The organism is Streptomyces sp. NPDC005811 (genome assembly GCF_040630405.1).
Taxonomy (GTDB): Bacteria; Actinomycetota; Actinomycetes; order Streptomycetales; family Streptomycetaceae; genus Streptomyces.
Map to the genome: position 1 here is coordinate 57672 of NZ_JBEXXK010000040.1, position 55306 is coordinate 112977.

Annotated in this window: 47 protein-coding genes and 2 pseudogenes (1 of these 49 running past the window's edge); 25 read left to right on the forward strand and 24 right to left on the reverse strand. The window is 71.1% G+C overall.

Annotation, left to right across the window (positions count from 1 at the left end; all coding sequences use genetic code 11):
* Positions 1–152: the final stretch of an ATP-binding protein gene (locus ABZ490_RS34775; RefSeq protein WP_358999344.1), read on the forward strand. It extends 2353 nt beyond the left edge of the window; only the last 152 of its 2505 coding nucleotides appear in the window; the start codon falls outside the window, past its left edge; the stop codon is at positions 150–152.
* Between the two features lie 72 nt (positions 153–224).
* On the opposite strand, the gene nucS is transcribed toward ABZ490_RS34775, so the two are convergent.
* Positions 225–905: an endonuclease NucS gene (gene nucS / locus ABZ490_RS34780; RefSeq protein WP_358999347.1), complete on the reverse strand. Its 681-nt coding sequence runs from the start codon at positions 903–905 to the stop codon at positions 225–227.
* A gap of 264 nt (positions 906–1169) precedes the next feature.
* Here nucS and ABZ490_RS34785 point away from each other — a divergent pair, with 264 nt between their 5' ends.
* Positions 1170–1562 carry an SCO5389 family protein gene (locus ABZ490_RS34785; RefSeq protein WP_358999350.1) on the forward strand — a complete coding sequence of 131 codons (393 nt, stop codon included), beginning with the start codon at positions 1170–1172 and terminating at the stop codon, positions 1560–1562.
* 89 nt (positions 1563–1651) lie between these two features.
* Here the strand turns inward: ABZ490_RS34785 and ABZ490_RS34790 are convergent, their stop codons facing one another.
* Positions 1652–2680, reverse strand: a complete 1029-nt coding sequence (locus ABZ490_RS34790) for an LLM class flavin-dependent oxidoreductase (RefSeq protein ID WP_358999353.1) — start codon at positions 2678–2680, stop codon at positions 1652–1654.
* Positions 2681–2902: 222 nt separating this feature from the next.
* On the opposite strand from ABZ490_RS34790, the gene ABZ490_RS34795 reads away from it, so the two are divergent.
* Positions 2903–3253, forward strand: a complete 351-nt coding sequence (locus tag ABZ490_RS34795) for an ATP/GTP-binding protein (protein ID WP_358999356.1) — start codon at positions 2903–2905, stop codon at positions 3251–3253.
* Between the two features lie 11 nt (positions 3254–3264).
* On the opposite strand, the gene ABZ490_RS34800 is transcribed toward ABZ490_RS34795, so the two are convergent.
* The 7 genes and pseudogenes from ABZ490_RS34800 to mce all read right to left on the reverse strand — a co-directional run bounded on the left by ABZ490_RS34800 (position 3265) and on the right by mce (position 11707).
* Entirely contained in the window at positions 3265–4143 is an 879-nt protein-coding gene (locus tag ABZ490_RS34800; RefSeq protein WP_358999359.1) for an ABC transporter permease subunit, read from the reverse strand.
* The gene (locus ABZ490_RS34805) at positions 4140–5522 is read right to left on the reverse strand and encodes an ABC transporter ATP-binding protein (RefSeq protein WP_358999362.1); all 1383 of its coding nucleotides are present in this window, start codon (positions 5520–5522) and stop codon (positions 4140–4142) included. Before ABZ490_RS34805 ends, ABZ490_RS34800 begins: the two co-directional genes overlap by 4 nt.
* Before the next feature lie 204 nt (positions 5523–5726).
* Positions 5727–5816, reverse strand: a pseudogene (locus ABZ490_RS34810) (ABC transporter permease); the annotation flags it as partial.
* Between the two features lie 17 nt (positions 5817–5833).
* Positions 5834–5935: pseudogene (locus ABZ490_RS34815) on the reverse strand (ABC transporter ATP-binding protein); the annotation flags it as partial.
* A gap of 95 nt (positions 5936–6030) precedes the next feature.
* Positions 6031–6969 (reverse strand): hypothetical protein, encoded by a 939-nt coding sequence (locus ABZ490_RS34820; RefSeq protein WP_055635089.1) that lies wholly within the window; start codon positions 6967–6969, stop codon positions 6031–6033.
* Positions 6970–7152: 183 nt separating this feature from the next.
* Positions 7153–11034 carry a polarized growth protein Scy gene (gene scy / locus ABZ490_RS34825; protein WP_358999366.1) on the reverse strand — a complete coding sequence of 1294 codons (3882 nt, stop codon included), beginning with the start codon at positions 11032–11034 and terminating at the stop codon, positions 7153–7155.
* Between the two features lie 232 nt (positions 11035–11266).
* Entirely contained in the window at positions 11267–11707 is a 441-nt protein-coding gene (gene mce / locus ABZ490_RS34830; RefSeq protein ID WP_107441870.1) for a methylmalonyl-CoA epimerase, read from the reverse strand.
* 151 nt (positions 11708–11858) lie between these two features.
* Between mce and ABZ490_RS34835 the strand changes: the two genes are divergently transcribed.
* The 3 genes from ABZ490_RS34835 to ABZ490_RS34845 all read left to right on the forward strand — a co-directional run bounded on the left by ABZ490_RS34835 (position 11859) and on the right by ABZ490_RS34845 (position 15391).
* Complete coding sequence (locus tag ABZ490_RS34835) at positions 11859–13070, forward strand: acetyl-CoA C-acetyltransferase (RefSeq protein ID WP_358999371.1); 1212 nt, start codon at positions 11859–11861, stop codon at positions 13068–13070.
* 34 nt (positions 13071–13104) lie between these two features.
* Positions 13105–14061: a methylmalonyl Co-A mutase-associated GTPase MeaB gene (gene meaB / locus ABZ490_RS34840; RefSeq protein WP_358999374.1), complete on the forward strand. Its 957-nt coding sequence runs from the start codon at positions 13105–13107 to the stop codon at positions 14059–14061.
* Between the two features lie 130 nt (positions 14062–14191).
* Positions 14192–15391, forward strand: coding sequence for an MFS transporter (locus tag ABZ490_RS34845; RefSeq protein WP_358999378.1), 1200 nt, complete (start codon positions 14192–14194; stop codon positions 15389–15391).
* Positions 15392–15462: 71 nt separating this feature from the next.
* Here ABZ490_RS34845 and ABZ490_RS34850 read toward each other — a convergent pair whose 3' ends face one another.
* The 4 genes from ABZ490_RS34850 to ABZ490_RS34865 form a co-directional block, all read right to left on the reverse strand.
* Positions 15463–15939 (reverse strand): MarR family transcriptional regulator, encoded by a 477-nt coding sequence (locus ABZ490_RS34850; RefSeq protein ID WP_358999381.1) that lies wholly within the window; start codon positions 15937–15939, stop codon positions 15463–15465.
* 92 nt (positions 15940–16031) lie between these two features.
* Complete coding sequence (locus ABZ490_RS34855) at positions 16032–16796, reverse strand: AIM24 family protein (RefSeq protein ID WP_099054002.1); 765 nt, start codon at positions 16794–16796, stop codon at positions 16032–16034.
* Between the two features lie 47 nt (positions 16797–16843).
* Entirely contained in the window at positions 16844–17494 is a 651-nt protein-coding gene (locus ABZ490_RS34860; protein ID WP_358999384.1) for an AIM24 family protein, read from the reverse strand.
* 1 nt (position 17495) lies between these two features.
* Positions 17496–18128: an AIM24 family protein gene (locus tag ABZ490_RS34865; RefSeq protein ID WP_358999479.1), complete on the reverse strand. Its 633-nt coding sequence runs from the start codon at positions 18126–18128 to the stop codon at positions 17496–17498.
* Positions 18129–18303: 175 nt separating this feature from the next.
* On the opposite strand from ABZ490_RS34865, the gene ABZ490_RS34870 reads away from it, so the two are divergent.
* Both ABZ490_RS34870 and ABZ490_RS34875 read left to right on the forward strand, forming a co-directional pair.
* Complete coding sequence (locus tag ABZ490_RS34870) at positions 18304–18657, forward strand: DUF3817 domain-containing protein (protein ID WP_358999387.1); 354 nt, start codon at positions 18304–18306, stop codon at positions 18655–18657.
* Entirely contained in the window at positions 18654–18947 is a 294-nt protein-coding gene (locus ABZ490_RS34875; RefSeq protein WP_358999390.1) for an MTH1187 family thiamine-binding protein, read from the forward strand. The genes ABZ490_RS34870 and ABZ490_RS34875 overlap by 4 nt, the downstream gene beginning before the upstream one ends.
* A 46-nt stretch (positions 18948–18993) precedes the next feature.
* Here ABZ490_RS34875 and ABZ490_RS34880 read toward each other — a convergent pair whose 3' ends face one another.
* The gene (locus ABZ490_RS34880) at positions 18994–19647 is read right to left on the reverse strand and encodes a TetR/AcrR family transcriptional regulator (protein ID WP_358999393.1); all 654 of its coding nucleotides are present in this window, start codon (positions 19645–19647) and stop codon (positions 18994–18996) included.
* Positions 19648–19933: 286 nt separating this feature from the next.
* Here ABZ490_RS34880 and ABZ490_RS34885 point away from each other — a divergent pair, with 286 nt between their 5' ends.
* From ABZ490_RS34885 to ABZ490_RS34895, 3 genes are all read left to right on the forward strand, one after another.
* Positions 19934–21010: a matrixin family metalloprotease gene (locus ABZ490_RS34885; RefSeq protein ID WP_358999396.1), complete on the forward strand. Its 1077-nt coding sequence runs from the start codon at positions 19934–19936 to the stop codon at positions 21008–21010.
* A 100-nt stretch (positions 21011–21110) separates the two neighbouring features.
* Positions 21111–21620, forward strand: a complete 510-nt coding sequence (locus ABZ490_RS34890; protein WP_358999399.1) for a MarR family transcriptional regulator — start codon at positions 21111–21113, stop codon at positions 21618–21620.
* A gap of 55 nt (positions 21621–21675) precedes the next feature.
* The gene (locus ABZ490_RS34895; RefSeq protein WP_358999402.1) at positions 21676–22014 is read left to right on the forward strand and encodes a DUF3817 domain-containing protein; all 339 of its coding nucleotides are present in this window, start codon (positions 21676–21678) and stop codon (positions 22012–22014) included.
* Between the two features lie 79 nt (positions 22015–22093).
* Here the strand turns inward: ABZ490_RS34895 and ABZ490_RS34900 are convergent, their stop codons facing one another.
* Positions 22094–22717 (reverse strand): TetR/AcrR family transcriptional regulator, encoded by a 624-nt coding sequence (locus ABZ490_RS34900; protein WP_358999405.1) that lies wholly within the window; start codon positions 22715–22717, stop codon positions 22094–22096.
* A gap of 260 nt (positions 22718–22977) precedes the next feature.
* Here ABZ490_RS34900 and ABZ490_RS34905 point away from each other — a divergent pair, with 260 nt between their 5' ends.
* The 7 genes from ABZ490_RS34905 to ABZ490_RS34935 all read left to right on the forward strand — a co-directional run bounded on the left by ABZ490_RS34905 (position 22978) and on the right by ABZ490_RS34935 (position 33521).
* Entirely contained in the window at positions 22978–23958 is a 981-nt protein-coding gene (locus ABZ490_RS34905; protein WP_358999408.1) for a tetratricopeptide repeat protein, read from the forward strand.
* Between the two features lie 651 nt (positions 23959–24609).
* Positions 24610–25254, forward strand: a complete 645-nt coding sequence (locus tag ABZ490_RS34910; RefSeq protein WP_358999411.1) for a DUF6230 family protein — start codon at positions 24610–24612, stop codon at positions 25252–25254.
* 139 nt (positions 25255–25393) lie between these two features.
* Positions 25394–25975 (forward strand): DUF6114 domain-containing protein, encoded by a 582-nt coding sequence (locus ABZ490_RS34915; protein ID WP_358999414.1) that lies wholly within the window; start codon positions 25394–25396, stop codon positions 25973–25975.
* A complete protein-coding gene (locus ABZ490_RS34920; protein WP_358999416.1) occupies positions 25965–27290 on the forward strand; it encodes a hypothetical protein in 1326 nt (441 codons plus the stop codon). The genes ABZ490_RS34915 and ABZ490_RS34920 overlap by 11 nt, the downstream gene beginning before the upstream one ends.
* Positions 27291–27555: 265 nt before the next feature.
* The gene (locus ABZ490_RS34925; RefSeq protein WP_358999419.1) at positions 27556–28539 is read left to right on the forward strand and encodes a VCBS repeat-containing protein; all 984 of its coding nucleotides are present in this window, start codon (positions 27556–27558) and stop codon (positions 28537–28539) included.
* 143 nt (positions 28540–28682) lie between these two features.
* Positions 28683–33089 carry a polymorphic toxin type 27 domain-containing protein gene (locus tag ABZ490_RS34930; protein ID WP_358999422.1) on the forward strand — a complete coding sequence of 1469 codons (4407 nt, stop codon included), beginning with the start codon at positions 28683–28685 and terminating at the stop codon, positions 33087–33089.
* Positions 33090–33113: 24 nt separating this feature from the next.
* The gene (locus ABZ490_RS34935; protein ID WP_358999425.1) at positions 33114–33521 is read left to right on the forward strand and encodes a hypothetical protein; all 408 of its coding nucleotides are present in this window, start codon (positions 33114–33116) and stop codon (positions 33519–33521) included.
* A gap of 86 nt (positions 33522–33607) precedes the next feature.
* On the opposite strand, the gene pyk is transcribed toward ABZ490_RS34935, so the two are convergent.
* From pyk to pta, 3 genes are all read right to left on the reverse strand, one after another.
* The gene (gene pyk, locus ABZ490_RS34940; RefSeq protein WP_358999428.1) at positions 33608–35038 is read right to left on the reverse strand and encodes a pyruvate kinase; all 1431 of its coding nucleotides are present in this window, start codon (positions 35036–35038) and stop codon (positions 33608–33610) included.
* Positions 35039–35127: 89 nt separating this feature from the next.
* Positions 35128–36339 carry an acetate kinase gene (locus tag ABZ490_RS34945; RefSeq protein ID WP_358999431.1) on the reverse strand — a complete coding sequence of 404 codons (1212 nt, stop codon included), beginning with the start codon at positions 36337–36339 and terminating at the stop codon, positions 35128–35130.
* Positions 36336–38450: a phosphate acetyltransferase gene (pta, locus tag ABZ490_RS34950; RefSeq protein ID WP_358999434.1), complete on the reverse strand. Its 2115-nt coding sequence runs from the start codon at positions 38448–38450 to the stop codon at positions 36336–36338. Before pta ends, ABZ490_RS34945 begins: the two co-directional genes overlap by 4 nt.
* A gap of 219 nt (positions 38451–38669) precedes the next feature.
* On the opposite strand from pta, the gene ABZ490_RS34955 reads away from it, so the two are divergent.
* Complete coding sequence (locus tag ABZ490_RS34955) at positions 38670–39695, forward strand: ATP-dependent 6-phosphofructokinase (protein ID WP_358999437.1); 1026 nt, start codon at positions 38670–38672, stop codon at positions 39693–39695.
* A gap of 54 nt (positions 39696–39749) precedes the next feature.
* Here the strand turns inward: ABZ490_RS34955 and ABZ490_RS34960 are convergent, their stop codons facing one another.
* Together ABZ490_RS34960 and ABZ490_RS34965 are read right to left on the reverse strand one after the other, a co-directional pair.
* The gene (locus ABZ490_RS34960; protein WP_358999440.1) at positions 39750–40475 is read right to left on the reverse strand and encodes a response regulator; all 726 of its coding nucleotides are present in this window, start codon (positions 40473–40475) and stop codon (positions 39750–39752) included.
* Positions 40472–42097 (reverse strand): sensor histidine kinase, encoded by a 1626-nt coding sequence (locus tag ABZ490_RS34965; RefSeq protein ID WP_358999443.1) that lies wholly within the window; start codon positions 42095–42097, stop codon positions 40472–40474. The genes ABZ490_RS34960 and ABZ490_RS34965 overlap by 4 nt, the downstream gene beginning before the upstream one ends.
* A gap of 152 nt (positions 42098–42249) precedes the next feature.
* Here ABZ490_RS34965 and ABZ490_RS34970 point away from each other — a divergent pair, with 152 nt between their 5' ends.
* From ABZ490_RS34970 to ABZ490_RS34995, 6 genes are all read left to right on the forward strand, one after another.
* Positions 42250–43644, forward strand: a complete 1395-nt coding sequence (locus ABZ490_RS34970; RefSeq protein ID WP_358999447.1) for a cation:dicarboxylase symporter family transporter — start codon at positions 42250–42252, stop codon at positions 43642–43644.
* Positions 43645–43877: 233 nt separating this feature from the next.
* On the forward strand, positions 43878–44660 hold the full coding sequence (locus ABZ490_RS34975; protein ID WP_358999450.1) for a DUF2127 domain-containing protein: 783 nt from the start codon (positions 43878–43880) through the stop codon (positions 44658–44660).
* A gap of 29 nt (positions 44661–44689) precedes the next feature.
* Positions 44690–45112 carry a MerR family transcriptional regulator gene (locus tag ABZ490_RS34980; RefSeq protein ID WP_358999453.1) on the forward strand — a complete coding sequence of 141 codons (423 nt, stop codon included), beginning with the start codon at positions 44690–44692 and terminating at the stop codon, positions 45110–45112.
* A 3-nt stretch (positions 45113–45115) separates the two neighbouring features.
* Entirely contained in the window at positions 45116–45430 is a 315-nt protein-coding gene (gene trxA, locus ABZ490_RS34985) for a thioredoxin (protein WP_358999482.1), read from the forward strand.
* 178 nt (positions 45431–45608) lie between these two features.
* Positions 45609–47831: a UvrD-helicase domain-containing protein gene (locus ABZ490_RS34990; RefSeq protein WP_358999456.1), complete on the forward strand. Its 2223-nt coding sequence runs from the start codon at positions 45609–45611 to the stop codon at positions 47829–47831.
* 75 nt (positions 47832–47906) lie between these two features.
* A complete protein-coding gene (locus ABZ490_RS34995) occupies positions 47907–49310 on the forward strand; it encodes a cytochrome (RefSeq protein WP_358999459.1) in 1404 nt (467 codons plus the stop codon).
* Positions 49311–49330: 20 nt separating this feature from the next.
* On the opposite strand, the gene glgB is transcribed toward ABZ490_RS34995, so the two are convergent.
* From glgB to ABZ490_RS35015, 4 genes are all read right to left on the reverse strand, one after another.
* Positions 49331–51586: a 1,4-alpha-glucan branching enzyme gene (gene glgB / locus ABZ490_RS35000; protein ID WP_358999462.1), complete on the reverse strand. Its 2256-nt coding sequence runs from the start codon at positions 51584–51586 to the stop codon at positions 49331–49333.
* Between the two features lie 13 nt (positions 51587–51599).
* Entirely contained in the window at positions 51600–52988 is a 1389-nt protein-coding gene (locus tag ABZ490_RS35005; protein WP_358999464.1) for a maltokinase, read from the reverse strand.
* A gap of 87 nt (positions 52989–53075) precedes the next feature.
* The gene (treS, locus tag ABZ490_RS35010) at positions 53076–54794 is read right to left on the reverse strand and encodes a maltose alpha-D-glucosyltransferase (protein ID WP_358999467.1); all 1719 of its coding nucleotides are present in this window, start codon (positions 54792–54794) and stop codon (positions 53076–53078) included.
* Positions 54791–55306: alpha-glucosidase C-terminal domain-containing protein (locus tag ABZ490_RS35015; protein WP_358999470.1), on the reverse strand; the 516-nt coding region annotated here is incomplete at its 5' end. The genes treS and ABZ490_RS35015, both read right to left, overlap by 4 nt.

Below are 55306 nucleotides of genomic sequence, written 5' to 3' on the forward strand. Positions count from 1 at the left end.
CGTCGCCCTCGCCGACCGTCAGCACCTCCCCGGACCCCGAGCCCAGCGACAGCGCCTCGACGTCGGCCAGCGGCACCGCCTCCTCCGCACCGATCAGCTCGGCCAGCTCCTCCCAGGACACCGGCGCGAGCACCTCGGGATCGGTGATCTGAGACACCCCCGGACACCACCGAGGGCCGGGTTCCTCACCAGGAACCCGGCCCTCGGCCTCGTACACCCTGTTCTCAGAACAGCCGCAGCTTGTCGTCCTCGATGCCCCGCAGGGCGTCGTAGTCCAGGACCTGGCAGCCGATGCCGCGGTCCGTCGCGAGGACGCGGGCCTGCGGCTTGATCTCCTGCGCGGCGAAGATGCCGCGGACCGGGGCGAGATGCGGGTCGCGGTTCAACAGCTCCAAATAGCGCGTGAGCTGCTCCACGCCGTCGATCTCGCCGCGCCGCTTGATCTCGACCGCGACGGTCTGCCCCGTCGCGTCCCGGCACAGGATGTCGACCGGGCCGATGGCCGTCATGTACTCGCGGCGGATGAGGGTGTAGCCCTCGCCGAGGGTCTCGATGCGGTCGGCGAGCAGTTCCTGGAGGTGTGCTTCCACGCCGTCCTTGATCAGGCCCGGATCGACGCCCAGTTCGTGCGACGAGTCGTGGAGGATCTCCTCCATCGTGATGATGAGCTTCTCTCCGCCCTTGTTGACGACGGTCCAGACGCCTGCCACGCCCTCGGAGTCCCCGGTGTCCTCCTTCAGCGTGCAGGGCGGTGACATCCAGTTCAGGGGCTTGTAGGCCCGGTCGTCCGCGTGGATCGAGACGCTGCCGTCCGCCTTCACCAGGATGAGACGGGGGGCGGAGGGGAGATGGGCGGTGAGCCGGCCGGCGTAGTCGACGGAGCACCGGGCGATGACGAGACGCATGGTCGGCAACGCTATCCGACACCTTGCGCCCCACGCGATTCGCCCTGGAAAACGATCGTTCGGACTACGGCCGACTCTGGCCGATTGTGTGCCCCATAGGGACCGCCTATGTGCCCATTCTCCTGGTGCCGTCACGGTCAGTTGCCTACCGTAGTGAACGGGAGGTCGCGATGCGTGTACTCAGCGTTGCGGTGTTTCGGCATGGCGAACTCCCGTGCCCTGTCCGGCAACCCCTGCTCTCTTAGGGGTGCGAGAGGAGAACCCATGTCGCTCGACGTCTCACCGGCCCTACTCGAACAGGCCGAGCGAGGCGAGGTCGACGAAGCTGAATTCGTCGACTGCGTCCGGACCTCCCTGCCCTACGCATGGGAGATGATCAGCTCCCTGGTGGCCCAGCTGAAGGTGGACGGCGGAGCCTTCGCCGACAACCAGACGCCCCCGCCGGACGAGCAGGCGCGCGGGCAGCTGCTGCGCGCGCTCGCGAGTGACGCCATACGCGGCGCCCTGCAGCGGCACTTCGGTGTCCGGCTGGCCTTCCAGAACTGCCACCGGGTGGCGGTGTTCCCGTTGGACGCGGCTGTCGACGAGAAGCTCGCCCGCTTCACCTCGGTGCGCAGCCAGGTGCTGAACCAGTCGCCGGAATTCCGGGACTGCTGAGGCATCGGTGTGAGCCTGTTGCTTGCCGCTCCGCACGCAGGAGGTGCGAACCGTACCGGAGCGGCAAGCTCCCGGCCGTCCCGCCCCGTTCAGCGAAGGTGGGGGAGTACCTCCGCGCCCAGGCGCCGGACGTTCTCCTCCGTGGCCGCCAGGTCGCCCGAGCCCTCCACGAGCAGGGCGAAGCGCGAGATGCCGGTCCGTTCGCAGGTCGCCGCGAGACGGTCGGCGCACAGCCGCGGGGTGCCCACCGGGTGCAGCCCGCAGAGCAGTTCGGTGTACGCCACCGGGTCCCGCATGGAGCGGGGGCGGCCGTCCACCGTCACATGGGCGTCGAGGCCCTGCCGCAGCCAGCCCGGCATCGCCTTCACGAGGGTCTCCACCGCGTCCGTGCGCCGGTCCGCGAGCTGGCAGACGCCCGCCGAGACATGGGCCGCGGCCCGGATCTCGTCGCCGGAGCGCCCCGCCGCGCGCGCGTGCTGCCGCCACAGGGCGACCATCTCCGCCTTCTCCTCGTCCCCGACGTGCATCCCGAGCAGCATCGGCAGCCCGCGCTCGGCGGCCAGCCGCACACTCGCCGGTGAGGTGCACGCCACGATCACCTCCGGGCCCCCGGTGTCCGTCAGCGCCTCCGACGGGCGGGGGACGACGGGGACTTCACGGAACCGGAAGCGTTCGCCCGCGGCTCCCACGGAGGGCTCGCGCAGCCAGCGCACCAGCAGATCGAGTGATTCCGGGAACCCCTTCTCGTATGCCGCGAGGCCCGATCCGAAGACCTCCAGATCGATCCACGGCCCGCCGCGGCCCACGCCCAGCGAGAACCGGCCGCCGCTCGTCAGATGCAGCAGCGCGGCCTGCTCGCCGAGGGCGACGGGGTGGACGGTGGGCAGGACGCTCACCGCCGTACCGACCCGGATGCGCCGGGTACGGCCCAGCAGCAGCGCGGCGAGGGTGACCGCCGACGGGCAGGTGCCGTACGGCACGAAGTGGTGCTCGCCCAGCCAGACCGAGTCGAGGCCCGCTTCCTCGGCGACCTCGGCGGAGCGGACCGCGCGGTGCAGCGCCTCTCCCTGGCCCTGTCCGGGGAACTGGGCACCCAACACGAAACTACCAACGCGCATGGACTTTCCTGCTTCCTTGGCTCCGACACGGAGCTCCCCCACCCGGCATAACCGTCTGACACGTGCCGAGGACACGGCCTGGCGGAGAGATTTGCCGATTGTCTGCAGAATGGGGTGTCGGGCAGGGGGACTTGTGGGGATCGGTCCCTTCCGGGTACCCGTCCCGGCGCCGCGTAGGCTGGACGGGAACCCTGCTTCCTGTATAGCCCTGTGAGGTGTTCCGTGTCCCCGCGTCGCAACCGACCCAAGGGTGCCGATCCGTCCGGCGCGTCCGGCTCGTCCGGCCGGAGCGCCGAGGACGACCGCGCGAGCCGGTACGGCGGCTGGCAGTCCTCGGTGAGCTGGCAGGGCGAGGAGTGGAACGTACGGCATGTGGCCGGCGCGAGCGCGCAGGGCAAGAGCTACCGGTGCCCCGGCTGCGACCTGATGATCCCGGACGGGGTGCCGCATGTCGTCGCGTGGCCCGAGCACGCGGGCGTCGACGACCGCCGACACTGGCACAAGGCCTGCTGGAACGCGCGGGACCGCCGCAACCCGGGGGTGCAGCGGTCCCGTAACGCGCCTCGCTTCTGAGTGTCTTCCGGCTACACGTCCCGCTTCTCCAGCAGGGCGAAGGCACCGGCGAACGCGGCGGCGGTGACGCCGAGCGCGATCCACAGCGGGTCCCAGCCGGACGGGCCGGACTCGCTGAGCTGGGTGGAGTACCAGACGCCGAGCTGGCTGGGGATCGAGTACTCGAACAGGGCCTCGCGCAGCTTCTGGAGCGACTCGGCGAACATGAAGATCGCGATGACCAGCGGGGCCAGCAGCAGGCCGATCATGATGGTGATGGCGCCCGCCGAGTGGCGGATGATCGAGCCGACGGCCAGGGACAGCAGCCCCAGCAGCGCGATGTAGAGGGACACGCCCACGGTGGTCTTCAGCCACTCACCGGCCGAGGGCTCGCGCGCCTCGGTGAACAGCGCCGCGTCCACCATGGCGACGAGTCCCGTGGAGACCAGGGTCACGACGAACGCGATCGCGAAGAACACGATGCCCTTCGCCGCGAGGACCCGGCCGCGCGAGGGGCAGGCGACCATCGTGGTGCGGATCATGCCGGTGCCGTACTCGGAGGCGGTGGTGAGCACGCCGAGCGTGATGATCGGCATGCTGCCCAGGAGCACGCCGAAGAAGCCGAACGACAGCGGGCTGTCGCCCGCGAGGTCGCCCTCGGTGGCGTTCGCGTCGACGATCAGCGCGACCGTCATCCCGATGCCGACGACGAGGAGCACGAACACCCCGAGCGTCCACATCGTCGACCGCACCGACCGGATCTTCGTCCACTCGGACGCGATGGCGTGCCCGAGGTGCGTGCGCACGACGGGAATCGGCGAGGTGTAGCCCGGGACGGCGTACGAGGGACCGGGCGCCCCCTGCCAGCCGGGCGCGGCGGCCTGCGGGGCCGGGTGCTGCGGGGTGCTCATCGGGCGTCCTCGGGCTGGGTCGTCGGGGCGGCGGAAGGAGCGACGGGCGCCTTCGCGAGGGAGGCGGAAGCGCTGGGCGCCGCCTCCTGCGGGGCGGCGGGTGCGGGAGCGGGCGCCAGGGCTGCCGCCGGGACGGCGGGTGCGGAAGAGGGCGCCGGGGCGCCTGCCGGGGCCGCCTGCGGTGCCGGGGACCCCACGGGCGTGGCCGGGCCCGCCGGGGGCACGGGCGCGGCTCCCGCCGGGGTCTGCGTGTACGGGTTGGCCCCGTGCGGTGCCGGTGCCGGTGCCGGTGCCGTGGCCGCGGGGCCGTACGTGCCGCCGTACGGCTGAGCCGGCTGCGGCGGGGCGTAGCCGTGCTGCGGGGGCGGTGGGGCGTACCAGCCGGGCTGGCCCTGGCCGGGGACCGGCATGGGCGGTGTGGCGCCGGGCGGCAGCGGCTGCTGGAGGCCGGCCTTCTGGTCGGTCGTCGAGCGGTAGTCGACGGCGCCCTGCGTCATCCGCATGTACGCCTCCTCCAGCGAGGCCTGGTGCGGCGACAGCTCCCACAGGCGTACGTCCGCGTCATGGGCGATGTCGCTGATCCGCGGCAGCGCCAGCCCGGTCACCCGCAGGGCACCGTCCTGCTCGGGCAGGACATGACCGCCCGCCGCCGACAGCGCCCCCGCGAGCTTCTCGCGGAGCTGCGGCTCCGTCTGAGGGGTGCGCACGCGCGCGAAGTCCGCCGAGTTGGCCGAGATGAAGTCCTTCACGCTCATGTCGGACAGCAGCTGACCACGTCCGATCACGATCAGATGGTCCGCGGTCAGCGCCATCTCACTCATCAGGTGCGAGGAGACGAAGACCGTGCGGCCCTCCGCGGCGAGCGCCTTCATCAGGTTGCGCACCCAGAGGATGCCCTCGGGGTCGAGGCCGTTGACCGGCTCGTCGAACAGCAGCACCTGCGGATCGCCGAGCAGCGCCGCCGCGATGCCGAGCCGCTGCCCCATACCGAGCGAGAAGCCCTTGGAGCGCCGCTTCGCCACGTCCTGGAGCCCGACCACGCCGAGCACCTCGTCCACCCGGCGGGCGGGGATGCCCGAGAGCTGGGCCAGGGACAGCAGATGGCTGCGCGCGGACCGGCCGCCGTGCACGGCCTTAGCGTCGAGCAGCGCTCCCACCTGGCGAGCCGCGTTCGGCAGCCTGCGGTACGGGTAGCCGCCGATCGTGACCGTCCCCGAGGTGGGGTTGTCCAGGCCGAGGATCATCCTCATCGTCGTCGACTTGCCCGAGCCGTTCGGCCCGAGGAAGCCGGTGACGGCACCCGGCCGTACCTGGAAGGAAAGGTTGTACACAGCGGTCTTGTCGCCGTAGCGCTTGGTCAGGCCGACTGCCTCGATCATGCTCCGCACCCATCGACAGGTTCAGGACAGCGGGGCACACGCCCCCGTAAGGGTTAGGAGCTTATCGAGGCGCTGACGGTTCCGCCCAAATGAAAGTAAAGCCCTGAGGTTCACGCATCTCGTTTCCGCAGGAGCAGAAGGCCTCCCGCATGATCTTGCTGCCGGTCTGGTCGGCCAGAACGGCATCAGGATGCCCGGCGACAGCTTCGACCACGCCGAGATGAGCATGCCGAGGGCGACGGTGACCACCACGGCGAGCGAGAGTGTCCAGACGGTGGACGCCACCGACCGGATCTTGGTCCATGCGGACCGTACGCCCGGGAGTTGCGGGCGACGAAATCGGCCATCGACGTGTCGGCGCTCAGCGCCATCTCGCTCATCAGATGGGAGGACACGAACACCGTCCGGCCCTCGACCTCGATCATGCCGCCACGCCAGAACGCCACGAAGCCCGCTGCCACCGCTGGCAACGGGCTCCGTCCGACGTTCGGCCGGGGTACCCCGAGGGTTACCGGGACTGCTGCGCCGGCACTCCGCGGGAGATCGGCTCGTCGTCCGTGACCGGGGCGCCGGCCGCGGCCACCGCGGCGCCGGTCAGCGTGGCGAGCATCTCGCGGACGTTCGTCAGCTGCGCGTTGATGCTGTCGCGGCGGTTGGTGAGGGCCGCCAGCTCGCGCTCGGATTCCGAACGGATCCGGTCCGCCTTGGCGTTCGCGTCGGCCACGATGTCCTCGGCCTGACGCTGCGCCGTCTCGACGGTCTGGCGGGCGCGGCGCTCGGCGTCCGTGCGCAGCTTCTCCGCCTCCAGGCGCAGCTGCTCCGCGCGGTGCTCGATCTCCGCGAGCCGCTTCTCCGCCTTCTGCTGACGGGACGCCAGGTCACGCTCGGACTGCTCGCGGCGCTTGGCCAGGTTGGTCTCGAAGTCGGCGGCGGCCTGCGCGGCCTTGGCGCGGGTCTCCTCGAAGAGGGCGTCCGCCTCCTCGCGCTTCGACTGCGCGTCCTTCTGGGCCTCCTGGCGCAGCTGCGACGCGTCGCTCTTGGCCTTCTCGACGATCCGGACGCCCTCGTCCTCCGCCTTGGCCTTGCGGTCCGCAGCGAACGATTCTGCGTCGTTGCGCACCTGCTGGGCCGCCGACTCGGCGAGCTCGCGGTGCTGCTCGGACGCGCGACGGGCTTCCTCGCGCAGATCCTTGGCCTCCTCCTCGGCGAGGCGGAGGATCTTCTCGACCCGCGCGCCGAGCCCGGCGTACGACGGCTCTGCGTCGGTGACCTGGGCCTGGGCGTTCTGGGTCTCGAGGTGGAGCTCCTCGATGCGCTTTTCCAGAGCGGTGATGCGGGCGAGAGCGCTGTCACGGTCGGAGACGAGCTTGGAGATCCGTTCGTCCACCTGAGCGCGGTCGTACCCACGCCGCACTAGCTCGAAGCCGTAGGGGGAAGTGTCGCTCATGGGGTTCCTGTCGAATGAGACCGGTGAGGTGATAGGTGGAATCCTAGGGGCCGGAGCGCTGTGTCATCGAGCGTATGCGTGTTTGATCTGAGGAATGACACCCCTTTTGGGTGGCTGAACCCCACACCCCTTGCCAAAAACTCAGGGTAAGGGGGCAGACTTTAACGCAATCCACACATTCTGCTAGCCGTCAGTGGTCTTCCCGCCCGATCGGGGCGCGCCGATGCTCGCGCCCGCCCTGAGGCTCCCGTCCTTGTTCGCCGACGGGATCTCGAAGGACTCCAGCGCCTCCAGCACATCCTGGACCCGGGAGATCTCGGCGTTGATGTCCTCACGCCGCCGCACCAGGACCTCCAGCTCGCGCTTGCCCTCCTCGACCGTGAGCCGCGCCTCGCGGATCGCCTCGGCCTTGAGCTCCTCGGCCTCCCGGATCAGCGCCGACTTCTTCTGCTCGGCCTCCTTGAGCAGACCCTCCGCCTTCTTCACGGCGGCGATCCGGACCTTGCCGGCCTCGGAGTTGGCCTCCGACACCAGCTCCTTCGCCTTGGCCTGCGCCTTGGTGAGCTGCTCCTCGGACGCCTTGATCAGCGCGTCGCAGCGGTCGCCGGTCGACTTCATCGTCTCGGAGGCCTCGCGGCGGGCCCGCTCGTGCAGCGACTCGATCTCGGCGGTGATGCGGTCGCGCAGCTCCTCCGCGCGCTCCCTGATCGCGGTGGCGTCCCGGCGGGCGCCGACGAGCAGCTCGTCCGCGTCCGTACGGGCCTTCTCCACCCGGCTGTTGCCCTCGCGCGTCGCCTCGGAGACCAGCCGGTCGGCCTCGGTGCGGGCCGCGCCCACCATCGAGTCGGCCTGCGTCTCCGCGTCCGCGGTGGTCTGCAGCGCCTGCTCCTGAGCCTCCGTCAGCAGCTTGTCGACCTCGGCCGTGGTCTCCGTGATGAGCGTGTCGACCTGCTCGGCCGCCTCGGAGCGCCGCTTGTTGGCCTCCTTGCGGGAGGCGTCCAGCGTCTCGTCGGCCTCGTCGCGGGCCACGCTCAGCATGCGGTCGGCCTCCGCCGCGGCCTGCGCCTTGACCCGCTCCGACTCCAGCCGGATCCGCTCGGCGGCCTGCTGCGCCGAACCCACCGTCTCGGCGGCCTCGGCCCGCAGCCGCTCCGCGTCCCCGCTCGCGTCCTGGATCAGCTTCTCCGCCCGGGCGACGGAATCGGCACGGACCCGCTCGGCCTCCGCGGCCGTGTCGGCCGTCAGCCGCTCCGCCTCGGCGATGGTCTCCGTCTGGAGCCGCTCGGCCTCGTTGCGGGCCTCGGTGATGAGGGTGTCCGCCTGGGTCGCCGCGTCCGAGCGGATGCGGTTGGCGTCCTCGCGGGCGTCGGCCCGGGTGCGGGCCGCGGCCTGGTCGGCCTCCACCAGGGAGTCCGAGGCCTCCGTGCGCACCCGCTGGGCGTACGCCGACGACTCCGTGCGCAGCCGCTCGGCCTCCGCGATCGCCTCGCCGACGGTCCGCTCGGCCAGTTCCTGCGCCGCCTCGGAGGCGGCGCTCGCCTCGCGGCGGATCCGGCTCGCGTCCTCGCTGGCCCGCTCCCGCTCGGCGTAGGCGTCGGCGCGGACCCGGTCCGCCTCCTCCTCGGCCTCCCGCCGGGTGCGGTCCGCGGCGTGCTCGGCCGCCGAGCGCAGCCCGTTGATCTCCTCCTGGGCCTGCTCGTGCAGCCCCGTCACGGAGTCCCGCACCTGCTGGGCGTGGAGTTCGGCCGCGCCGACCATCTCGCCGGAGCGCCGGTCGGCCTCCTCGACCAGCCGGACCGCCTCGGTCTGCGCCTCCTCCACGCGGTTGCGCGCCGACGCCAGCAGCTCCTCGGACTGCGCCCGGGCCCGCTCGCGCTCCTGGTCGGCCTCCTGGCGGGCGGAGCCGAGGAGTTCCTCGGCCTCGCGGCGCCGGCGGACGGCCTCCTCCTGGGCGGCGTCCAGCGTCTCGGTCGCCTCGTCGGCCAGCCGCTCGGCGGCCGCCGTGGCCTCCGTGCGCACCCGGTCGGCGAAGTCCTGCGCCTCGTTCTTGAGCCGCTCGGCCTCGGCCGCGGCCTCCGACCTCAGCCGTACGGCGACGGCCTCGCCCTCGGCCCGCGAGGCGGACGCGTCGGCCGCGGCCTCGGTGCGCAGCCGGTCGATCTCGTCGGCGGCCTGCTGCTGGAGCGTACGGATCCGCTCGGCGGCCTCGGTGCGCAGCCGGTCGGCCTCGTCGGCGGCCTCGCGGCGGATCCGCGCGGCCTCCTCCCGCGCCTCCGTCAGCGCCTGCTCGGCGGACGCCAGCCGCGACTCGGCCTCCGTGTGCAGCCGGGTCAGCTCCTCGGCGGCCTCCGCCTGCCGGGCCTCGACCGCGCGCTCGGTCTCCTCGCGCAGCTCCTCCGCCGCGCGCTCGGCACCCGAGGTGATGGTCTCGGCGAGCTCCACCGCCTCCTCGCGGGAGCGTTCGGCCTCGGCGCGGGTGCGCTCCAGGGTCTCCTCGGCCTGCCGGCGCAGGGTGGTGGCGCGCTCGATGGCCTCGGTGCGGACCTTCTCGCTGTCCGCCGTGGCCTTCTGGCGCAGCTCGTCCGCGTCGGCCTTCGCCTTGGACAACAGCTCCTCGGCCGACCGGGCGGCCTCCTCGATCTGCTGGACGGCCTCCCTGCGGGCCTCCGCGCGGATCTTCTCGCCCTCGCCGACCGCGTCGGAGCGCAGCTGCTCGGCCTCGCCGCGCAGCCGGCGGGCCTCCTCCTGCAGCTCGACCGTCTTGGCGCGGTACTCCTTGGTGTCGTCCTTCGCGGAGCCCTTGAGCTGCTCGGCGATGTCGTGCGCCTCGGCGCGCAGCCGGTCCGCCTCGTTCTCCGCCTCCCGGCGGATCCGCTCGGCCTCCTCGGCGGCGGCCTTGGTGGTGCCCCGCGCGTCCTCCTGCGCCTTGTTGAGGACGTCCTCGGCGGTCTTGGCCGCCTTCGACAGCTGGGTGGCGCTCTCCTCGGCGGTGATCGTGCGGGCCTTCTCGGAGGCCTCCGCGACGATCTTCTCGGCCTCGGCGCGCGCGTCGGCGACGACCTGCTCGGCGTCCGCCTTGGTGGTCTCGGCCTCCTGGCTGGCCTCGGTGACCAGCCGGGCGACCTGCTCCTTCGCCGTACGGGTGCGCTGCTCGTTGGTGGCCTCGGCGCTCGCGAGGGCCTTCTCGGCGGTGGTCTTGGCCTCGGCGACGACCTTCTCGGCCTCGGACTGCGCCTTGCGGAGCGCCTCCTCGGCGTCGGCCATCCGCTGCTCGGCGGCGCGGCTCAGCTCCCCCGCGTGGCGGCGGGCCGAGTCCGACTCGTTCGCCGTGGAGCTGCGCATCGCCTCCGCGTGCTCGGTGGCCTCCTGGGCCTGGGTGGAGGCGGCGTTGATCATCCGCTCGGCGTCGGTGCGGGCGCGCAGCAGGAGCTGCTCGGCCTCCGCGCGGGTCTGCTCCGCGTCGGCCTGGAGCCGCTGGCGGGCCTCCGCGGCCACCCGTTCGGCCTCGGCGCGGGCGGCGGCCATGGCCTGCTCGGCCTCGGCGCGCGACTCCTCCAGCAGCCGGCGGGCCTGGGCCTCGGAACGGGCCCGCAGCTGCTCGGCCCACGCCACGTTCTCGTTGACGTGCGACTCGACGGTCTGCCGGCGCTCCGCCAGCTCCTGGTCGAGCTGCTGGCGCCGGCTGACGGCCTCCTGGTGCAGCTCCGCCTGGAGCCGGGCCGCCTGTTCGGCGTGCTCCTGGAGGATGCGCTGGGTCTGCGCCCGGACCTGGCTCAGCTCGCGCTCGGCGTCCTGGCGCAACTGGTCGGCCTGCATCTGCGCGTTGCGCAGCATCTGTTCGGCCTGGTACCCGAGGTCGCCGCCGTCGAAGGACGGCCGGGACATGAGTGTGCGGCGCGCCTCGTGCAACTTGGCGCGCAGCACCTCGACCTGGTAGCCGAGGTCCTCGGCATGCTGGATCGCCTTCTCACGCTCGGTCTTCAGCCGCTTCATCTCGGCTTCGAACCGTGTGAGGTGGTCGACGTCAGCCGCCGGTTCCCGCTCCTGGCTCTCGTAGCCCCGCACTGCGCGGTCCCATCCGTCCCTGGTCGCAAGCTTGCCGAACGAGCACCGTCCATCCGCCGAACGGGGCCCCCGGGGAATGGTGTCAGATCAACGACGGAGCATGGGCTGCTGCCCCGACGCTCGTCCCCCGAAACCCGGACCCCGGCGATGTCCCGCCGTCCAAGGCGGCAGGACCGGCCGCCCTGGTGGAGCGACGACCGCCCCCAACCCTACCGGCCCATATGTACGAGGGTCAGTGCTCAGGTGACTCAACAGGCGCCGAAGTGACCAGTTCTGTCAGTACTCCGTGGCAATCCTTGGGATGCAGGAAGGTGATTCGTGACCCCATGGAGCCGCGTCGCGGCTCTTCGTACAGAACGCGTACGCCCTTGGAGCGGATGTCCGCGGCCTCGCCGTCCACATCCGCCGTACCGAAAGCGATGTGGTGGACGCCCTCGCCGTTCTTGTCGAGCCACTTGGCTACGGTGGAGTCCGGGCGGGTCGGCTCCAGAAGCTGCAGGTAGGAGGCCCCGCCGTCGGAGGTCTCATTGATCTTGAGCATGGCTTCCCGGACGCCCTGCTCCTCGTTGACCTCGGAGTGGAACACCTCGAAGCCGTACGTGGAACGGTAGAACTCGACGGTCGCGTCGAGGTCGTGACAGGCGATCCCGATGTGGTCGATTCGCGTCAGCATGGTGTTAGTGGAGCGCGGCGGAGGTGGTTACGCAACGTGCGCGCGATCACACTGAAGGGCCGATGACGGCACGGAGTGCCACTCAGTACATTCGCAGTAAACCCTCGTTCACTCCTCGGCCAGTGCAGGCCGGTAAGGGGAATCGCAGCTCATGACTGGATCGACTGGAACGAACAGCAGGACCTCGGTGATCGTCGCGGGCGCGCGGACGCCCATGGGACGGCTGCTGGGCTCGCTGAAGTCCTTCTCCGGAGCCGACCTCGGCGGCTTCGCGATCAAGGCCGCCCTGGACCGCGCCGGGATCGGCGGCGACCAGGTGCAGTATGTGATCATGGGCCAGGTGCTCCAGGCCGGCGCGGGCCAGATCCCGGCCCGTCAGGCCGCCGTCAAGGCCGGCATCCCGATGAACGTCCCGGCGCTCACCATCAACAAGGTGTGTCTGTCCGGCCTCGACGCGATCGCGCTGGCCGACCAGCTGATCCGCGCGGGTGAGTTCGACGTGGTCGTCGCGGGCGGCCAGGAGTCCATGACCAACGCCCCCCACCTGCTCCCGAAGTCCCGCGAGGGCTACAAGTACGGCGCGATCGAGATGCTCGACGCGATGGCGTACGACGGTCTCACGGACGCCTTCGAGAACATCGCCATGGGCGAGTCCACGGAGAAGCACAACACGCGCCTCGGCATCCTGCGCCCCGAGCAGGACGAGATCGCCGCGCTGTCCCACCAGCGGGCCGCCGCCGCGCAGAAGAACGGGATCTTCGAGGCCGAGATCACCCCGGTCGAGATCCCGCAGCGCAAGGGCGAGCCGGTGGTCTTCAGCCAGGACGAGGGCATCCGCGGCGACACCACCGCGGAGTCCCTGGGCAAGCTGCGCCCGGCCTTCACCAGGGACGGCACGATCACCGCGGGCACTTCCTCGCAGATCTCCGACGGCGCCGCCGCGGTCGTCGTGATGAGCAAGGCCAAGGCCGAGGAGCTGGGCCTGGCCTGGATCGCCGAGATCGGCGCCCACGGCAATGTGGCCGGCCCGGACAACTCGCTCCAGTCCCAGCCCTCCAACGCCATCACGCACGCCCTCGCGAAGGAGGGCCTCGGCGTCGCGGACCTCGACCTCGTCGAGATCAACGAGGCCTTCGCCGCCGTCGCGGTCCAGTCAATGAAGGACCTGGGCGTGTCCACGGAAAAGGTGAACGTGAACGGGGGTGCGATCGCCCTCGGCCACCCGATCGGCATGTCCGGCGCCCGGCTCGTGCTGCACCTCGCCCTGGAGCTCAAGCGGCGCGGCGGCGGGGTCGGCGCGGCCGCGCTGTGCGGCGGCGGCGGCCAGGGCGACGCGCTGATCGTGCGCGTGCCCAAGGCCTGAGCCCGCGGTAGACCTCTTCGCGAACGGAGCTGTGATGCAGGACGTCCCCTCGCTGGTCGCCCAGGCCAGGGAAGGCCGGCCCCGGGCCGTGGCCCGGCTGATCTCCCTGGTGGAGGGGGCGTCCCCGCAGCTCCGTGAGGTCATGGCCGCCCTGGCCCCGCTCACCGGCAACGCCTATGTCGTCGGCCTCACCGGCTCCCCGGGCGTCGGCAAGTCCACCTCGACGTCCGCGCTGGTGACCGCCTACCGCCGGCAGGGCAGGCGGGTCGGCGTCCTCGCCGTCGACCCGTCGTCGCCGTTCTCCGGCGGCGCCCTGCTCGGCGACCGGGTCCGGATGTCCGACCACGCCTCGGACCCCGGTGTCTACATCCGTTCCATGGCCACCCGGGGCCATCTGGGCGGCCTCGCCTGGTCCGCCCCGCAGGCGATCCGCGTGCTGGACGCGGCGGGCTGCGAGGTGATCCTGGTCGAGACGGTCGGCGTCGGCCAGTCGGAGGTCGAGATCGCCTCCCAGGCGGACACCAGCGTCGTCCTGCTCGCCCCCGGCATGGGCGACGGCATCCAGGCGGCCAAGGCCGGGATCCTGGAGATCGGCGACGTGTACGTCGTCAACAAGGCCGACCGGGACGGCGCCGACGCCACCGCCCGGGAACTGAACCACATGCTGGGCCTCGGCCAGCCCCGCAGGCCGGGGGAGTGGCGCCCGCCGATCGTGAAGACGGTCGCCTCCCGCGGCGAGGGCGTCGACGAGGTCGTCGAGGCCCTGGAGAAGCACCGCGCCTGGATGGAGGAGCACGGCGTCCTCACCGAGCGCCGCCGCGCCCGCGCCGCCCACGAGGTGGAGGCGATCGCCGTCACGGCCCTGCGCCGCCGCATCGGCGACCTGCACGGCGACCGCCGCCTCGGCGCCCTGGCCGAGCGGATCGTCGCGGGCGAACTGGACGCCCACCGGGCGGCGGACGAACTGATCGCGGGCCTCACCGCGAGCTGACCCCTCGTCACGAGGACGCCCGCGCTGGTACGTTGACCCCCATGTTCCTCGCCCAGGCATAGAGCGCGCACCGGGCCACCCCGGGTGGCCCCCAGGTGCCCCTGCCCATGCCTCCCGCGAGGAATTCGCCATGTCCGCCTCCCGCGCGTCCTACCGCGCCGTCCTGCGCCTTCCGCAGGCCCGCCGCACCTTCGCCGCCGCCCTGCTCGGCAGGCTCTCGTACGGCGTCGTCCCGCTGTCCGTGATGCTCTCGGTGACCCATGCCTGCGGCTCGTACACCGTGGCCGGCGGGGTGATGGCCCTGTTCGGCGGCACCGCCGTGTTCCTGTCGCCCGCCCGGGCGGCCCTCGTCGACCGCCTCGGCCCCCGCCGGGCGCTCCCCGCGCTGACCGCCGCCCACCTGACGCTCCTCGCCCTCCTGACACTCGGCCTGACCCGTCCGTCCCCGCTCGTCCTGGCTCCGCTTGCCGCGGCCGCCGGGTCCTGCTGCCCGCCGCTCGGGCCGGCCATGCGAGCGGTATGGAGCCGTCTGACCCCCGACCGGGGACTGCTCCAGCGTGCCTACAGCCTCGACGGCGTCGCCGAGGAGCTGCTCTTCGTCACCGGGCCCCTGCTGGTGGGCGTCCTGGCCGGGTTCGCCCCGCCGGCCGCCGGGATCCTTCTCGGCGCGGCCCTGATGGGCGCGGGGACGGCCGCCTTCGTCACCTCCCCGGCGGTGCGGGCGGTGCCGCCCGGGAAGGGAGCCGGGCGGCGCGGCGGGGGCGGCGGGCCGCGCCGGCTCGCGCGGCCGGTGGCCGCCGCCCTGGTGGTGGGGCTCGCGATCGGGGTGGCCGACCTGCTGATCGTGGCGTTCACCGAGAGCCGGGGCCACGGCGGTGCGCCCGCGGCCTGGCTGCTGGCGGCGATGTCGGCCGGCAGCGCGGTCGGGGGGCTGGCGCACGGTGCCGTGTCCTGGCGGGGCGCTCCGGGGACACGTCTTCCCCTGCTCACGGCAGGACTCGGAGTGGCCCTGTGCGCCGCCGGACTGGCACCGGGTGCCGTCACGCTCGGGGTGGCCGTCGCGGCCGTCGGGTTCTTCGTGTCGCCGACGATCACCACCGGCTATCTGATGGCCGACGAGAGCGCCGCCCCCGAAGCCCGGGTGCGGGCCGGGGCCTGGGTCAACACGGCCGTCAACGCGGGCAGCACGGCCGGTACGGCGGTCGCGGGCGCGCTGGCCGGGCGGCTGCCGGTCGCCTGGTGCTTCGCGCTGACGGGCGCGGTGGTGCTGACGACGGCGACAGCCGTCACCCTGCGCTCCTCCGGGGGCGGTCGGCCCGTGCCCGCGTGACCGTCCCGGTGCGGACGGACGCCGCCGGGCGGAGCCCTGACAGGGCTCCGCCCGGCGGCGTCTGGGTGTGGTTACGGGCGTCCGCGCTGGCCGCGCAGATGCTCCGCGATCGGCTTGAGGGACTTGTCGAGGTCCACGAGGGCCTCGGGGGAGAGGAGGTCGATGAAGTGCCGGCGCACGGAGGACACGTGGTGCGGGGCGACCTTCATCATGGTCTCCATGCCGTGCTGGGTCAGGACCGCGTAGAGGCCCCGGCGGTCGGACTCGCAGTTCTCGCGCCGGACCAGGTTCGCGTTCTCCATGCGGGTGATCTGGTGCGAGAGACGGCTCTTGGACTGGAGGGTGGCGGACGCGAGGTCGCTCATCCGCATCCGGACGTCCTCCGACTCGGACAGGTTCACCAGGATCTCGTAGTCGTTCATGGTCAGGCCGAACGGCTGCAGGTCCTTCTCGAGCTGGTACGTCAACAGCCTGTTGACCTCCAGGTGGGTGCGCCAGGCGCACTGCTCCGCATCGGTCAGCCAGCGCGTGGCCGTTTCGGTCTCCATATGTGAAGTCTACCTAAAATGTTGAAAGGCGAACTAGTGAGGGTGGTGTGACGGTGCGCACGCGTTCGATGTCACACTCCGCAGACTACCGCTCACAGCCCGAAGCGACGCTGGAGGTCTCCCAGCTGTCCGGGAAGGCGCGGTACCCCGCTCTGACCGCCGTGCCCACCCGGGACACCTGGCATTCCGCCCCCGCCGGGCACTCCCGGCTCATGCGGAACGGCCCCCGTGGCCTGCTCCGCCATGAGGGTCTCGGTCGACTGCAGCAGCACCGTGCCGGCGCCGACGAACTCGAACTGGTGCTCCTCCCCGGAGGCCCCGCCGAGGCCCGTCAGCGCACGTAGACCGCCCATGACACCCGTCATGTACCCGTGGTCGTAGTGATGGCACGGGGAGGGGCAGTCGGCCCAGCCGACGAGTGCCTGGGGATCCACCCGAAGGGGAGGTTCCATGAACACCACCGGGCCGTTAGATGCGGCCACGAACTTTCCGGTTCCGATCAGTGTGAGAAATCCCGGCACGATCGACTGCTTGAGGGACAGAGTTGGCTGAAAAGCGAGCAGATTGCCCGAGCGAATGGTCAGGTTGCCGTCGTCCAGGTCGTACGAATTCACATCGAAGGCCCGGTCGGCGAGGAGCATCTTGCCCGAGCCCTCCGCCACGACCCAGTCGCTCGCGTGCAGAGGCGAATGGAACGAGGTACGCACCAGACGGTCCAGCCGGCCGTGCCCGATGCCGTTGAAGTCGATCGAGCCGTAGTAGGCGATCATCTTCCCCTTCTGGAGGAACCACTGGCTCCCCTTCAGTTCCACACAGAAGGTGTAGTGGTTGACGTTGTCGTCGACCGGCAGGGTCATCGGGTCGTGCACGGTGGGGCCGGCGGGGCCCGCGCCCGGGTGGTGGCTCACAGCTTCTCCTCCGACGCCTGGACGAACACCGCACCGCTGCCGCTGAGCTCCAGCTGGAACGCCTCGCCGGAGCCGCGCCCCACCATGTCCCGCCAGCCGAGCGCCGTCGACAGCTTGTTGCGGACGTCGCCGTGATGGGCGACGTAGGCCTGCGGATCGACATGGACCGGGCGCTGCGGGGTGATCGGGATCTCGAAGACCCCGCCGTGGGCCATCACGGCGACCGCGCCCTGCCCCTTGAGGGTGGTGGTGAAGAGGCCCTGGCCGCTGATCTGCCCGCGGACCATGCCCATGACCCCGCCCTGGGAGCCGAGGAACATCGTGCCCTGCTGGAGGGTGCCCTCGAAGGCGAGCAGCCGGTCCGCCTCGACGTACAGGGTGTCGCCGGTGAGCCGGATGACCTGGACGTGGTGGCCGCCGTGCCCGAACAGGACCGTGCCGCTGCCCTCGACCGTCATCAGCGGGGTGTCCTCGTTGGCCAGCCGTCGGCCGATCATGGACATCACGCCGCCCTGACCGCCCTGCAGGTTGGGGGTGAAGGAGACCTCGCCGCGGTATGCCAGCATGGCGCCGCGCTGACTGAACAGCCGCTGCCCCGGCACGACCGTCGCCTCGACCATTTTGGAGTTGATCTCTCGGAAGCTCACCTCAGACGTCCCCCGCGATCGTGTTGCGCTCGCTCGGCTGGACGTACACCAGGCCGTCCCCCTCGAAGCGGATCTGGAAGGCCTCGCCGCCGCCCTCGCCCAGGAAGGTGCGGAACGTCACACCGGACTGGAAGGACTGACGGACGTTCCCCTGGTGCGCGATGTACGCCCCCGGGTCGACGGTCAGCGGGTACTGCGGGCTGACCCGCAGCACGACGGCCGGTCCGTCGGAGGTGATGGCCGCCTGGCCGTGTCCCTCCACCGTCGTCGTGAACAGTCCGTTGCCCTGGGAGGCGCCGCGCAGGCCGGTGAAACTCGTCCCCGTCCGCAGGCCCGCGTCCGTCGCGAGCAGATTGCTCGACTCCACGAACAACTTGTCCCCCTGGAGGCTGACGAGGTTGATCTCGGAGGCGCGGTCGGCGAACCAGCACGTCCCCTGTCCTCTCACCTCCATCACGGTCATCTGCTCGCCGGTGAGCCGCCGGGTCACCATCCCCCGGATCCCCTCACCGCCGCCACTGAGCTTCTTGAAGGCCATCTGACCGTCGTACGCGACCATCGAGCCGTTCTTCGCCTTCACGGCGTCCCCGGTCATGTCGACGGCGAGCACCTTGCTGCCTTGCAGTCGGAACATCGCCACGCTGCGAAGGTAGCGGCCCCGCGGGTGCGCAGAACAGCACCTGTGGGTGGAGAACGACCCTGACCGCACCCCTAGGTGAACCGTTTGCCACAATGGACGAACCCTTGTGCGTGCGTTCACAAGCGAACCGACCGACGTAGTTCCCCCGATGTCCCCCCGAAGGTGACCCGTGGACCTGAAGACCGCCTCCGCCCTCCGCCGCCTCCGACTGGTCTCCGCCCCGGAGGCCGTCTCGTTCCTGCTGCTGCTCGTCTGCTCGGTGCTCAAGCGGACCACGGACTTCAACGCGGTGCCCGTGATGGGCATGGTCCACGGCATCCTGTTCGTCCTGTACGTCCTGTTCTGGGCGGACGCCTGGAACCGCGCCAAGTGGTCCCTGAAGACGGCCGCCCTCTACTTCGTCCTCTCCGTCCTGCCGACCGGCGGCTTCTTCGCCGAGCGCCGGCTGCGCCGCGAGGCCGAGAGCGCGGTCGACGCGGCCATCGCCGCCCGCGCCGGCAAGGAAGGCGTGGTGAACGCGTGATCGTCGCCTTCTCCGTCACCCCGCTCGGCGTCGGCGAGGACGTGGGGGAGTACGTCGCCGAGGCCGTCCGCGTGGTCCGCGCCTCGGGCCTGCCCCATCGCACCGACGCCATGTTCACCTCCGTCGAGGGGGACTGGGACGAGGTCATGGACGTCGTCCGGCGCGCCGTGGCCGCCGTCGAGGAACGCGCGCCCCGCGTCTCCCTCGTCCTCAAGGCGGACATCCGCCCGGGCGTGACGGACGGTCTGACGTCGAAGGTGGAGACGGTCGAGCGGTACCTGGCGGACTGAGCGCCCCCCGCAATCCGACACCCGTGCGGGGCGGCCGCGGGGCGGCTCACCGCCGCGCGGACGCCCTCCGCAGATACTGCCGCACCGCCCGCTGGGCCACCGGCCCGAGTTCCTCCAGGGCGGCGACCAGGAGGCCCAGCTGCTGCAGGGCGTCCAGCGCGGAGGTGGCGCCGGCCGCGTCGACCCCTTCGTACAGCTCGATCCCGACGAACGAGGCCGCGACGGCCCGGGCGAGCCCCGGAGGGTCGGTGAACTCGCCGAACGGGGTGCCGGTGAGCACGCGTTCGAGGACCTGCTCGATCTCCGCGACCCACAGATCGAGGCCCGCCGCCGTGGCCGGGCCGAGGGTCGCGTGGGTGGGGGCACCCGCCAGCAGCTGGCCGAGCAGCGCGACATGGCCGCCCGCGCGCTCCCGGTCGTGGATCTCACGCCCCAGGGCGAGGAGTTCGGTCAGCGAGGTGACGGCGGCGAGACGGGGCCGGTAGCGCGCCACCGTGCGCTCCGCGCCGTACCTGCACGCCGCCGCGAGCAGTTCGTCCACCGAGCCGAAGTGGTAGAAGACCAGCGCCTGGTTGACGCCGGCGGCCGCCGCGATCGTACGCGCCGACGCCTTGGCGATGCCCTGCTCGGTGAGCGTGCGCAGGGTGCCGTCCAGCAGCTTGGTCCTGGTGTCCGGACCGGTCCGGGGTGCGGGGCTCAATCGGGTGCCTCCGTGCGCGGAAATTGGTCGATACGGGTGAAATCCGGGTGAATCTGAGGCGCCACCGGTGGCGCTCCGACGGGTCCTGTGTTCGCACGCGGCCGCCGTCGACGTGGACCCGGACCCCCGCCCCCATGAAGATCGTCATATGAATCCCCCAGGTCGGGGCATGTTTGAGCGATTGCTCAAACGGCTCGCGAGGGACGGTACTCCCGTTTGAGCAGTCGCTCAATAGGGCGACCGGGGGACGGGTTTCGACCCGGCGGGCGCTGGCTAATCTCTCCCGGTGTCGATCAAGTCCTGTGTGATGAACCGTTGTTCGGCCGCCGTGCTCCTGGCGGCCGCACTGGCCTTCCTCGCGTCCGGAGCCGGTACGCACACGCGTGCGGAACACTCCGGCCACGCATGTGTGCTCGCCCCCGGCGAGCTGACCGTCGACGACCTGCCCGCCGGCTCCTCCGCGACCCGCTGCGGCGCCGTGGGCCGCCTGGTCACCCACGGCGGCGCCGGCCTCACGGTCCCCGAACCCGGCACCAAGGTCAGCGTCGACTCCCTCACGGCGGACGGGTCGAGCCGCGGCTTCACCCTGGCCGTCGCCGCCGACGGCACGGTGTCCTACGGCTTCGACGACGGCGAGGGCGACCGCTCGGGCGGCGCCACGGCGGACGGCAAGGGCGAGCGCAGTCACGGCGACGCCCGGCACCGGCCGTCGGGCAAGGCCGCCCGCCCCACCCGCCGCACGGGCAGCCGCGCCGACGCCCCCGCCCCCTGCGCGGACACCGCCTACTCCGTGGCCGACCGCAAGGAGTACGGCACGTACGAGTGGTTCGTCGGCGACGGTCCCCAGCCGGGCGACCTGCCCCGCCGTCAGGTCCGCCAGGCCTTCGAGGAGGGCATCACCGCCATCATCCGCGGCCGCAACGCCTGCGGACTCGCCGACACCATCGGGGCCCGCGCCAGGTTCCTGGCCGCCACCGGCCACGAGGCCGGCATCGACCACATGGCCCGCTGCACCGACCGGGACGGCATGAACGTCTGGGACGCCGGGGACCTCAGCAGCGACAGCGTCGCCACGACCTGCTCCTGGAGCCGCCCCGTCTCCCGCGGCCCGGACCGGCTGATCGAGGCCGACGTCCGCTTCAACATCCACGACTACACCTTCACGGACGAACCGACGGGCGACTGCGAGGACGCGTACGACATCCGCAGCGTCGCCACCCACGAGGCCGGCCATGTGTTCGGCCTCGGCCATGTCGGCTCCGGCCACGAGAACCTCACCATGTACCCGAGTTCGTTCGCCTGTTCCACCACCGCCCGCACCCTCGGCAAGGGGGACGTGCTGGGCCTGCGCAGCATCTACTGAGCACCGGCGTCCGCCGGGCGCGCGAAGGCCCCGCGCGCCCGGCGGACCGAAAGCCGAGACGGGGCTGACCACGATATGACCGGCGGGTAGGGTCGATTACGTGCCGAAGCCGCTCAGTCTCCCCTTCGATCCCATCGCCCGCGCCGACGAGCTCTGGAAGCAGCGGTGGGGCAACGTGCCGTCCATGTCGGCGATCACGTCGATCATGCGGGCGCACCAGATCCTGCTCGCCGAGGTCGACGCGGTGGTCAAGCCGTACGGGCTGACGTTCGCCCGCTACGAGGCACTGGTGCTGCTCACCTTCTCCAAGGAGGGCGAGCTGACCATGTCGAAGATCGGCGAGCGGCTCCAGGTGCACCCCACCTCGGTGACCAACACCGTCGACCGCCTCGTGAAATCGGGCCTGGTCGCCCGGCGCCCCAACCCCAACGACGGCCGCGGCACCCTCGCCGTCATCACCGCCAAGGGCCGCGAGGTCGTCGAGGCGGCCACCGGCGACCTCATGGCGATGGACTTCGGGCTCGGCGTGTACGACGCGGAGGAGTGTGCCGAGATCTTCGCGATGCTGCGCCCGCTGCGGGTCGCGGCGCGCGACTTCGACGAGGACTGACCCGGGGGCCGACCCGGCCCAAGATCTACCGGAACGGGCGGTTACGCTCGACGGCATGAAGAAGAGCGTGCTGACCCGCTACCGCGTGATGGCCTACGTCACCGGTGTACTGCTGGTCCTGCTGACCCTGGGCGTGATCGCCAAGTACGTGCTCGACGTCGACGGCGCCGACAGCTTCACCCGCGCCGTGGGCATCGCGCACGGCTGGCTGTACGTCGTCTACCTCGTCTTCGCCTTCGACCTGGGTTCCAAGGCGAAGTGGCCGGTCGGCAAGCAGCTCTGGGTGCTGCTCGCCGGAACCGTGCCGACGGCCGCGTTCTTCGTGGAGCGCAAGGTGACGCGCGAACTGGAGGAGCGGGTCGCCGACACCGCCCCGGACGTCGTCAAGGCGTAGTCCCCCTGAAGTAGCCACACCGCCGTACGCACGCGTGCGTACGGCGGTTTCGTGCTGCCGTTGATCCGGACGGCAGGCCCTATGCGCCGGGTGTGCCTGCCAGGCCCCGCAGCAGGACGTTCGTGAATCCGCCCACCCACTCCTCGTCCGCCGGTTCCGCGCTGACCAGGGTGCGGTGGACCACCGCGCCGGCGACGATGTCGAAGATGAGGTCGGCCGTGCGGGCGGCCTCCTCGGGGCAGGACTCCGGGGGGAGTTCGCCGCGCAGCCGGGCCCGGCTGCGGCCCTCCAGGACCAGGTGCTTCTGCGGTTCCACGATGGAGGAGCGGATGCGGGCGCGCAGGGCCTCGTCACGGGTGGACTCCGCGACCACCGCCATCAGCCCGCTGCGCGCCTCCGGCAGTGCCAGGATCGCCGCGAACTGCAGGACCACACCCTCGATGTCGGCGGCCAGACTGCCCCGGTCGGGGAGTTCCAGTTCCGCGAAGAGCTCGGCCACCGCGTCGACGACGAGTTCGTTCTTGCCGGCCCAGCGGCGGTAGAGGGTCGTCTTCGCCACCCCTGCGCGCGTCGCCACGTCCCCCAGGGTGAGCTTCGACCAGCCCAGCTCGACCAGCGCCTCCCGGGTCGCGGCCAGGATCGCGGTGTCCGCGGCGGCGCTGCGCGGGCGGCCGGCGCGGCCTACGGGGGTGCGGCTCTGCATGGCCCGACCATAACCGCCGGTTTCGGACCTGCCAGTCCCCCCGGCGCCGTGAGAGAGATCACCGGGAACCCATGGTGCACAGGCACGCGGTGCCATTACGATACGACTCGTAGCGAAAGCGTGCGACGCCGCTCCACGCCCCTCGTGACGGACGTATCACGAGCCGGGGACGCGGGCGTGGGGTGGGGACCCCGGCGCCTGGGCAGGAACGCTTTCGGAACGCTTTTCGCCTACGCGCGCGGACGGGGGAGGATGGACGCATGCAGCCACGGAACATGTCCATGAGCGGAGTCGTCGACCTCGCCGCGGTGAAGGCGGCCCAGGAGGCCAAGGCGAAGGCGGAGCAGACGCGCGCCGAAACGGCACGGCAGGGCGGCGCGGGGGCCGTCTCCCCGGCCGATCTCGTCATCGACGTCGACGAGGCGGGCTTCGAGCGCGAGGTCCTGCAACGCTCCGCCGAGGTGCCGGTCGTCATCGATTTCTGGGCCGAGTGGTGCCAGCCCTGCAAGCAGCTGAGCCCGGTCCTCGAGCGGCTCGCCGTCGAGTACGACGGCCGCTTCCTGCTCGCCAAGATCGACGTCGACGCCAACCAGATGCTGATGCAGCAGTTCGGGGTGCAGGGGATCCCCGCGGTGTTCGCCGTCGTGGCGGGCCAGGCGCTGCCGCTCTTCCAGGGGGCGGCGGGCGAGGCCCAGATCCGTCAGACGCTGGACCAGCTGGTGCAGGTCGCCGAGGAGCGGTTCGGGCTCACGGGTCTGGTCGTCGACCCCGACGCCGAGCCCCAGGGCGCGGGCGGCGTGTCGGCCGCCGAGGTGCCGGCCGGTCCGTACGACGCGCTCCTCGAAGCCGCCGTACAGGCGCTGGACGCGGGTGACTTCGGCGGCGCGGTCCAGGCGTACAAGAACGTGCTCGCGGATGACCCGGCGAACACGGAGGCGAAACTCGGTCTGGCGCAGGCCGAGTTGCTGCACCGGGTCGGCGGGATGGACCCGCAGCAGGTGCGCAAGGACGCGGCCGAGCAGCCGGCGGACGCCCAGGCGCAGATCGCCGCCGCCGACCTGGATCTGGTGGGCGGTCATGTCGAGGACGCGTTCGGGCGGCTCATCGAGACCGTGCGGCGCACGGCCGGCGACGACCGGGACGCCGTACGGCTGCGGCTGCTCGAGCTGTTCGAGGTCGTCGGGCCCGACGACCCACGGGTGGCGGCGGCACGGCGGGCGCTGGCGCGTGCCCTGTTCTGATCCGGGCCCGGGCCGGGGGCTGACCAGTCGCTAAACGTCGGGGCCTGTGGTTCCCGAGTGAAAATTCAGCCGAGATGGTTCCCCAGCGGCCGCGCTTTACCAAATCTTGGTAATCGCGGCCGCTGTTACTGGAAGTAAGACCCGGGCGTTGTTCTGTCGGGTTCTGTCCGTCCATCAACGACTTTGTTCCGGGCCCTCTTGACACCCTGAGTCGCCGCCCGAGACCTCTGGGTCGTTGTTCGGTTATCCGGCCGTTACTAGCGAGTAACGAACCCCCTTGTGCGGGCGGCGAGAATGGACCACGATCGGCCACGCTCGGTCCATTCCCGTACCCCGACAGCCGGTTGGGTACAACGGGTTTTCCTGGGTCCCCACCGAGCAGAGCCGGCGGCACACGCCGCGGGCTCTTGGGCAGGGGGGTCTTCGCCGCTCGGTGAAGCCTGTCCAGCAAGGTTGTGCGTGATGCGTGTCAGGCGCGACCAGTGGTTGTCGCTCGGGGGTGATCGCCGGTGATCGGTGCGCGGTTCGCGCCTCCGAGACGGGCGCTCCCCTTCCCGAGGACGTAGCACTTCTCCCATCCCTGTCCGGCTGAGCCGCCGCATAAGTGGGGCGAGTCGGGGCCAGGAGATGTACGTCCGAGAAGGAGGAAATATGGAGTCCCAGGTGCGTGGCGGGACCAGATGGAAGCGGTTCGCGCTGGTCATGGTGCCCAGCGTCGCCGCCACGGCAGCGATAGGCGTCGCCCTGGCACAGGGTGCGCTGGCCGCGTCGTTCAGCGTTTCGGGCCAGTCGTTCAAGGTCAGTGCGGACTACCTGCACGGTGACGGCTTCTCGCAGTACGGCGCGATCGACGCCGGCAAGACGCTCGACGGCAAGGACACGATCCACCCGGTCGCGGTCTCCGCGTTCTCGTCGGCTCGTATCCAGAACATGTGTCAGTCCGTCGTCACGCCGAACATCCCGATCCTCGGCTCTGTCACCCTGCAGCTCACCGCGGGTAACAGCAAGGACGAGGACAAGCAGGTCACGGCCTCGAACCTGTACATCGACGTCGAGGACCTCGCCGCCGACAAGGCCGTGTTCACCGGGATGGACATCGGCGTCTCCGGTGGTTCCCTGAAGAACCCGCCCATGAAGGGCGGCGGCGAGCAGGCCAACCCCTACGGATTCGGCCAGCAGGCGAAGTCCGCTGACCTGTACGGAGTGAAGCAGACGGCGTGGGCCACCACCGCCGGCACCTTCACGCTGCCCGGTCTGAGCATGAAGCTCTACTCGGGCTCCAAGGAGTGCTACTAAGCACTCGGTGACGGGCGGGGGAGCCTGTGAGGTGCCCCCGCCCGTCACCACTTGGGCCGAGACCTCGCGCTCTCTTCCCGAGATTTGACGTCGCGACACCCTCTCACCACAGCAACGCCGTACCAGGGAGCTGTTTTCCATGAGCGCCGAGACTTCTGCCGTAGCGGGTCAGTTCACTCGCCGGAGGCTGCAGTTCCGCGCCTGGCGGGGCACGAGGCCGTTCTGGGCTGGTCTGTTCATCATCATCGGTGGCGTCCCGATCATGTACTTCCCGTACGCGCACCTCACGATCGGGCAGCTGACGATCCGCATGTCCACCACCGCCGGTGCGGGCTCCCTGATCATCGGAGTCCTGCTCGTGGTCCTCGGCATCAGCCTCTGGTTCCAGAAGCACATCCGCACCTTCGCGGGCGTGGCGGCGATCCTGCTGGCCCTGGTCTCCCTCCCGGTCTCCAACTTCGGTGGCTTCGTCGTCGGCTTCCTGTTCGGGATGATCGGCGGCGCGATGGCCATCGCGTGGGTGCCGGGGACCCCGCCCGAGCCGCAGGCGGAGCAGACGCCGGGCAGCCTGGGCGGCGCGCCCGAGAGCGCCGTCACGGATCTCACCAAGGCCGACGACGCGCCCGCCCGCCCCGACGCCGACGGCGGGCCGGAAGAGCCGAACGACATGTCAGAAACGAGCCCGGCGAACGGGGCGAACGGGAGGCACAGTGTCGGCTGACGAGGTGACGCACGGGGCGGACGCGGACGCGTCCCGTGTGAGAACCGGGCCACGCCACGCGGCACCCAGGAAGCCGCTGCTCGCCAGGATCCACCTGCCCGCGGGCAAGGCGATCGCCCTGGCGGCGATGCCGACGGCCGTTCTCATGGGCATGGGGTTCACCCCGACGCTCGCGCGCGCGGACGACCAGCCGACCTCGAAGAGCCTCACGGCCGAGGAGTACGAGGCCTGCGTCGACGCCATGACGGCCGAGGCCTCCGCCTCCGCGTCGCCCTCGGCCTCCGAGACGTCGTCCGACACCAAGGACGACTCCACGAGCGACACGAAGGACACCACCTCCAAGGACACGACCTCCAAGGACGACGACAGCGCCTCGGACGGCTCCTCCTCGTCGGATTCAGGTTCCGACGACACGGCCGAGCCCTCGCCGTCGGCGTCCTCCCAGGCCGCCACGTCCTCGGACACGTCGTCCTCCGACGACACCGCGACGGCGAGCCCGTCGGCCACGGAGACGAGCAAGAGCGTCCTGGAGACCATCGGCGACGCCATCAAGGACGTCTTCGACGGCGACAGCACCGACGACGCGACCGCGACGGCGAGCCCCTCGCCCTCCGCGTCCGCCTCGGAGAGCGCCGCGGCCGACGGCACGGACACGTCCTCGGACTCCTCCGGCGCCACCAAGGAGACGACCGAGAAGACCACCGGCACGGTGAAGGACGCCGCGAGCGAGGCGGCCGACGCCGCCGCCGACGCGTCCGACACCGCGACGGAGGCCGCCGCGTCCGCCGACGCCTCGGCCAGCGCCTCGCCGAGCCCCTCCGCGAGCGCCACCACGGACGTCGACGACTGCCCGGTCGCCACGGACGACGTGAGCGGGGTCGACAACAAGCTTCCCCTGCCCGACGACCCCTGGTACCTGAACGCCAGCTCGCTGCTGCTCAAGAGCGCCGACTACCAGGGCATAGTCAAGGTGAAGACGGCCGGCGGCAAGACCAAGGAAGTCCTGAAGTACGTCATCTCCGGCGGCACCGACATCGGTGACCTGCACCAGACGGTGATCGACAAGCAGGCGGGCAAGACCTACCACGTCCAGGCGGGCAAGGGCACCACGTCCACGATCAAGGGCGGCGACACGGTCATGTACACCGAGAGCATCTCGGGGAACCTGTTCGGCCTGATACCGGTCACGTTCACCCCGGAGAACCCGCCGCCGCTGAACATCCCGCTGATCTACTTCACCAACGTGAAGGTCCAGCAGGCAGGCCAGTTCGGCGGCACGCTGACCGTGCCCGGCCTGCACCAGTACACCACCTGAGCCGTCGGGCCACAGGCCACAGACCATTCCGGGAGCCGCTCACAGCTGAGGGCGCCCCCTGTCACAGGGGGCGCCCTCAGTGCTGTACAAGTCCCTTGCGGAGAGCCGTGGTTCAGTCGATCGCGCAGCTGCTTCACTGGACGCAAAAACCTTCACACGTTTCACACGCCCGTCATGGGATGAATATTGCCGTGGGCATGACCAGCCTCGGCGTGGGGGCCGCACCGGGAACACCTGACCTGTGCTCATGGCGTCATGATGACGCGTGCAGGCCCTCGCCGGTCTCACCGAACGGGGACTCCTCGCCTTGACACCGATCTCCCTCAGCCGTCCGCTGCGCCGGGCGGCTGCTCTCGCTCTCGCGGGTGCCGTGACCGCCGTGGTGGCGCTCACCACCGCGCACAGTGCGCCGCCCGAGCCGCGTTCTCGCCGAACGGCCGCCGCAGACAGCGCTGTCGTCACCGACAGCGCCCCGCTCCTCCAACAGGCCGCCGCCGACGGAACCGGCCTCTTCCCGCTCCTCACCCGCGGCAAGGACGGCCGCCTCTGGGACTACGAGGCCACGGGTACCGGCGGCTGGAAGGCCCGCGCGGACCTCGGCACCGGCTACTCCGTGGCCACCGCGCTCGCGCAGGCCGACATCTCCGACGGCGGCCGGGGCAACGACCTCTACTTCCGAATCGGCGGCACCCTGTACTACACCGCCGAACGCGGTAACGAGACCAAGGTGCTGGGCACCGGCTGGGACCAGTACAACCTCATCGTGTCCGTCGGGAACATGGCCGGCAGCGCCCAGCCCGACCTGGTCGCCCGCGGCACCGACGGTCAGCTCTGGCTCTACCAGGGCAAGGCCGACGGCACTCTCGCCACCAGGATCCGGATGAAGGACTCGACCGGCTGGAACGGCATGAGCGTCATCGCGGGACGTGGCGACTACACCGGCGACGGCATCGCCGACCTCGTCACCCGCAACAGCGCCGGCAACCTGCTGATCTACCCCGGCACCGGCAAGGCCACCGCCGACGCGGTCCTCGGTGCGACCGTCACCGCGGCCACCACGGGCTGGAAGGACTACACCGCGGTGGTCTCGACCGGCGACAACACCGGCGACGGCAAGGCCGACCTGATGGCCGTCGACGCGGCGGGCGCCCTCTGGCTCTACAAGGGGACCGGCACCGCCAGTGCCCCGTTCGGCGCCCGTGTGCAGATCGGCACCAGCGGCTGGACCCAGTACAACCTCCTGTTCTGAGCGGTCCGCACACCCGACTTTCCTTGCCCGACAGAAACGGTTGACACATTTCCATGCGTACGAAGGCACGTCCTGGCGCGCGTAGACGCCGGACCCTCTTAGGGCCCCGAGACGGATGGTCTCGGTTCCTGCCCCTCACTGCCATGGTCACTGCCGCCGCAATCGCGGTGACGGGTGGTCAACTCCCCGACCTCACGGTCCAGTCGCCGCGCATTGCGGCCGCGGCCGACCCGGCCCCCACTGCCTTCGACCTCAAGGCCGCCGAACGCGTCCGCGAGGAGCAGTGCCTCCTCGATGGGGTCCTGCGCAAGGGCGGCCCTGCGATGAAGGAGGTCGCCCGAGCCGGCCTCGTCGGCACCGAGGACCAGCTCCACACGGCCGCCGACCCGGAGTACTGGGACGGCACCACCGCGCTCAGCAAGGCGTTCAAGGCGGACAAGGCCACCTTCGACGCCAAGATGGACGAGCTGTGGGACCGCCGGTACGTGTGGCAGACGTCCCTCAACGTCGAGTCCCCGCCCCCGCCCTACACGTACACCGGGTTCCAGTGGGTGGAGGATGCGGACAATCCCTTCCGGAAGGTCGGCCTCAGCAAATGGGTCGCCGCCCAGTTCTGGAGCGCCGAGCACGACTTCTACACCGACTCGCACCCCCTGGCCAACCAGGCGTCCGTCGACGCGGCCACGGCCGTCTACAAGGTCCGTTACGCCTCCGACCCGAAGGTGGACTACCGGGACGAACAGGCGTGGCAGTCGCTGCAGGTCATGCACCCCATGTACGCCGACGACGCCCGGCTCTTCCTCCAGTACGGCGGTTTCCCGACCGACGTGCCCGACGCGGACTCGATGGAGTTCCGCATCGACGTCGAGAACCTCAAGGCCCGCTTCGCGTCCTGCGCGTACACCGACCCGAAGGACCCGCACGAGGTGCTCGGCGCCGAGATCGCCACGGCGCACACCGAGTGGGAGGCGGAGCTCGGCGGGCAGAAGGCGCAGCGGGACACCATCATCGGAGCAGAGAAGCAGGCCAACGCCGACCTGGCGACGGCCTCGCAGGCGCTCGGCGAGGCGCTCGCCGAATCGCTGATCGCGAGCCGGCTCACGGACTGGCAGGCCTACTGGACCGGGCAGAAGGCCGCCGACCACCCGAACGACTACCCGACCACGGCGGAGTTCACCAAGGTCAAGAAGTGGATCGCGGACGCCCAGGGCCGGGCCGGCGGACGGCTATACGTCGCCTCCCGGGCCGCGCTCTCCGCGAAGGCCGAGGCCGACGTGGTCACCCAGGCGCAGACGCAGGCGTACGGCATCGCCGACGCGGCCGGGCTGCCGCGGGGCCGGGGTCTGCTGTACGGCCAGCAGGCCGCGCAGGTCACCAAGGCATCCGCGGCGGCCGCACAGGCCGCGGCGAAGGCCGTGGAGACCGCGTTCAACGCGACCCGCGCCTCCGCCGCCGACAGCAAGACGCTCGACTCACTCGCCAACACGCAGGCGCACGCCGCGAAGGCCGAGTTCCGGCGCATCGCCGCCCAGGAGGCCGAGGCCCAGGCCAAGGCCGCTGCCGAGGGCGCCGCCGCCCAGGCCGAGGAAGCGGCCAAGCACGCCGCCGAGGCCAAGGCCGCGGAGAACAGGGCGAAGGCGGCCGAGCAGACCGCCAAGAACGCGGCGGCCGATGCCAAGGCCAAGCGGCAGAAGGCCGAGGCTGAGCGGGACTACGCCAAGTCGCAGGCCGACCTTGCCGCAGCCGAGAGGCAGAAGGCGCAAGACGCCGAGGGCCGCGCCCAGTCGCAGCGACAGGTCGCCGCCGGCAAGCTGTCCGACGCGCAGGCCGCGGGCGCCACGGCGTCCGACAAGAAGGACGCCGCCGTCGCCGCCGAGAACCGTGCGAGGACCGCCCGCAACGGCGCCCTCGCCGCCGAGGACCGCCGCGACACTCTGGTAGCCAAGGCCGAGGCCGCTGAGGCGCTGCTCGCCGCCGTGGACGGCACCGCCGACGCCATCGAGGCCCGGCAGGCCGCAACCAAGGCCCGGGCGGCGGCTGACGACGCCACCACCGCGGCCACGGAGGCCCGTCAGGCGGCGAACGAGGCCACCGAGGCGGCCACCCATGCCCGTGAGGCGGCAACCAGGGCACAGGGCGCGGCCCAGCGTGCGCAGGCCGCCGCTGACGGCGCCAAGCGTGATGTCGCCATCACCGACGCCGCGGTGAAGAAGGCGCACTCGGCCGCTGCCGACGCGATCGCCGCGTCCCAGGCCGCCAAGTGGAATGCCATCGCGGCCAAGGCCGAGGCGGAGACAGCGCGCAAGGCCGCCGACAAGGCACGCGGCGATGCCGTGGTCGCCCGCTCCGAGGCGGTCCTCGCGGGTGCCGACGCGATCCGGACCGCCGGTCACGCCTACGCCACCGCACAGGCCGCCGCGGCGGCCCGGGACTCGGCCGCGCAGGTGGTCAAGCCGGCCAACGACGCCATCGAACTGGGTTCCCCGTACGCCGAGACCGACTCCTCGGCAGGCCTCGCGGTGCTGACCGGGCAAGCCGCGAAGACCGCCGCCCAGCAGCAGGTCGCCGTCGCCAACGCCAAGGCGGCGCAGGCGAAGAAGGCAGCCGCCGAGGCCAAGGCACTGGCAGCCCAGGCGGACGCCGACGCCAAGGCGGCGGCCGAGGCGGCGGCGAACGCGGCCGAGTGGGCCGCCCAGGCCACCGCGTCCGCGGCGGCGGCCCAGTCCTCCTCCGACGCGGCGGCAGCGTCGGCCAAGGCGGCGAAGAAGTCCGAGGCCAACACCGTCGAGTACAACAAGCAGGCCATCGACGATGCCGCCGCCGCGCAGACCGCGGCCACCGCCGCCGACGGCTACGCCACCGACGCGGACGCCTCCGCCGACGACGCCGAGCGGGACGCGGCGAGCGCCCGCAGCGCGGCCGACGCGGCCGAGACCGACGCCTCCACCGCGCGGTCCGTCGCCGACAAGGCGGAGCAGGACGCGACCGTCGCCGAGGCCGCGGCGGCGAACGCGCGCAACCTCGCCGTGGAGGCCGCCGAGGCCGCCATCCGTACCCAGCAGGTCGACTTCGAGGACCGCAAGGAGCAGGAGCGCACCGCCGACGGCGGCGGCACCGGCGTCGAGGGCGTCGTGATGAAGCCCAGCGGTGACTCCAAGGTCGATATCAACCCGCTCAGCGACTGTGTGGGCAGCCACAGTGGCAAGGACATCGGCTGCGAGATCGACCTCGAATTCCACATCTACGGCGAGATGGACTTCTACATCGAGTCCTGCCCGCTGCCCGGTGTGGACCGCGCCCACTGCGGCTCGGCTCTCCAGCGCGACTACCTCACCAGTTCACCTCTGGACGTCAAGTTCAAGGAGGAGAACGTCCATGTCGACGGGCTCCAGCTCACGGCGTCCGTCCTCAAGGCCATTGCCACCGGCGCGGTCGCCGACATCGTCGGCTGCTGGAAGGGCAAGGTGAGCAGCTGCCTGTGGCTGGTGGGCAGCATCGTGCTGCCGAGCCTGCTGATGAAGGCCGCCGAGGCGGCGTTCGCGGTCCGTACCGCGATACGCGACGGCAGCCGCATCACGACGGCACTCTGGTCACTGCGCGGTTCTGGACTGGCTGCGTCGGCCGCGGCCCGGCTGGAGCAACTGGGCGCCAAGGCCCTGATGGCGAAGTGCTTCCCGGCCGGCACGAAGGTCGCGACCGCCGACGGCTCGAAACCCATCGAGGACATCGAGGTCGGTGACAAAGTCTGGTCCCTGGACCAGGCGACGGGCAGGAAGTCACTGCAACCGGTCCTCAAGCTCTTCCACCGCGCGGTCGACGAGCTGATCCGGGTCAGGACTGCCGACGGTTCGGTCGAGGCAACGGACACGCACCGCTTCTGGGTGGTGGAACGGGGCTGGGTCGAGGCACGCGACCTCAGTGCCGGAGACACCTTCCAGACCCAGGACGGCGGCACCGAGCGGGTTCTCGGCACGTCGGTCGTCAAGGGGTCTGTCAAGGTCTTCAACTTCGAGGTCGAGAAGACCCACACGTACTACGTGTATGCGGGGCCGACGCCGGTTCTCGTCCACAACGACTGCACCCAGAAGATGCTTGAGGACCTGGTCAAGGAAGGGGACCACATCCTCCTCGGCATCAACCCGTACGCGGACGACCTGGCCGGGCAGATCAGTGCCCGGACATTCAACGCGAGGAAGCCGTTCGGAGACCCGTTCGAGGGCGGTGCCGGACGTCCCACGTGGATGTATGCCGTCGAGAGGGCGATCGAGCTTCCCAACGTGCGGCTCTCCGTGTTGCTGGACGGTGTGCCGAGCGCCAAGAATGCCGACGAAGCCCTGGCTCTTCTCTTGGAGCGTGGGCGACCATTGGTCGGCGGCGCCTGGCAGGAGGCGGCCAAGTCCGGCAACGGCACCGCGTGGGAGGTTGCCACACTGCGACTCAAGATGATCCGGGGCGCGCGATTCTGGAAGGACGTTGAGTGGTACATGACCGAGCCGGGTGCCAAGGCGCCGAGCCGCGTCTTTCCGACCAAGCCCGACTGGGCGGACTGAGTCGAGATGAGGAGAGCACAAGCAATGTCGGAGTTCGTGCGTGAGGGGCGGCTGTTCCGGGTGGTGAGCTTCGCTCCGTCGCACCGTCAGCTCATCCTGCGGAGCGACGCCACGCTGATCGACGGGACGGACACTCGCGTCGAGGTGTACTTCGGGCATGTGGAGCTGATGCTCCTCAAGCCCATCTATCGGAACGGGCTACGCGTACGCCGGGCCTCGGAGACGGAGTTCGCCAAGCTGCGGGAATGCCATGATCTCGCAGCGGACGATGCGGTCTCGACCTGGATGATCGACCCGGACGGTGGCAGCTTCGTCCTCTCCGGCGATCCTGCATGGCGGGAAGCGGCCTGCAGGTTCGAGGACCCGTCGTTGTTCGACTTCTCCCAGTCCTGGCCCCCGGACGTCCCGGTGGAATCGGGCACCGTCGGCTGAGGCCGGTCTGACACACGCTGAGGGCGCCCCCCTGCCACAGGGGGGCGCCCTCAGCGCTGTACAAGCCCCTTGCGGGGGAGGGTGGTTCAGTCGATCGCGCCGCCGCCCAGGTGGTGGACGCGGAGCATGTTGGTGGTGCCGGGGACGCCGGGGGGCGAGCCGGCGGTGATGATGACGGTCTCGCCCGGGTTGAAGCGGTTGATCTTCGCGATCTCCTGGTCGACCATGTCGACCATTTCGTCGGTGGTGTTGACGAAGGGGACCACGTGCGACTCGACGCCCCAGCTGAGCGTCAGCTGGTTGCGGGTGCCCTCGTCGGTGGTGAAGGCGACGATCGGCTGCTGCGCGCGGTAGCGGGAGAGCCGGCGGGCGGTGTCACCGGACTGGGTGAAGGCCACCAGGCCCCGGCCGCCGAGGAAGTCGGCGATCTCGCACGCGGCGCGCGCGATCGAACCGCCCTGCGTCCGCGGCTTCTTGCCCGGCACGAGCGGCTGCAGGCCCTTGGAGAGCAGCTCCTGCTCGGCCGCGGTGACGATCTTCGACATCGTCTTCACGGTCTCGATCGGGTAGGCGCCGACCGAGGACTCCGCCGACAGCATGACCGCGTCCGCGCCGTCCAGGATCGCGTTGGCCACGTCGGAGGCCTCGGCGCGGGTCGGACGGGAGTTGGTGATCATCGACTCCATCATCTGGGTCGCCACGATCACCGGCTTGGCGTTGCGCCGGCACAGCTCGATGAGGCGCTTCTGCACCATGGGGACCTTCTCGAGCGGGTATTCGACGGCGAGGTCGCCACGGGCGACCATCACGGCGTCGAACGCCATCACGACGTCCTCCATGTTCTCGACCGCCTGCGGCTTCTCCACCTTGGCGATGACGGGAACCCGGCGGCCCTCCTCGTCCATCACGCGGTGGACGTCGGTCACGTCCTTGGCGTCACGGACGAAGGACAGCGCGACCATGTCGCAGCCCATGCGCAGTGCGAAACGGAGGTCCTCGATGTCCTTCTCGGACAGCGCGGGCACGTTGACCGCCGCGCCGGGCAGGTTGATGCCCTTGTGGTCGGAGATGACACCGCCCTCGATGACGATCGTCTTCACCCGCGGGCCCTCGACGTCCAGGACCTTCAGCTCGACGTTGCCGTCGTTGATGAGGATCTGGTCGCCGCGGTCGACGTCACCGGGCAGACCCTTGTACGTCGTGCCGCAGATCGTCTTGTCACCGGGGACGTCCTCGGTGGTGATGGTGAACTCGTCACCCCGCACCAGCTCCACCGGACCCTCGGCGAAGGTCTCCAGACGGATCTTCGGGCCCTGGAGGTCGGCGAGGACACCGATGGCCCGGCCGGTCTCCTTGGAGGCGGCCCGGACCCGGTCGTAACGGCCCTGGTGCTCGGCGTGCGTGCCGTGGCTGAAGTTGAAGCGGGCCACGTTCATGCCGGCATCGATCAGGGCGACGAGCATCTCGTGGGAGTCGACCGCGGGGCCGAGAGTACAGACGATTTTCGAACGGCGCATGGGGCGATCCTATCGGTTTGTTTCGCTACGGAATATTCCGTCTGGCGGAAGATACAAATGGGCGGGTTGTTGCTCAGTTGCTTTCCTGCTCAGTTTGTCTGTCCGACCAATGCGTACGTCTGCGTGGCGATCTCGAGTTCCTCGTCCGTCGGCACCACGGCGACCGCCACCCGGGCGCCCGCGGGCGAGATCAGGCGGGGCTCGTCGCCCCGTACGGCGTTGAGTCCGCCGTCCACCGCCAGGCCCAGGGTCTCCAGGCCCGCGACGGCCGCCGCGCGCACCTCGGCCGCGTTCTCGCCGACCCCCGCGGTGAACGCGACCGCGTCCACCCGCCCGAGGACGGCGTAATAGGCGCCGATGTACTTCTTCAGACGGTGAATGTAGATGTCGAAGGCGAGCCGCGCCCGTACGTCGCCCTCGTCGATCCGGCGCCGGATCTCCCGCATGTCGTTGTCGCCGCACAGTCCGACGAGCCCGCTCTTCTTGTTGAGAAGAGTGTCGATTTCATCGATGGACATTCCGCCAACTCGTGCCAAATGGAAGATGACGGCCGGATCGACGTCCCCCGAGCGCGTCCCCATCACCAGTCCCTCCAGCGGCGTCAGGCCCATCGAGGTGTCCACGCAACGGCCCCGCTCGACCGCGGAGGCGGACGCCCCGTTGCCGAGGTGCAGCACGATCACGTTCACCTCTTCGGGTGCCTTGCCGAGCAGCTCCGCCGTCGCCCGGGAGACGTACGCGTGCGAGGTCCCGTGGAAGCCGTAGCGCCGTACCCGGTGCGCGTCGGCGGTCTCCACGTCGATCGCGTAGCGCGCGGCGGCCTCCGGCATCGTCGTGTGGAACGCGGTGTCGAACACGGCGACCTGGGGCAGATCGGGCCGCAGGGCCCGGGCGGTGCGGATCCCGGTGAGGTTGGCTGGGTTGTGCAGCGGCGCGACCGGGATCAGCCGCTCGATCTCGGCGAGGACCGTGTCGTCGACGACCGTCGGCTCGGTGAACAGCTTCCCGCCGTGCACCACCCGGTGCCCGATGGCGGCCAGCTCGGGCGAGTCCAGCCCGAGCCCGTCCCGGGCCAGTTCCTCCGCCACGGCCTTCAGCGCGGCGCCGTGGTCGGCGATCGGCCCGGTCCGCTCGCGGGTCTCCCCGCCGGCCGCGAGCGGCGTGTGCTTCAGCCGCGAGGTCCGCTCACCGATGCGCTCGACGAGCCCGCTCGCCAGCCGGTCGCCCTCCCGCATGTCGAGCAGCTGGTACTTCACCGACGAGGAGCCGGAGTTGAGGACGAGGACGCGGGTCGCGGTCACTGCTGGGGAGCCTTCTGGTCGAGGGGCTGGGCGACGGTCTGGTCGAGGTTCTGGGCCTGGATCGCCGTGATGGCGACGGTGGTGACGATGTCGGGGACGAGCGCGCCCCGGGACAGGTCGTTGACGGGCTTGCGCAGCCCCTGGAGCACCGGCCCGACGGCGATCGCGCCGGCCGAACGCTGCACGGCCTTGTAGGTGTTGTTGCCCGTGTTGAGGTCCGGGAAGATCAGCACACTGGCCTGGCCCGCCACCTCGGAGCCCGGCAGCTTGGTCGCCGCCACACTGGGCTCGACCGCGGCGTCGTACTGGATCGGACCCTCGATCTTCAGATCGGGCCGCCGGGAGCGCACCAGCTCGGTGGCCTCGCGCACCTTGTCGACGTCGGCGCCCGACCCGGACGTGCCCGTCGAGTACGACAGCATCGCGATCCTCGGCTCCACGCCGAACTGGGCGGCGGTGGCGGCCGACTGGATGGCGATGTCGGCGAGCTGCTCGGCGTTCGGGTCGGGGTTGACCGCGCAGTCGCCGTAGACGAGGACCTTGTCGGCGAGGCACATGAAGAACACGGACGAGACGATGTCCGCGTCCGGCTTCGTCTTGATGATCTCGAAGGCGGGCCGGATCGTCGCCGCCGTGGAGTGCACGGACCCGGAGACCATGCCGTCCGCGAGCCCCTCCTGCACCATCAGCGTGCCGAAGTAGTTCACGTCGGAGACGACGTCGTACGCCAGCTCCACGGTGACGCCCTTGTGGGCGCGGAAGTGCGCGTACCGCTCGGCGAAGGCGTCCCGCAGCTCACTGGTCGCCGGGTCGATCACCTGGCAGTCGCCCAGGTCGATCCCGAGGTCGGCGGCCTTCTTGCGGATCTGGTCCTCCGGCCCGAGCAGCGTGAGGTCGCAGACACCGCGCCGCAGCAGCACCTCGGCCGCGTGCAGCACCCGCTCCTCGGTGCCCTCCGGCAGCACCACCCGCCGCCGGTCGGCGCGGGCCTGCTCCAGCAGCTTGTGCTCGAACATCATCGGCGTGACACGGTCGGTGCTGGGGGCGGAGACGCGCTTGAGGAGACCGGCGGTGTCGACATGCCGCTCGAACAGCCCGAGCGCGGTCTCGGCCTTGCGCGGGGTGGCCGCGTTCAGCTTGCCCTCCAGGGAGAACAGCTGCTCGGCGGTGGGGAAGCTGTTGCCGGGCACCGCCAGGACGGGGGTGCCGGGGGCCAGCCGGGCGGCGAGGGTGAGGATCGCGTCGCTCGGGACCTCGTCGAGGGTGAGCAGCACCCCGGCGATCGGCGGGGTGCCGGCGCTGTGCGCGGCGAGCGAGCCGATGACCAGGTCGGCCCGGTCGCCCGGGGTGACCACCAGAGCGCCCGGGGTGAGGGCGTTGAGGAAGTTCGGCAGCATCGCGCCGCCGAAGACGAACCCGAGGGCGTCGCGGGCGAGCCCGGAGTCGTCGCCCAGCACCACCCTCGCGCCGAGCGCGTGGCTGACCTGGGCGACGGTCGGCGCGGACAGGGCGGGCTCGTCGGGCAGCACGTAGGAGGGGACGGGCAGCCGCTTCGCCAGCGCCTCGGCCATCTCGTCCCGGTCCTCGCGGACGACCAGGTTGGCGACCATGGCGAGGATGTCGCAGCCGAGCGCCAGATAGGCGCGGTAGGCGTTGCGGGTCTCGGCGAGCACGGACTCCGCGGTCTGCCTGCGGCCGCCGACCACGGGGATCACGGACGCGCCGAACTCGTTGGCGAGACGCGCGTTGAGGGCCAGCTCGTCCGGGAACTGGGTGTCGGCGTAGTCCGTGCCCAGGACGAGGACGACGTCGTACGCGCGGGCGACCCGGTGGAACCGCTCGACGAGGGTGGAGACCAGTTCGTCCGCGCCCTGCTCGGCCTGGAGGGTGGACGCCTCGTGGTAGTCCATGCCGTAGACCGTCGCCGGGTCCTGGGTCAGCCGGTAGCGGGCCCGCAGCAGCTCGAACAGCCGGTCCGGCCGGTCGTGGACGAGCGGCCGGAAGACGCCCACCCGGTCCACCTGCCGGGTCAGAAGCTCCATGACCCCCAGTTCGACGACCTGCCTGCCGTCGCCGCGGTCGATACCGGTCACGTACACGCTGCGGGTCACGCGAGCACTCCGTTTCGTCTGGTGATGTGTCGAGGCCGTGTGGGGGGCCGGGCGCTGTGGGGGCCGGGATCATAAAAATCGCCCACCTGGGTGAGCAGAACCCTCTTGACAATACCTCTGCGCGTGGATAAGGCGCCCGTCAAGAGACAGTGCCCTCGGCGGCGTGGAACAATCGGACCTGGCTCACCGGCATCAACACCGAGCAGGAGACACAGCACGATGCGCATCGGAGTTCTCACCGCAGGCGGCGACTGCCCCGGCCTGAACGCAGTGATCCGGTCGGTCGTGCACCGCGCGGTCGACAACTACGGCGACGAGGTCATCGGCTTCGAGGACGGGTACGCCGGTCTCCTGGACGGCCGTTACCGCAGTCTCGACCTCAACGCGGTGAGCGGCATCCTGGCCCGCGGCGGTACGATCCTCGGCTCCTCGCGCCTGGAGCGCGACCGGCTGCGCGAGGCCTGCGAGTCCGCCTCGGACATGATCCACGACTTCGGCATCGACGCGCTGATCCCGATCGGCGGCGAGGGCACGCTGACGGCGGCCCGCATGCTCAGCGACGCCGGTCTCCCGGTGGTCGGCGTTCCCAAGACCATCGACAACGACATCTCCTCCACCGACCGCACCTTCGGCTTCGACACCGCGGTCGGCGTGGCCACGGAGGCGATGGACCGCCTGAAGACCACGGCGGAGTCCCACCAGCGCGTGATGGTCGTCGAGGTCATGGGCCGCCACGCGGGCTGGATCGCCCTGGAGTCGGGCATGGCGGCGGGCGCCCACGGCATCTGCCTCCCCGAGCGCCCCTTCGACCCCGCCGACCTGGTCAAGATGGTCGAGGAGCGCTTCTCGCGCGGCAAGAAGTTCGCCGTGGTGTGCGTGGCGGAAGGCGCCCACCCCGCCGAGGGCACCATGGACTACGGCAAGGGCGCCATCGACAAGTTCGGCCACGAGCGCTTCCAGGGCATCGGCACGGCCCTCGCGTACGAGCTGGAGAAGCGGCTCGGCAAGGAGGCCCGGCCGGTCATCCTCGGCCATGTCCAGCGCGGCGGCGTCCCCACGGCCTACGACCGCGTCCTCGCCACCCGCTTCGGCTGGCACGCCGTGGAGGCGGCCCACCGCGGCGAGTTCGGCAGGATGACGGCCCTGCGCGGCACCGACGTGGTCATGGTCCCGCTGGCCGAGGCGGTCACCGAACTGAAGACGGTCCCGAAGGACCGGATGGACGAGGCGGAGTCGGTCTTCTAAGCCGGCTTCCCCGCCGGGGACGGGGTGCCGCGGGGCGTCGTACGGCCGGAGCGGTCATCGCCCCTTCCCCGCCGCCCCCTTCACCCACCGGTAGACCAACTCGGGCCTGCCCACCTGCCCGTACTGCGGTTTGCGTTCGGCGCGGCCCGCCTCCACCAGGTGTTCCAGATAGCGCCGGGCGGTGATCCGGGAGATGCCGACCGTCTCGGCCACGCCCGCCGCCGTCAGGCCCTCCGGGGCCTCGCGGACGGCCTCGGTGACGCGTTCCAGGGTCGGGGCGCTCAGGCCTTTGGGCAGGGCCGCCGGGGTCGGGGCGCGCAGGGCGGCGAGGGCGCGGTCGACCTCGTCCTGGCCGCTCGCCTCGCCGGCCGCGCCGCGGAACTCCGCGTAGCGGACCAGACGGTCGCGCAGCGTCGCGAAGGTGAAGGGCTTCAGGACGTACTGGACGACACCCAGGGAGACGCCCTCGCGGACCACCGTCAGATCGCGGGCCGAGGTCACCGCGATGACGTCCGCGTGATAGCCCGCCGCCCGCAGGGAGCGGGCCAGTTGGAGGCCGTGCGCGTCCGGCAGATGGAGGTCGAGGAGGAGCAGGTCCACCGGGGTGCGGTCAAGCAGGCGCCGGGCCTCCGCGCCCGTGTGCGCCTTCCCGACCGCGACGAACCCCGGCACCCGCCCGACGTACATGACATGCGCGTCCGCGGCCACCGGATCGTCCTCGACGACCAGCACTCTGATGGGCCCACCCGGTACTTCCGGTGTCTCCGGCACTTCCGTCATCCTTTGCCTCCTGGTACCGCCGTCGCCCGCCGCAACGGCAGCCGCACCATGAACGCGGCCCCGCCGCCGTCCGCCTCCGTCACCGACAGCGTCCCCTCGTGCCGGTGCACGGCCTGCCGGACCAGGGCGAGACCGAGACCACGCCCCCCGGGACCCGAGGGCTTCGTCGAGAAGCCCCGCTCGAAGACCAGGGAGGCGTGGGCAGGATCCACCCCCGCGCCGGTGTCCGCCACCCCCAGCAGCAACTCGTCCCCCCGGGTGCACGCGGTCACCGTGACCCGCGCCCGTACGCTGCCCTGCGCCGCGTCCACCGCGTTGTCGATCAGGTTGCCGAGGATGGTGACCAGGTCCCTGGCCGGCAGCGACGGCGGCAGCAGACCGTCGTCCAGCCCGCTGTCCTGCGACACCACCAGCTCCACGCCCCGCTCGTTCGCCTGGGCCGTCTTGCCCAGCAGCAGCGCCGCGAGGACGGGCTCGCTCACCGCGGCCACCACCTGGTCGGTCAGCGCCTGGGCCAGCTCCAGCTCCGCCGTGGCGAACTCGACCGCCTCGTCCGCCCGGCCCAGCTCGATCAGCGAGACCACGGTGTGCAGCCGGTTCGCCGCCTCGTGCGCCTGCGAGCGCAGCGCCTGGGTGAAACCCCGCTCGGAGTCCAACTCGCCCATCAGGGACTGGAGTTCGGTGACATCCCGGAGCGTCACGACCGTACCCCGGCGTTCTCCGCCGGACACCGGTGACGTATTGAGCACCAGCACCCCCGCCGTCGTCAGATGCACCTCGTCGACCCGCGGCTCGGAGGCCAGCAGCGCGCCCGTCAGCGGGGCCGGCAGCCCCAGGTCCGCCACCGACCTGCCCACGACGTCCCCCGGCACCCCGAGCAGTTCCCGTCCGCCGTCGTTGATCAGCGCCACCCGGTACTGCCCGTCCAGCATCAGCAGCCCCTCGCGCACCGCGTGCAACGCCGCCTGGTGGTAGTCGTGCATCCGGCTCAGCTCGCCGGCGTTCATCCCGTGGGTGTGCCGGCGCAGCGAGGCGTTGATGACGTACGTCCCCACCGCGCCCAGCAGCAGCGCGCCCGCCGCCGCCGAGAACAGGGCCGTGACCTGGTCCTGGACCCGCTTGCTGATCGCCTCCACCTTGATCCCCGCGCTGACCAGCCCGATGATCCGGTCGCCGTCCTCGATCGGGGTGACCGCCCGCACGGACGCGCCCAGCGTGCCGGTGTACGTCTCGGTGAAGGTGTCGCCGGCCAGGGCCTTCGCCGTGTTCCCGCGGAAGTGCTGCCCGATCTCCTTCACCTCCGGGTGGGTCCAGCGGATGCCCTCCGGATTCATGATCGTCACGAAGTCGACCTCGGTGTGCTTCATGACGCGCATCGCGTACGGCTGGAGCTCGGCCGTCGGGTGCGCCGTACCGATGGCCGTCCGCACCGAGGGGGAGTCGGCGACCGAGCGGGCCACCGCGGTGGCCTGGCGGCCCGCGGCCTCCTCGGCCTGGGTGCGGTCGCTGACGTACGTGAACAGCGCGTACCCGGCCACGAGCACCGCTATCAGCACGGCCTGCATGGCGAAGAGCTGGCCGGCCAGGCTGCGGGGTCTCGGCACACGGACGGGGAGGTGCATGTCGTCAGTGTGCCTCCCGTGTTAAGCGCGAACTAAATGAACGTAAGGGTGACCGCCCTCACAGGCCCGGCGATAGTCACTGCATTCCCCTTATCTCCCCGGACGTGAGCCGCACGCCGGTGATGCCGACGAAGACGTCAAGGAGGGCAGCCGTGGCCGCCAGCACCACCCCCAATACGGCACCTGCCGCACCCGCTGGGAAGCGGGACCGCACCCACTATCTCTACATCGCCGTCATCGCCGCCGTGGCGCTCGGCATCGCCGTGGGTCTGATCTGGCCCGACCTGGGCGTCGAGCTCAAGCCGCTCGGCACCGGGTTCGTGAGCCTGATCAAGATGATGATCTCCCCGATCATCTTCTGCACGATCGTGCTCGGCATCGGCTCCGTACGGAAGGCCGCCAAGGTCGGCGCCGTCGGCGGTATCGCGCTCGGCTACTTCCTGGTGATGTCCCTGGTGGCGCTGAGCATCGGCCTCGTCGTCGGCAACATCCTCCACCCGGGCGACGGGCTGCACCTCACCGACGCCATCAAGGCCACCGGCCACGACCAGGTCTCGGACGAGGCGCTGCCGCCGGTCGAGTTCGTCCTGTCGATCATCCCGACCACGTTCCTGTCCGCGTTCACCGAGGGCCAGGTCCTGCAGACCCTGCTGGTCGCCCTGCTCGCCGGCTTCGCGCTCCAGGCCATGGGCAACGTCGGCCAGCCGGTGCTGCGCGGCATCGAGCACATCCAGCGGCTCGTCTTCCGCATCCTCGCCATGGTCATGTGGGCCGCCCCGATCGGTGCCTTCGGCGCCATCGCCGCGGTCGTCGGTTCGGCCGGCCTGGACGCGCTCAAGAGCCTCGCCGTCCTGATGCTCGGCTTCTACGTCACCTGCTTCCTCTTCGTCTTCATCGTCCTCGGTGTGCTGCTGCGGGCGGTCGCGGGCCTGAACATCCTGGTCCTCTTCAAGTACCTCGCCCGTGAGTTCCTGCTGATCCTGTCCACCTCCTCCTCCGAGTCCGCGCTGCCGCGCCTCATCGCGAAGATGGAGCACCTCGGTGTCAGCAAGCCCGTCGTCGGCATCACCGTCCCGACCGGCTACTCCTTCAACCTCGACGGCACCATGATCTACATGACCATGGCGTCCCTCTACATCGCCGACGCCCTCGGTACGCCGATGTCGATCGGTGAGCAGATCCCGCTGCTGCTCTTCCTGCTCCTCGCCTCCAAGGGCGCGGCGGGCGTCAGCGGCGCCGGTCTGGCCACGCTGGCCGGCGGGCTCCAGTCCCACAAGCCGGCCCTGGTGGACGGCGTCGGCCTGATCGTCGGCATCGACCGCTTCATGAGCGAGGCCCGCGCCCTGACGAACTTCGCGGGCAACGCGGTCGCCACCGTCCTGGTCGGCACCTGGACCAAGGAGATCGACAAGGCCCGCGTCCAGCAGGTCCTCGCCGGTGAGCTGCCCTTCGACGAGACGACCCTGCTCGACGAGGGCGAGACCGTCACAGGCGGCGAGGTTCCCGAGCCCCGCGAGGACGGCGAGAAGGAACTCGCCAAGGCCTGACGGCCGTACCGCAGGACCCCGCCGTACCGCAGGACCCTTCGCAGGACCCCCCGAACCCCGGGTGTCCGGCCCCGCCTGAACCGGGGCCGGACACCCGGACCAGGCCCGGGCGGCTGAGCGCTCCCCCGTAGCTCAGCCGCCCGGCTTCTTTGTGTGCCGTTACGGATCCTCACCGACCTCTTACCCGGGTCCACTAGCCTGCCGCGCCGACAGGGCGACGGGAGGCACGGGGGATGAAGATCGACTGGGACCGGCGGACCTGCGCCCGGCGCGGGCATGTGACGTACGCGCCGGACGAGCGGGCACTGCGGGTACGGCTGACGGCACGGACCGCGCTCGGCGAGGTCTGGCGCTGTCTGCGCTGCGGCGACTTCGTGCTCGGCGAGCCGCACGGCTCGGGCCCCGCCGGCGGCGCCCCGCTCGTCCCGCGCGGCAAGGTCCTCCGGGACCTGTTCGTGCTCCGCTTCCTCGCGATCGAGCGGGCCGTGCGCGGGGTCTTCATCGTGCTGGTCGCGGCGGCCGTGTGGAAGTTCAGCAACTCCCGCGACGCGGTCCACCGCCTCTTCGACGAGTACCTCGACGTCTTCCGCCCGGTCTTCCGGCACTTCCACTACGACCTCGACCACTCGCCGGTCGTCGGCACCCTCCAGAAGACCTTCGGCTACCGGCACTCCACCCTGATGCTGGTGGCGGGGCTGCTCCTCGCCTACGCCCTGATCGAGCTGGTCGAGGCGGGCGGCCTCTGGTACGCCAAGCGCTGGGCGGAGTACCTGACGGTCGTCGCCACCGCCGCCTTCCTCCCCCTGGAGATCTACGAGCTCACCGAGCACGTCAGCTGGCTGAAGATCGGCACGCTGGTGCTCAACGTCCTCGCCGTCCTCTACATCCTGCTGACCAAGAGGCTCTTCGGGCTGCGCGGCGGGCACCGCGCCTTCGAGGCGGAACGCCGCAGCGCGTCCCTGCTGGAGGTCGAGGAGTCGGCGGGGCTGCCGGTGGGCGAACCGCTCTTGCCTTGACGTCGGCGTCAAGTCGTACGGTCGGGGGCATGCGAATCGGCGAGCTGGCCGCACGGGCCGGGACCACCACGCGGACGCTGCGGTACTACGAGTCGCGGGGGCTGCTGCCCGCGCGGCGCGGGGAGAACGGCCACCGGACCTACGACGAGGACGACCTGAAGCTGCTGCGGCAGATCAGGACGCTCCAGGACTTCGGGTTCGGGCTGGAGGAGACCAGGCCGTTCGTGGAGTGCCTGCGGGCCGGTCACCCCGAGGGCGACGCGTGTCCGGCGTCGCTCGCGGTCTACCGGCGCAAGCTGGACGAGCTCGACGCGCTGATCGGTGAGCTGCGGACGGTGCGCGAGCAGGTCGCGGGGCAGCTGGTGCGGGCCGAGCGGGCGCGGGACGCGCTGGCCGCCGAGGCGCAGGTTCCGGGGGGTCCGGAACCCGGGTGCGAACTGGGAGGCCGGTAGATGGTGACCGATGTGACGGACGCGGACTTCGAGACCGAGGTGATCGGGTCCGAGCTGCCGGTGCTGGTGGAGTTCACCGCCGACTGGTGCCCGCCGTGCCGGCAGATGGGGCCGGTGCTGAAGGCGCTCGCCTCCGAGGAGGGGGACCGGCTGAAGGTGGTGCAGCTGAACGTGGACCACAATCCGGAGACGACCAACGCCTACAAGGTGCTGTCGATGCCGACGTTCATGGTGTTCCGGGGTGGTGAGCCGGTGAAGGCGATGGTGGGCGCCCGGCCGAAGCGCCGGCTCCTGGAGGAGCTGTCGGACGTGCTCTGACCCCACTCTGACCTGCGGCAGCGCAAAGAAATCCCCCGGGCAATTGCGCCCGGGGGATTTCTTTGCGTATATTCGATGGTTCGTGACTTCGAGATTATCGGGTCACAAAGAAGTTCAGTGAGCACAGTATATCCGGGCGGGAGCGGAATTGTCAAACACCGGCTTTCCAGACAGTGAATTGCGGCACGAGCAGGAATTCATCGACGGCCTGTACGCCCGTGTGGACGCCCTGCGCGGTGACACCGAGGCCTCCGTCGGCGACGCGCTCGCCCAGGGGAACACGCCCATGCAGGCGCGCCTGGAGCGGGACATCCTGGTCGCCGAGCGCTCGGGGCTGCTGGCCGCGCTCAACGCCGTCGACGGCTCGCTCTGCTTCGGCCGCATCGACCTCACCTCGGGCGTCAGCCACCACATCGGCCGGATCGGGCTGCGCGCCGACGACGCCGACCGCACCCCCGTGCTGATCGACTGGCGGGCGGACGTGGCCCGTCCGTTCTACCTGGCCACCGGGCACACCCCGCTGGGTCTGCGCCGCCGCCGGCACCTGAGCACCGAGGGCCGTACGGTCACCGCCCTGCACGACGAGATCCTCGACCTCGGCGACCAGGAGCGCACCGGCCACGAGGACCCCACCGGCGACGACGTCCTGCTCGCCGCGCTGAACACGGCGCGCACCGGCCGGATGCACGACATCGTGCAGACCATCCAGGCCGAACAGGACGAGATCATCCGCGCCCCGCACCGGGGCGTCCTGGTCGTCGAGGGCGGCCCCGGCACCGGCAAGACCGCCGTCGCCCTGCACCGCGCCGCCTACCTCCTCTACGAACACCGCGAACTGCTCGCCAAGCGCGCCGTCCTCATCGTCGGCCCCAACCCCGCCTTCCTCGGCTACATCGGCGAGGTGCTGCCCTCCCTCGGCGAGACCGGCGTCCTGCTGGCGACCGTCGGCGAACTGTTCCCCGGCGTGAGGGCGACGGCGACCGACACCCGGGAGGCCGCCGCGGTCAAGGGCCGCGCCGACATGGCCGACGTGCTCGCCGAGGCCGTCCGGGACTGGCAGTCGCTGCCCGATCCGGTGATCGCCATCGAGCACGACCGGGAGGTCCTGATGCTCGACGACGGCCTGGTCGAGGTCGCGCGCGAGCGCACCCGGGCCGCGCGGCTGCCGCACAACGTGGCCCGCGAGCACTTCGAGGGCCACATCCTCAACACCCTCACCGAGCTGTACGCCGAGCGCGTCGGCACCGACCCCTACGACGGCTCCAGCCTCCTCGACGCCGGCGACATCACCCAGATCCGCGACGAGCTGGCCGAGAACCCCGAGGTGTGGGCCGCGATCGACCAGCTCTGGCCGCGGCTGACCCCGCAGCGCCTGGTCGCGGACTTCCTCGCCGACCCCGTCGGGTACCTCCCCGACGAGGACGCCGCCGCCGTACGGCGCCCGGTGACCCGGGCCTGGACCGTGGCGGACGTCCCGCTCCTCGACGAGGCCGCCGAGCTGCTGGGCTGGGACGAGCGGGTGGCGCGGGTCCGCGCGGAGCGGGAGCGCGAGACGCAGGTGGCGTACGCGCAGGGCGTGCTGGACGTGTCGTACGCCTCCCGGACGTACGAGTTCGAGGGCGTCGACGACGAGGACAGCGAGGTCCTGTCCGCGCACGACATCATCGACGCCGAGCGGTTCGCCGAGCGGCAGGAGGAGGACGACCACCGCAGCGCCGCCGAGCGCGCCGCCGCCGACCGGACCTGGGCGTTCGGGCACATCATCGTCGACGAGGCGCAGGAGCTGTCCCCGATGGCCTGGCGGCTGCTCATGCGGCGCAGCCCGACCCGCTCGATGACCCTGGTCGGCGACCCCGCGCAGACCGCGGAGGCGGCCGGTGTCGGCTCCTGGGCGAAGATCCTCCAGCCGTACGTCGAGGACCGCTGGGAGCACACCCGCCTCGGCGTCAACTACCGCACCCCCGCCGAGATCATGGACGTCGCGGCGGCCGTCGTACGCGCCGAGGACCCGGACTTCGAGCCGCCGAGCTCGGTGCGCTCCACCGGGGTGCGGCCCTGGGCGCGCGCCACCGACGACCTGCCCGAGGCGGTCGCCGAAGCGGTGCAGGAGCTGACGCCCGCCGAGGGCCGGCTCGCCGTCATCGCCCCGCGCCATCTGCACCGCAGGCTCGCCGCCCGGCTGGAGGGGGTGACGGCGGGCGCCGAGCCGGACCTCACCCGGACCGTGGTGCTGCTCGACCCGCGCCAGTCCAAGGGCCTCGAGTTCGACTCGGTGCTGGTGGTCGAGCCGGGCCTCTACGGCACCAGCGACCTCTATGTCGCCCTCACCCGGGCCACCCAGCGCCTCGGCGTGGTCCATACCAAGGAGCTGCCGAAGGCGCTGGTGACAGCCCTGGCGTAACGCGGGATCACCAAGACGTAACAGTTCGTGCCGTGATCACTGCGCGTGCACGGCCGGTGCGGTAAGCGTTGCCGTATGGAAGCCCAGCACCACGCCACCGCACCGGCCGACAGCCCCGACCTCGCCTCGCTGGCCGTCCAGCCGCTCCTCACCGCGGAGTTCGACGCCGACCCCGGCGCGGTGTACCGGCGGCTGCGCGCCGCCTACGGCCCCGTGGCGCCCGTCGGCCTGATGGGCGTACCGGTGTGGCTGGTCCTGGACTACCGCGAGGTCCTGGAGGTCCTGAAGAACGAGAGCCAGTGGCGCCGGGACGTACGGCACTGGCGGGCCCGCGCGCAGGGCGAACTGCCGTACGACTGGCCGCTGCTCGCGGGCTACGAAGTCCGCCAGATGATGTTCATGGACGACGAGGAGCACCGCGCCGCCCGCCGCACCCACCACGCGGCCCTGCGCCCCTTCCAGGACCCCAAGAGCCCTGTCGGCTGGGAACTGCGCCAGGCCGTCGCCCGGTACGCCGACGAACTCGTCGCCCTGCTCGCCGCCGAGTCCGGCCGCACCGGCCACTGCGACCTGGGCGCCCAGTACACCCGCCCGCTGCTCCTGATGGTCACCACCAAACTCTTCGGCTGCCCGGTCGACCTCGGCGACGAACTGGTCATGGACCTGTGGCGGATGCTGGACGGCGGCCCCGACGCGGGCCCCGCCACCGGCCGGGCGCTGGCCGCCTTCACCCGGCTCGCCGCGCACCGCCGCGCCCGCCCCGGCGACGACCTCACCTCGTACCTGATGCTGGCCGACCCTGAGCTCGACGACGAACAGCTGGGCCGGGAGCTGTTCATGAACGCCGTCTACCTCAACGACATCACCGGCAACATGGTCCTCAACACCCTGCTGGAGGTGTTGCGCGGCAACGCCACCGTGCGTCGCAGCCTGTCGGCGGGCCAGCTCGGCGAGACCGTCAACCGGGCCGCCCTCGCCAACCCGCCGGTCGCCAACATGTGCTTCCGGTTCGCGGCGCGGGACGTGCGGCTCGGCCGGTTCTGGATCCGCGCGGGCGACATCGTCTCCCCGTCCTCCGCCGCCGCCCACCAGGACCTGCTGGCCATCGGCTCCTCCACGATGGTCGGCTCCACCGTCTCCACCCGGGCCCACCTAGGCTGGGGCGCCGGCCCCCACCAGTGCCCGAGCGCCGCCCGTGAACTCGGCGCCCTGATCGTCTCCACCGCCGTCGGCCGGGTCTTCGACCACTTCGCCCAGGCCGAACTCACCCTCCCGCCCGACCAGTTGCCCTGGCGCTCCGGCCCGGTGGTACGCGGCCTGAAGGTCCTCCCGGTCCGCTACGAACTCTCCCCCGACACCCCGGCCCTGCACCGCCCCGACCCGGCCCTCCTCCCCGCCGTCCCCCACCAGGAGACCCAGGCGAGGGGCCTCCTGGCGGCCCTGCGCCGCCTGATGTCCGGCAGCAGGAAGGAGAGTTAGGCCGGTCGCAGAAAGGAGAGTCAGGCCGGTCGCAGCCACACCGTCGCCAGGGGTGGCAGGGTCAGGCGGATGCTGGCCGGGCGGCCGTGCCAGGGCTGGGGTTCCGGCTTCAGCGGGTCGGGGTGCCCGACGCCGCCGCCGCCGTAGCGTTCGGCGTCGGTGTTGAGGGTCTCGTGCCAGGCCGGGATGTCCTCGGGGACGCCGAGGCGGTAGTCGTGGCGGACGACGGGGGAGAGGTGGGAGACGCACAGCAGGGGTGCGCCCTCCGCGTCGTGGCGCAGGAACGCGAAGACGTTGTCGTCGGCGGCGTCCCCGACCACCCACTCGAAGCCGGCCGGATCGGTGTCCCGCTGCCACAGCGCGGGCGTCGCCCGGTAGGCCGTGTTGAGGTCGCGGACCAGGTCGCGCACCCCCCGGTGGTCGGGCTCGGCCCCGTACGCCGAGTCCAGCAGCCACCAGTCCGGGCCGTGCGCCTCCGACCACTCCGCGCCCTGCGCGAACTCCTGCCCCATGAAGAGGAGCTGCTTGCCGGGGTGGGCCCACATGAAGCCCAGGTAGGCCCGCAGGTCGGCGCGCTGCCGCCACCAGTCGCCCGGCATCTTCGACACCAGGGAGCGCTTGCCGTGCACCACCTCGTCGTGGGAGATCGGCAGCACGTAGTTCTCGCTGTACGCGTACACCATCGAGAAGGTCAGCTCATGGTGGTGGTACTTGCGGTGCACCGGCTCGTGGGCCATGTACTGGAGCGAGTCGTGCATCCAGCCCATGTTCCACTTCAGCCCGAAGCCCAGCCCGCCGAAACCGCTCGGGCCGCGGTGGTGGGTGGCCCGGGTGACCCCGTCCCACGCGGTCGACTCCTCGGCGACCGTCACGACCCCCGGGTTGCGCCGGTAGACCGTCGCGTTCATCTCCTGGAGGAACGCCACCGCGTCCAGGTTCTCCCGGCCGCCGTGCTCGTTCGGCGTCCACTGGCCCGGCTCGCGCGAGTAGTCGAGGTAGAGCATCGAGGCGACGGCGTCCACCCGCAGCCCGTCGATGTGGAACTCCTCGCACCAGTAGGTGGCGTTGGCGACGAGGAAGTTGCGCACCTCGCGCCGCCCGAAGTCGAACTCCAGCGTCCCCCAGTCGGGGTGCGCGGCACGCAGCGGGTCCTCGTGCTCGTACAGCGGCCGCCCGTCGAACTCCGCGAGCGCCCACTCGTCGCGCGGGAAGTGCGCCGGCACCCAGTCCATCAGGACGCCGATGCCCGCCCGGTGCAGCGCGTCCACCAGGCACTTGAAGTCGTCCGGGGTGCCGAGCCTGGCCGTCGGCGCGTAGAACCCGGTGACCTGGTAGCCCCAGGAGCCGCCGAAGGGATGCTCGGCGACCGGCATCAGCTCGACATGCGTGAAGCCCAGGTCACTCACATAGGAGGGAAGTTGCCGGGCGAGTTGGCGATATGTCAGCCCCGGCCGCCAGGAGGCGAGATGGACCTCGTACACCGAGAACGGGGCCTCGTGCACGGGTATCTCCCCCCGCCGCGCCAGCCACTCCTCGTCGCCCCACTCGTACCGCGAGGTGTGCACGATCGACGAGGTCGCGGGCGGTACCTCCGTGCGCCGGGCCAGCGGATCGGCGCGCAGGGTGTGCGAGCCGTCCGGGCGGGCGATGTCGAACTTGTACAGCTCGCCCTCGCCGACCCCCGGCAGGAACACCTCCCACACCCCCGAGGAGCCCAGCGAACGCATCGGACACCCGGTGCCGTCCCAGAAGTTGAAGGACCCGGCCACCCGCACCCCGCGCGCGTTCGGCGCCCACACCGAGAAGCGGGTGCCGGGCACCCCCTCGTGGACCGTCGGGTGCGCGCCCAGCGCCGTCCACAGCTCCTCGTGCCGGCCCTCGCCGATCAGATGCAGGTCCAGCTCGCCCAGCGTGGGCAGGAAGCGGTACGCGTCCTCGGTCTCCAGGGCGGTGCCCTCGTACTCCACCAGCAGCCGGTACGCCGGGACCTCCGTCAGGGGCAGCAGCCCCGAGAAGAAGCCGTCCCCGTCGTCGTGCAGCTCCGCCCGCAGCCCGCCCGCGACCACGGTGACCGACCGCGCGTACGGCCGGAGCGCACGGAAGACGACCCCGCCGGGCCGCGGGTGCGCGCCCAGCACGGAGTGCGGGTCGTGATGGGTTCCGTGCAGCAGCCGCTCACGGTCGGCGGCGTCCGGGGCGGGGGAGAAGGACACATCCTTCTTCCCTTTCTTCCCGGCGGCCTTCTTGCCCTTCTTCGGGGGCTTCGGGGGAGTCACGTGCGGGGCCTCCTCAAGGCAGTTCGGGTGCGGCGAGGCGTGCTACGGCGGACAGCGGGACGGGCAGCCAGTCGGGGCGGTGCCGGGCCTCGTAGACGACCTCGTAGACCGCCTTGTCCGTCTCGAAGGCCCGCAGCAGCACCGGATCGGTGCGCGGATCGCGGCCCGCCGCCTCCGCGTACCCCGAGCAGTACGCCGACCGGCAGGCGTGCGCCCAGTCGGGGGCCGGCCGCTCGCCCGAGTGGGCCGCGTAGTCGAAGGACCGCAGCATGCCCGCCACGTCCCGCACCACGGGCTGCGGCATCCGGCGCTCCGCCGGCGGCCGGGCCGGCTCCCCCTCGAAGTCGATCAGCGACCACTGCCCGGACGGCGCCCGCAGACACTGCCCGAGATGCAGATCGCCGTGCACGCGCTGCGCGGTCCAGGTCTGCCCCTCCGCCGCCAGATCCGCCAGCGCGGTGAAGGCGGTGCGCAGCGCGGGCGCGTACGGCCGCAGCGTCGGCACCGCCTGCGCCGCAGCCTCCAGCCGTACGGCCATCCCCTCGACCATCGGCTGTATCTGCGCCGGTCCGAGCGTCACCGTGGGCAGCGCCCGGGCCAGCGCCCCGTGCACCTCGGCGGTGGCCCGCCCCAGCGCCCGCGCCTCCGCGCCGAAGTCCTCCCCCTTGGCCAGCTCCCGCAGCGCCAGCTCCCAGCCGTCCGTCGCGCCCTGCACATAGGGCTGGAGCACCCCGAGGACGTACGGCTCGGCGGCGCCGTCCTCCGCGTCCATCTCCAGCCAGGCGGTCGGCGCCGGCACCCGGGGGCAGCCCTCACGGGCCAGCGCCAGGGGCAGCTCCAGGTCGGGATTGACCCCGGGCGCGACCCGGCGGAACAGCTTCAGGATGAACGTATCTCCATAGACGACGGACGAGTTCGACTGCTCGGCGGTCATCAGCCGCGGGACCAGACCGGACCGGATCTCCTGCGCGGGGTCGCGCTCGCAGCGCAGGGCGCCGATCCGGGCCCGGGAGCGCAGCGCCTCCAGCAGCAGCTCGGCGGGCCGGGTGTCGTACAGGGCGTCGTACACCGTCCGCCCGGCCAGCGGTCCGTCGGTGACATGGCCGATCAGCGCGGGGGCCAGCCGGGGCGGCAGGGCCTCGCGGACCCCGATCAGCAGCTGGTAGCGGTCGCCGGGGCTGTCCGGCTGGTGGGCGCGCAGCACCAGGTGGTACAGGCCGAGCCGGGCGGCGGCGGGCAGCAGCTCGGTGGCCGCGACCAGCGAGAACCCGGTGACCGGGCGGCCCTTGCCGGCGAACCAGCGCTGCCGCGGCAGCCACTCCCGCAGCAACGGGTCCAGTGACGGGAGGAGGCCCGGGCTGATCGTGCCGGAACCGCCGGAACGTGTGACAGTCTTCGCCATGGCGTCACATTCCTTTCCCCGGGTGGTCGGGGTGTCACTGATGCGTGCCCCGGGCGGGACGGGGGAAACCGCCCCGCCGCGGGCCTTCTAGGCGCCTTCCCCGCGGAGCCGGAACCAGTAGAAGCCGTGTCCGGCCAGGGTCAGCAAGTAGGGCAGATCACCGATGGCCGGGAAGCGCACCCCGCCGAACAGCTCGACCGGGTGGCGCCCGTTGTACCGGCTCAGGTCCAGTTCCGTGGGCTGGGCGAAGCGCGAGAAGTTGTGCACGCACAGCACGAGGTCGTCTCCTCCTTCCCCGGGCAGGGGGGCCTCGCGGAGGAACGCGAGGACGGCCGGGTTCGAGGACGGCAGTTCGGTGTACGTCCCGAGGCCGAAGGCGGGGTTCTGCTTGCGGATCTCGATCATCCGGCGGGTCCAGTGCAGCAGCGAGGAAGGCGACGACATCGACGCCTCGACGTTGGTGACCTGGTAGCCGTAGACGGGGTCCATGATGGTCGGCAGATAGAGCCGCCCGGGGTCGCTGGAGGAAAAACCCGCGTTACGGTCCGGTGTCCACTGCATCGGGGTGCGGACGGCGTCGCGGTCGCCGAGCCAGATGTTGTCGCCCATGCCGATCTCGTCGCCGTAGTAGAGGATCGGCGAGCCGGGCAGCGACAGCAGGAGAGCGGTGAACAGCTCGATCTGGTTGCGGTCGTTGTCCAGCAGGGGCGCGAGGCGGCGGCGGATGCCGATGTTGGCGCGCATCCGCGGGTCCTTGGCGTACTCCGCGTACATGTAGTCGCGCTCCTCGTCGGTGACCATCTCCAGGGTCAGCTCGTCGTGGTTGCGCAGGAAGATGCCCCACTGGCACTTGGCCGGAATCGCCGGCGTCTTCGCCAGGATCTCCGAGACCGGATAGCGGGACTCGCGGCGGACGGCCATGAAGATGCGGGGCATGACGGGGAAGTGGAACGCCATGTGGCACTCGTCGCCGCCGGAGGCGTAGTCGCCGAAGTAGTCGACCACGTCCTCGGGCCACTGGTTGGCCTCGGCGAGGATCACCGTGTCCGGGTAGTGGGCGTCGATCTCCTTGCGGACCCGCTTGAGGAACTCATGGGTTGCCGGAAGGTTTTCGCAGTTGGTGCCCTCCCGCGCGTACAGGTACGGCACGGCGTCCAGCCGGAACCCGTCGATGCCGAGGTCCAGCCAGAACCGCAGGGCGGAGATCATCTCCTCCTGCACGGCCGGGTTCTCGTAGTTGAGGTCGGGCTGGTGGGAGAAGAAGCGGTGGAAGAAGTACTGCTTGCGGACGGGGTCGAAGGTCCAGTTGGAGACCTCGGTGTCGACGAAGATGATGCGGGCGTCGGCGTACTGCTTGTCGTCGTCGGCCCACATGTAGTAGTCGCCGTAGGGCCCGTCGGGGTCCTTCCTCGACTCCTGGAACCACGGGTGCTGGTCGCTCGTGTGGTTCATGACGAAGTCGATGATCACCCGCATGCCCCGCTGGTGGGCGGCGTCCACGAATTCCACGAAGTCGGCGAGGTCGCCGAACTCGGGGAGCACGGAGGTGTAGTCGGAGACGTCGTATCCGCCGTCGCGCAGGGGCGACTTGAAGAAGGGCGGCAGCCAGAGGCAGTCGACGCCGAGCCATTGCAGGTAGTCGAGTTTGGCGGTGATGCCCTTGAGGTCGCCGACACCGTCGCCGTTGCTGTCCTGGAAGGATCGGACGAGGACCTCGTAGAAGACGGCTCGTTTGAACCAGTCGGGGTCGCGGTCCTTGGCGGGGGTGTCCTCGAACGTGTCCGGAACGGGCTCGTTGACGATCATCGTGTGGGTGACCCTCCGATCTGCGGGTTGGACGGTCGCAGGACGGTGAGGACGTGCGCGGGCCGGGTGCCCGGTTCGAGGCGCACGTAGTTGGCCCTGCCCCAGTGGTAGGTCTCGCCGGTGAGCTCGTCGCGCACCGGCACCGACTCGTGCCAGTCCAGGCCGAGTTGCGGCATGTCCAACGAGACCGTGGCTTCCTGGGTGTGGTGGGGGTCGAGGTTGACGACCACCAGAACCGTGTTCGAACCGCTCTTCTTCGAGTAGGCGATCACCGCTTCCTTGTCGGTGTCGTGGAAGCGCAGCGTGCGCAGGGTGTGCAGGGCGGGGTTCTCCCGCCGGATGGTGTTGAGGCGGGTGATGAGGGGGGCGAGGGTGTCGGGGGTGTCCCAGTTCCGTTGTCTGAGCTGGTATTTCTCTGAGTCGAGGTATTCCTCGCTGCCGGGGCGCAGGGGGGTGTTCTCGCAGAGTTCGTAGCCGCTGTAGATGCCCCAGGTGGGGGAGAGGGTGGCGGC

Excerpts from the sequence above, each read along its gene's own strand:
- ABZ490_RS35005 (WP_358999464.1), bottom strand. The coding sequence starts at position 52,988 with ATGGCGAAGACTGTCACACGTTCCGGCGGTTCCGGCACGATCAGCCCG.
- ABZ490_RS34855 (WP_099054002.1), bottom strand. The coding sequence starts at position 16,796 with ATGACCCTGCCGGTCGACGACAACGTCAACCACTACACCTTCTGTGTG.
- ABZ490_RS34955 (WP_358999437.1), top strand. The coding sequence starts at position 38,670 with ATGCGCATCGGAGTTCTCACCGCAGGCGGCGACTGCCCCGGCCTGAAC.
- pyk (WP_358999428.1), bottom strand. The coding sequence starts at position 35,038 with ATGCGCCGTTCGAAAATCGTCTGTACTCTCGGCCCCGCGGTCGACTCC.
- ABZ490_RS34820 (WP_055635089.1), bottom strand. The coding sequence starts at position 6,969 with ATGAGCGACACTTCCCCCTACGGCTTCGAGCTAGTGCGGCGTGGGTAC.
- ABZ490_RS34865 (WP_358999479.1), bottom strand. The coding sequence starts at position 18,128 with ATGTTCCGACTGCAAGGCAGCAAGGTGCTCGCCGTCGACATGACCGGG.
- ABZ490_RS34850 (WP_358999381.1), bottom strand. The coding sequence starts at position 15,939 with ATGGAGACCGAAACGGCCACGCGCTGGCTGACCGATGCGGAGCAGTGC.
- ABZ490_RS34805 (WP_358999362.1), bottom strand. The coding sequence starts at position 5,522 with ATGATCGAGGCAGTCGGCCTGACCAAGCGCTACGGCGACAAGACCGCT.
- ABZ490_RS34785 (WP_358999350.1), top strand. The coding sequence starts at position 1,170 with ATGTCGCTCGACGTCTCACCGGCCCTACTCGAACAGGCCGAGCGAGGC.
- ABZ490_RS34965 (WP_358999443.1), bottom strand. The coding sequence starts at position 42,097 with ATGCACCTCCCCGTCCGTGTGCCGAGACCCCGCAGCCTGGCCGGCCAG.
- ABZ490_RS34900 (WP_358999405.1), bottom strand. The coding sequence starts at position 22,717 with ATGCAGAGCCGCACCCCCGTAGGCCGCGCCGGCCGCCCGCGCAGCGCC.
- ABZ490_RS34910 (WP_358999411.1), top strand. The coding sequence starts at position 24,610 with ATGGAGTCCCAGGTGCGTGGCGGGACCAGATGGAAGCGGTTCGCGCTG.
- ABZ490_RS34975 (WP_358999450.1), top strand. The coding sequence starts at position 43,878 with ATGAAGATCGACTGGGACCGGCGGACCTGCGCCCGGCGCGGGCATGTG.
- ABZ490_RS34935 (WP_358999425.1), top strand. The coding sequence starts at position 33,114 with ATGTCGGAGTTCGTGCGTGAGGGGCGGCTGTTCCGGGTGGTGAGCTTC.
- treS (WP_358999467.1), bottom strand. The coding sequence starts at position 54,794 with ATGATCGTCAACGAGCCCGTTCCGGACACGTTCGAGGACACCCCCGCC.
- ABZ490_RS34800 (WP_358999359.1), bottom strand. The coding sequence starts at position 4,143 with ATGAGCACCCCGCAGCACCCGGCCCCGCAGGCCGCCGCGCCCGGCTGG.
- ABZ490_RS34995 (WP_358999459.1), top strand. The coding sequence starts at position 47,907 with ATGGAAGCCCAGCACCACGCCACCGCACCGGCCGACAGCCCCGACCTC.
- ABZ490_RS34835 (WP_358999371.1), top strand. The coding sequence starts at position 11,859 with ATGACTGGATCGACTGGAACGAACAGCAGGACCTCGGTGATCGTCGCG.
- ABZ490_RS34930 (WP_358999422.1), top strand. The coding sequence starts at position 28,683 with ATGGTCACTGCCGCCGCAATCGCGGTGACGGGTGGTCAACTCCCCGAC.
- meaB (WP_358999374.1), top strand. The coding sequence starts at position 13,105 with ATGCAGGACGTCCCCTCGCTGGTCGCCCAGGCCAGGGAAGGCCGGCCC.
- ABZ490_RS34915 (WP_358999414.1), top strand. The coding sequence starts at position 25,394 with ATGAGCGCCGAGACTTCTGCCGTAGCGGGTCAGTTCACTCGCCGGAGG.
- mce (WP_107441870.1), bottom strand. The coding sequence starts at position 11,707 with ATGCTGACGCGAATCGACCACATCGGGATCGCCTGTCACGACCTCGAC.
- ABZ490_RS34895 (WP_358999402.1), top strand. The coding sequence starts at position 21,676 with ATGAAGAAGAGCGTGCTGACCCGCTACCGCGTGATGGCCTACGTCACC.
- ABZ490_RS34905 (WP_358999408.1), top strand. The coding sequence starts at position 22,978 with ATGCAGCCACGGAACATGTCCATGAGCGGAGTCGTCGACCTCGCCGCG.
- nucS (WP_358999347.1), bottom strand. The coding sequence starts at position 905 with ATGCGTCTCGTCATCGCCCGGTGCTCCGTCGACTACGCCGGCCGGCTC.
- ABZ490_RS34790 (WP_358999353.1), bottom strand. The coding sequence starts at position 2,680 with ATGCGCGTTGGTAGTTTCGTGTTGGGTGCCCAGTTCCCCGGACAGGGC.
- ABZ490_RS34980 (WP_358999453.1), top strand. The coding sequence starts at position 44,690 with ATGCGAATCGGCGAGCTGGCCGCACGGGCCGGGACCACCACGCGGACG.
- ABZ490_RS34960 (WP_358999440.1), bottom strand. The coding sequence starts at position 40,475 with ATGACGGAAGTGCCGGAGACACCGGAAGTACCGGGTGGGCCCATCAGA.
- ABZ490_RS34845 (WP_358999378.1), top strand. The coding sequence starts at position 14,192 with ATGTCCGCCTCCCGCGCGTCCTACCGCGCCGTCCTGCGCCTTCCGCAG.